44 protein-coding genes, 1 tRNA gene and 1 pseudogene (1 of these 46 cut by a window edge) are annotated in these 57,671 nt (G+C 41.6%); 4 read left to right on the forward strand and 42 right to left on the reverse strand.

The features are described 5' to 3' along the window. The 3 genes from CS948_RS08965 to CS948_RS08975 form a co-directional block, all read left to right on the forward strand. Window positions 1-471, forward strand: partial view of an outer membrane beta-barrel protein gene (locus CS948_RS08965; protein WP_099291345.1) — the 3' portion only. 354 nt of this gene lie to the left of the window's left edge; only the last 471 of its 825 coding nucleotides appear in the window; the start codon falls outside the window, past its left edge; it ends in the stop codon at window positions 469-471. 222 nt (window positions 472-693) lie between these two features. Beyond that, the gene (locus CS948_RS08970) at window positions 694-1,470 is read left to right on the forward strand and encodes a hypothetical protein (protein WP_099291346.1); all 777 of its coding nucleotides are present in this window, start codon (window positions 694-696) and stop codon (window positions 1,468-1,470) included. A gap of 168 nt (window positions 1,471-1,638) precedes the next feature. After that, on the forward strand, window positions 1,639-3,273 hold the full coding sequence (locus tag CS948_RS08975) for a Zn-dependent hydrolase (RefSeq protein WP_099291347.1): 1,635 nt from the start codon (window positions 1,639-1,641) through the stop codon (window positions 3,271-3,273). A 71-nt stretch (window positions 3,274-3,344) separates the two neighbouring features. Here the strand turns inward: CS948_RS08975 and CS948_RS08980 are convergent, their stop codons facing one another. From CS948_RS08980 to polA, 9 genes are all read right to left on the reverse strand, one after another. Further along, on the reverse strand, window positions 3,345-4,964 hold the full coding sequence (locus CS948_RS08980; RefSeq protein WP_099291348.1) for a hypothetical protein: 1,620 nt from the start codon (window positions 4,962-4,964) through the stop codon (window positions 3,345-3,347). After that, on the reverse strand, window positions 4,961-5,761 hold the full coding sequence (locus CS948_RS08985; RefSeq protein ID WP_227217629.1) for an ABC transporter ATP-binding protein: 801 nt from the start codon (window positions 5,759-5,761) through the stop codon (window positions 4,961-4,963). The genes CS948_RS08980 and CS948_RS08985 overlap by 4 nt, the downstream gene beginning before the upstream one ends. 87 nt (window positions 5,762-5,848) lie before the next feature. Then, window positions 5,849-5,919, reverse strand: a tRNA-Gln gene (locus CS948_RS08990). 69 nt (window positions 5,920-5,988) lie between these two features. Beyond that, window positions 5,989-7,638, reverse strand: coding sequence for a S41 family peptidase (locus CS948_RS08995; RefSeq protein ID WP_099291349.1), 1,650 nt, complete (start codon window positions 7,636-7,638; stop codon window positions 5,989-5,991). A gap of 60 nt (window positions 7,639-7,698) precedes the next feature. Further along, a complete protein-coding gene (gene yidD / locus CS948_RS09000; RefSeq protein WP_099291350.1) occupies window positions 7,699-7,920 on the reverse strand; it encodes a membrane protein insertion efficiency factor YidD in 222 nt (73 codons plus the stop codon). Beyond that, entirely contained in the window at window positions 7,880-8,305 is a 426-nt protein-coding gene (gene rnpA, locus CS948_RS09005) for a ribonuclease P protein component (RefSeq protein WP_099291351.1), read from the reverse strand. The genes yidD and rnpA overlap by 41 nt, the downstream gene beginning before the upstream one ends. A gap of 243 nt (window positions 8,306-8,548) precedes the next feature. Next, window positions 8,549-9,313, reverse strand: coding sequence for a uroporphyrinogen-III synthase (locus CS948_RS09010; RefSeq protein WP_099291352.1), 765 nt, complete (start codon window positions 9,311-9,313; stop codon window positions 8,549-8,551). Window positions 9,314-9,349: 36 nt separating this feature from the next. After that, on the reverse strand, window positions 9,350-10,123 hold the full coding sequence (locus CS948_RS09015; protein WP_099291353.1) for a DUF4271 domain-containing protein: 774 nt from the start codon (window positions 10,121-10,123) through the stop codon (window positions 9,350-9,352). 13 nt (window positions 10,124-10,136) lie between these two features. Beyond that, complete coding sequence (polA, locus tag CS948_RS09020; RefSeq protein WP_099291354.1) at window positions 10,137-12,836, reverse strand: DNA polymerase I; 2,700 nt, start codon at window positions 12,834-12,836, stop codon at window positions 10,137-10,139. Between the two features lie 587 nt (window positions 12,837-13,423). Between polA and CS948_RS09025 the strand changes: the two genes are divergently transcribed. Beyond that, window positions 13,424-14,542, forward strand: coding sequence for a bifunctional 3-deoxy-7-phosphoheptulonate synthase/chorismate mutase type II (locus CS948_RS09025; RefSeq protein WP_099291355.1), 1,119 nt, complete (start codon window positions 13,424-13,426; stop codon window positions 14,540-14,542). A gap of 186 nt (window positions 14,543-14,728) precedes the next feature. Here the strand turns inward: CS948_RS09025 and CS948_RS09030 are convergent, their stop codons facing one another. The 33 genes and pseudogenes from CS948_RS09030 to CS948_RS09190 form a co-directional block, all read right to left on the reverse strand. Continuing rightward, window positions 14,729-15,829: a thioredoxin family protein gene (locus CS948_RS09030; protein ID WP_099291356.1), complete on the reverse strand. Its 1,101-nt coding sequence runs from the start codon at window positions 15,827-15,829 to the stop codon at window positions 14,729-14,731. Between the two features lie 6 nt (window positions 15,830-15,835). Further along, a complete protein-coding gene (locus CS948_RS09035; protein WP_099291357.1) occupies window positions 15,836-18,502 on the reverse strand; it encodes a zinc-dependent metalloprotease in 2,667 nt (888 codons plus the stop codon). A 28-nt stretch (window positions 18,503-18,530) separates the two neighbouring features. Beyond that, complete coding sequence (locus CS948_RS09040; RefSeq protein ID WP_099291358.1) at window positions 18,531-19,964, reverse strand: ABC transporter permease; 1,434 nt, start codon at window positions 19,962-19,964, stop codon at window positions 18,531-18,533. After that, on the reverse strand, window positions 19,961-21,085 hold the full coding sequence (locus tag CS948_RS09045) for an ABC transporter permease (protein WP_099291359.1): 1,125 nt from the start codon (window positions 21,083-21,085) through the stop codon (window positions 19,961-19,963). The genes CS948_RS09040 and CS948_RS09045 overlap by 4 nt, the downstream gene beginning before the upstream one ends. Window position 21,086: 1 nt before the next feature. Beyond that, window positions 21,087-21,818 (reverse strand): annotated as a pseudogene (locus CS948_RS09050) (ABC transporter ATP-binding protein); the annotation flags it as partial. Next, window positions 21,811-22,746 carry an ABC transporter ATP-binding protein gene (locus CS948_RS09055; RefSeq protein WP_099291361.1) on the reverse strand — a complete coding sequence of 312 codons (936 nt, stop codon included), beginning with the start codon at window positions 22,744-22,746 and terminating at the stop codon, window positions 21,811-21,813. The pseudogene CS948_RS09050 and the gene CS948_RS09055, both read right to left, overlap by 8 nt. A 7-nt stretch (window positions 22,747-22,753) precedes the next feature. Then, a complete protein-coding gene (locus tag CS948_RS09060) occupies window positions 22,754-23,656 on the reverse strand; it encodes an HlyD family secretion protein (protein WP_099291864.1) in 903 nt (300 codons plus the stop codon). Window positions 23,657-23,747: 91 nt separating this feature from the next. Next, window positions 23,748-25,130: a TolC family protein gene (locus CS948_RS09065; RefSeq protein ID WP_255301928.1), complete on the reverse strand. Its 1,383-nt coding sequence runs from the start codon at window positions 25,128-25,130 to the stop codon at window positions 23,748-23,750. 155 nt (window positions 25,131-25,285) lie between these two features. Further along, the gene (locus CS948_RS09070; RefSeq protein ID WP_099291362.1) at window positions 25,286-26,311 is read right to left on the reverse strand and encodes a hypothetical protein; all 1,026 of its coding nucleotides are present in this window, start codon (window positions 26,309-26,311) and stop codon (window positions 25,286-25,288) included. Between the two features lie 10 nt (window positions 26,312-26,321). After that, window positions 26,322-27,899: a RagB/SusD family nutrient uptake outer membrane protein gene (locus CS948_RS09075; protein WP_176554985.1), complete on the reverse strand. Its 1,578-nt coding sequence runs from the start codon at window positions 27,897-27,899 to the stop codon at window positions 26,322-26,324. A 12-nt stretch (window positions 27,900-27,911) separates the two neighbouring features. Further along, entirely contained in the window at window positions 27,912-31,565 is a 3,654-nt protein-coding gene (locus CS948_RS09080; RefSeq protein ID WP_099291364.1) for a SusC/RagA family TonB-linked outer membrane protein, read from the reverse strand. 47 nt (window positions 31,566-31,612) lie between these two features. Continuing rightward, complete coding sequence (locus tag CS948_RS09085; protein ID WP_176554986.1) at window positions 31,613-33,052, reverse strand: hypothetical protein; 1,440 nt, start codon at window positions 33,050-33,052, stop codon at window positions 31,613-31,615. A 424-nt stretch (window positions 33,053-33,476) separates the two neighbouring features. Beyond that, window positions 33,477-35,861: a DPP IV N-terminal domain-containing protein gene (locus tag CS948_RS09090; protein ID WP_176554987.1), complete on the reverse strand. Its 2,385-nt coding sequence runs from the start codon at window positions 35,859-35,861 to the stop codon at window positions 33,477-33,479. Window positions 35,862-35,866: 5 nt separating this feature from the next. Further along, window positions 35,867-36,823, reverse strand: coding sequence for a TlpA disulfide reductase family protein (locus CS948_RS09095; protein ID WP_099291367.1), 957 nt, complete (start codon window positions 36,821-36,823; stop codon window positions 35,867-35,869). A 10-nt stretch (window positions 36,824-36,833) separates the two neighbouring features. Continuing rightward, on the reverse strand, window positions 36,834-38,267 hold the full coding sequence (locus CS948_RS09100) for a TlpA disulfide reductase family protein (protein WP_176554988.1): 1,434 nt from the start codon (window positions 38,265-38,267) through the stop codon (window positions 36,834-36,836). A 59-nt stretch (window positions 38,268-38,326) separates the two neighbouring features. After that, a complete protein-coding gene (locus CS948_RS09105; RefSeq protein ID WP_099291369.1) occupies window positions 38,327-39,481 on the reverse strand; it encodes a TlpA disulfide reductase family protein in 1,155 nt (384 codons plus the stop codon). 377 nt (window positions 39,482-39,858) lie between these two features. After that, complete coding sequence (locus CS948_RS09110) at window positions 39,859-41,016, reverse strand: FecR family protein (RefSeq protein WP_099291370.1); 1,158 nt, start codon at window positions 41,014-41,016, stop codon at window positions 39,859-39,861. 116 nt (window positions 41,017-41,132) lie between these two features. Next, complete coding sequence (locus CS948_RS09115; protein WP_141560916.1) at window positions 41,133-41,690, reverse strand: RNA polymerase sigma factor; 558 nt, start codon at window positions 41,688-41,690, stop codon at window positions 41,133-41,135. A gap of 146 nt (window positions 41,691-41,836) precedes the next feature. Next, window positions 41,837-43,639 carry an excinuclease ABC subunit UvrC gene (gene uvrC / locus CS948_RS09120; protein ID WP_099291372.1) on the reverse strand — a complete coding sequence of 601 codons (1,803 nt, stop codon included), beginning with the start codon at window positions 43,637-43,639 and terminating at the stop codon, window positions 41,837-41,839. A 12-nt stretch (window positions 43,640-43,651) separates the two neighbouring features. Continuing rightward, window positions 43,652-45,265 carry an adenine deaminase gene (ade, locus tag CS948_RS09125; protein WP_099291373.1) on the reverse strand — a complete coding sequence of 538 codons (1,614 nt, stop codon included), beginning with the start codon at window positions 45,263-45,265 and terminating at the stop codon, window positions 43,652-43,654. Window positions 45,266-45,385: 120 nt separating this feature from the next. Beyond that, window positions 45,386-47,260: a tRNA uridine-5-carboxymethylaminomethyl(34) synthesis enzyme MnmG gene (gene mnmG / locus CS948_RS09130; protein WP_099291866.1), complete on the reverse strand. Its 1,875-nt coding sequence runs from the start codon at window positions 47,258-47,260 to the stop codon at window positions 45,386-45,388. Window positions 47,261-47,270: 10 nt separating this feature from the next. Next, window positions 47,271-47,699 (reverse strand): rRNA maturation RNase YbeY, encoded by a 429-nt coding sequence (ybeY, locus tag CS948_RS09135; protein WP_099291374.1) that lies wholly within the window; start codon window positions 47,697-47,699, stop codon window positions 47,271-47,273. Window positions 47,700-47,708: 9 nt separating this feature from the next. Next, the gene (locus tag CS948_RS09140; protein WP_099291375.1) at window positions 47,709-48,107 is read right to left on the reverse strand and encodes an ATP-binding protein; all 399 of its coding nucleotides are present in this window, start codon (window positions 48,105-48,107) and stop codon (window positions 47,709-47,711) included. Window positions 48,108-48,288: 181 nt separating this feature from the next. Next, entirely contained in the window at window positions 48,289-49,476 is a 1,188-nt protein-coding gene (locus tag CS948_RS09145; RefSeq protein ID WP_099291376.1) for a murein hydrolase activator EnvC, read from the reverse strand. A gap of 1 nt (window position 49,477) precedes the next feature. Further along, window positions 49,478-50,194: a DUF4292 domain-containing protein gene (locus tag CS948_RS09150; protein ID WP_255301929.1), complete on the reverse strand. Its 717-nt coding sequence runs from the start codon at window positions 50,192-50,194 to the stop codon at window positions 49,478-49,480. Between the two features lie 127 nt (window positions 50,195-50,321). Continuing rightward, the gene (locus tag CS948_RS09155) at window positions 50,322-52,058 is read right to left on the reverse strand and encodes a tetratricopeptide repeat protein (RefSeq protein ID WP_099291378.1); all 1,737 of its coding nucleotides are present in this window, start codon (window positions 52,056-52,058) and stop codon (window positions 50,322-50,324) included. Window positions 52,059-52,068: 10 nt separating this feature from the next. Next, window positions 52,069-52,503: a dUTP diphosphatase gene (dut, locus tag CS948_RS09160; RefSeq protein WP_099291379.1), complete on the reverse strand. Its 435-nt coding sequence runs from the start codon at window positions 52,501-52,503 to the stop codon at window positions 52,069-52,071. Window positions 52,504-52,567: 64 nt separating this feature from the next. After that, on the reverse strand, window positions 52,568-54,049 hold the full coding sequence (locus CS948_RS09165; protein ID WP_099291380.1) for a lipopolysaccharide biosynthesis protein: 1,482 nt from the start codon (window positions 54,047-54,049) through the stop codon (window positions 52,568-52,570). Window positions 54,050-54,745: 696 nt separating this feature from the next. Next, window positions 54,746-55,210: a GNAT family N-acetyltransferase gene (locus CS948_RS09170; RefSeq protein WP_099291381.1), complete on the reverse strand. Its 465-nt coding sequence runs from the start codon at window positions 55,208-55,210 to the stop codon at window positions 54,746-54,748. A gap of 85 nt (window positions 55,211-55,295) precedes the next feature. Beyond that, a complete protein-coding gene (gene rfaE2, locus CS948_RS09175; protein WP_255301930.1) occupies window positions 55,296-55,715 on the reverse strand; it encodes a D-glycero-beta-D-manno-heptose 1-phosphate adenylyltransferase in 420 nt (139 codons plus the stop codon). 76 nt (window positions 55,716-55,791) lie between these two features. After that, window positions 55,792-56,142, reverse strand: coding sequence for an aspartate 1-decarboxylase (gene panD, locus CS948_RS09180; RefSeq protein ID WP_099291383.1), 351 nt, complete (start codon window positions 56,140-56,142; stop codon window positions 55,792-55,794). Window positions 56,143-56,165: 23 nt separating this feature from the next. Continuing rightward, window positions 56,166-57,005 (reverse strand): pantoate--beta-alanine ligase, encoded by an 840-nt coding sequence (gene panC, locus CS948_RS09185; RefSeq protein WP_099291384.1) that lies wholly within the window; start codon window positions 57,003-57,005, stop codon window positions 56,166-56,168. 84 nt (window positions 57,006-57,089) lie between these two features. Beyond that, the gene (locus tag CS948_RS09190; protein ID WP_099291385.1) at window positions 57,090-57,569 is read right to left on the reverse strand and encodes an arginine repressor; all 480 of its coding nucleotides are present in this window, start codon (window positions 57,567-57,569) and stop codon (window positions 57,090-57,092) included. Window positions 57,570-57,671 lie beyond the last annotated feature (102 nt).

Here is a 57,671-nt window from a genome sequence, read left to right on the forward strand (position 1 = left end):
AATAAATTGAATAATTTCGGGCTTGTTACCGGACTGGGATTAGAATACCAACGCTTCCGTTTCGAGCACAAAAACAGTATTCAACGGGGAGAAAACGGGAAAATATATCCGTTGGAAATAGATCATGTAAAGAAGAGTTCATTGAAAAACCTTTATCTCACCGTTCCCTTGATCTGTGAATGGCAATTCCCCGCGAAAAATCACCGCCGGGCATACGTGGGAGCCGGAATCATGGGCGGGTTAAGATTACACACGAAAACCAAAGTCGTGTACAAAAACGAGAACGGGGACAAACGTCGCTACAAAAAAGCGGGAAATTACAGCATGAACCCGGTAAAAGCAGACATTGTTGCCCGTGTAGGATACGACAAACTGGCACTGTGGGGCAGCTATACCCTCAACCGTATGATGAAATCAGGCAAAGCTCCTGATTTACACCCGTATGTTATCGGGTTCGGGGTAAACTTCTAAGAACGTTTAAAGTTAAAATTTAGAGTTATCATTAAATCACAGAATTAATAATCTTTATTGAGTTGTTTTTCACCTTTTTAAATCACTGTGTCACAACATTTCATACGTTGTGACGTAAAAACTATTACTTCCGGGATACTCCAAAAAGTACCCTCCATTCGACCAACGGTTCGCCCGTTCTAAAGATCGGAACTTATACGTTATATAAATATACATAAAGAGATGAAAACAACACTATTAGCGCTGTTTATATGCCTTTTCGGCATAAACGGCTTGAAGGCTCAGGATGCCAACTCGTCCACATCGGCATCCAACGTCCGTCAAGACAGTGTCTTCAAAAATGAGAAAGAAGAGAAAGTCCGTTTCAACGGACACGTGGCAGGGATTTACGGTGGATTCATCACCTTTGGTAAAAGCGATTATTCCGCTTACAAGAACAAAGATTTCATGAAACTAAAGCTACAAACCTCCTACACCGTGGCTCTCAACATCATTGAAATCAACATCGGGCTACAAAAACAAAAAAACACTGTTGGTATCGTGGCAGGCATCGGGGCCGAATTCCAAAACATGGAGTTCGACAACAAAATCGCTATCCACAAAAATAAAAAAGGCATCATAGAACCTTTCACCTATGACGAGGGCTCCATCTCTTCCAGCAGATTGAGAGTACTCTCTGCAAACATCCCGTTAATGCTCGAATTTCAATCCCCGTCCAATAAAACAAGCCGTTTCCATTTCAACATGGGAGTCGTGGGTTCATACAATTTCATCACACAAACCAAGGTAAAAATTACAGAGAATAAATTTCCTCACAAAAGCAAAACGATCAGTAACCGGGGAAACCTGAATATGCCCCGTTTCAATTTTGACCTCATGGCACAAATGGGTGGTAATCACTTTGCCGTATGGGCCCGCTACGGAATAACCCCTCTATTCGAGAAAAATAAAGGTCCGGAATTACATCAAGTAAGTTTCGGTGCTGCCATTCTGTTTTGAAAATTCATGAGGTCAATAGATACATCTATTGACCTCATGAATTTTTAATTTACCTTCAATCGCCCCCATCGAAATCACAGAATCATAATCTTTAATTCCAAATATTTTCAATAGTCCGCTTGTTTTTATAAATTCGTCCCTCAAATACTCAACACAAATTTTATAAAAATGAGAAAACTATTCCTATTCTTATCCTTAGGTATTTTCTTGTTCTCTTGCAAAGAGGCAAAGAAAGAAACCAAACAACCCAGTCCCTATCAGCCACTTGCTGACCAATACGCGGAGTTCACCTTGACAACTGACGTTAGCAAACTAACGGAAAACGAGAAAAAGATGATTCCCATCCTTATCGAAGTGGCGGACATCATGGAGAATATTTTCTGGCAAAACGCTTATGGCGACAAGGCTGCGTTGATGAAACCATTCGCGCAAGACTCGGCAGCCTTGAAATATCTTTCTATTAATTACGGACCGTGGGATCGTTTGAATGCCAACAAGCCTTTCATTGACGGCGTGGGAGCGAAACCGCTGGGAGCGAACTTCTACCCGACGGATATGACAAGAGAAGAATTCGACGCTTTGAAAGACCCTCGCAAGACGGATTGGTACAGTATCATCCGCCGGGATGACAAAGGGAATCTCGTCGTGATCCCTTTCCATGAAGCATACCCGCGAGAAGTTGCCAAAGCCTCCGAGTTATTGAAACAAGCCTCCGAGTTGGCAGAAGATCCCGGCTTGAAGAAATACTTGTCATTAAGAGCACAAGCCCTTCTTGATGACGATTATCTTGCCAGTGACCTCGCTTGGATGGATATGCAAGACAACACGCTGGATTTCGTGGTTGGTCCTATCGAAACTTACGAAGACCAACTTTACGGGTACAAGGCATCCCATTCCGGACAAATCCTCGTGAAAGATAAAGAATGGAGTAAACGCCTGTCAGAATACGCTCAATACTTGCCCAAGCTACAAAACAACCTTCCCGTGCCCGCCGCTTACAAGAAAGAGAAAGCGAACGCCAACCCGGACATGAACGCGTACGACGTGATTTACTATGGTGGAGATTGCAATGCCGGAAGCAAGAATATCGCCATCAACCTGCCGAACGACCCGAGAGTACACGCTGCCAAGGGAAGCCGCAAATTGCAATTGAAAAACTCCATGCAGGCAAAGTTCGAGAAAATGGTTGTTCCTATCTCTAAATTGGTTATCGCACCCGAGCAACAGAAATACGTGAATTTCGACGCCTTCTTCGAGAACGTAATGTTCCACGAAGTTGCCCACGGTCTTGGAGTGAATTACACGATTAAAGATAAAAAAGACGTGCGTTCTGCCCTACAAAACTACTACACTTCCATCGAGGAAGGGAAAGCGGATATCCTCGGGTTATTCTGCGTGACGAAATTAGCGGAATGGGGTATTCTTGAAAACAAAGACCTCATGGATAATTACGTGACCTTTATCGCCGGTATCTTCCGTTCCGTACGTTTCGGTGCTGCCAGCGCACATGGCAAAGCGAACATGATGCAATTCAACCATTTCATGGAAAGCGGAGCCATCACGAAAGACGAAACGACCGGATACTACACGATCGACTTCGAAAAGATGAAAAAAGACATCGAAGTCATCGCCGGGGAATACATCACGATCGAGGGTAACGGAGATATCGCAACTGCCACGAAACTCGTTGCAGAGAAAGGCGTTGTACCCCCGACACTGCAAAAAGACCTTGACCGCATCGCCGGAGCAGGTATCCCGAAAGATATTTTCTTCAAGCAAGGAACAAAAGTCCTCGGACTATAATAAAAAGTCCCTTACACATAAATAAAGGATGTCTAACAAAAGGCATCCTTTATTTATTGTAAATAAATCAATTAGTAATTAGCCAACACCTTTTTCCAAGCCACACGACAAATAACATATTCCATCAACACCGCCAATACCCACATGCTCGCGATAGCTATCCAAATGCCATACCACGACAAGCGCTGGGACAGGGTATGTACTCCCCCTATCACGAGCCACACGAAGATCAATGCCAGCATCCGCAATATATTTCGTCCCGAATCGGTCGTTCCCTTCTCCTTGGAAAAAGGAAAAAGCAACCCGGAAAACCAAAGATACACGTAACTCACAAGCGTATTCACGGCAAGAATCATCAGCAAATCCTGAATAATCACCCAATGCAACCTCACGACGAAAACAGCAGACAATGCGACATACACGGGAAGATAATACTTCACGTACAACGCCTTGTAACTGCCGAGGATCAACGCCCCCGGGCGGGCAAGCGGTCTTGAACGATACAACCACAGCAAATCCCCTTTCTCCATGATCGACATAGCCATCAATATCCCGATACTCACCATCGATGTCATGTAAAACGGGATATAAAACCCAATCCCCCCGGTGTCGCGTCCTTTGTAAATAAAGAATACCGCCAGAAACACCGTGTAGATAATCATCGGGAGCACTGCCTGACGGAATTTCAGATTCCCCTGCGTCAACCGCCATCCCAGCACGAAACCGGAAACCTGCACGGGACTCCACGCGAATAGCCGGGCCAGCGAGTAAAGCCAACCGTCCTTGCCTTTTTTCCGTCCCTTACCCGCGATCGCGGCATATTCATCAATTATTCCCATTTTTCTCGAAAAATAGGGTGCCAGATAAACCACTGCGATCCAACCGAACAACAACACCCCTGTTACCCCGGATAACGCCATCACCAAAACAGGAATAGTAAAGTGCTGTATAATCAACGTGAACGCCATAAAATAACAGGAAGGGGTAAAATACATCCACGTTGACGGATGAAACATATCCAGTTGTATCTCCCGAATCACCGTTCCCACCAATTGATAGCTCAACGCGACGGAGACGACCAGAATAACCTGAGCATAACTCATCACCCGTGCAAATTTATCTACCGCGATAAAACGCATCACCCCGAGATAAATCACGTTCGCCAGTAATAAAGTAAAAAGCGTATTCAAGAAAACAGATATAATAAAGAGTCCACCCGTCAACACTCCCTGCCAAAAAAAGACAACAATAGCAGGAATCAAAGACATACAACCCGATAGAAAAAACATATATGATAACATCGTCACCAGACGGGCAGTCAGGATTGTCTTGGAATTTACGGGCAAACGTTGTAGAATCTGATTATCATTCCGGTCGAAAAGCAACCGTGAGTATTCCATCATAAAACTCATCATAAACATGATCATCAAGTAGGAATGAAACAACAAAAGCGACACTTCAAACGTCCCGGACATGACCCCGAACAGGAAAAACACGGTACCGTATATCCCGAACGCGATACCTTGCCGCAATAACGTATTCGAGCTTTCCTTTTTCCGTTTAGACCTGTCGATACGATCATATTCCGTGAGTTTCACTGTCACGATAGCCACCATCCTGTCAAAGTCAACACCCATACGCGTGAACACTCCACGGAAAAGTCGCAAAATCCAAATTACAGCCTTAATCATTGTTCTTTATTTTCAAACACATCAACCATCCGTTCCGCTTGAACCACCTGCCCTGATGCCCCGATCAGACTCGTGAAAAGGCTCTCCAAAGAACCGACACCCGCTTGTTCCATCAATTCATGAACAGTTCCATTAGCTATAATTTTCCCCTCGTTGAGCAAAATCACCCGTGTCGCAATCTTCTCCACGACATCCATCAGATGAGAACAGTAAAAAATCGTCTTCCCCTCTTTCGCCAGTCGGGCAATCATCTCCTTCACGATAATAACGGCATTGGCATCCAGACCATTCAACGGCTCATCCATAAAAATAACCTCTGGGTTATGCAACAAGCCGGAAATGATATGTATCTTTTGTTTCATCCCCTTGGAAAAACTCAACATCCGTTCGTTTGCATTATCCCGCATCTCGAACAATAAAAGTAATTCTTCCACCTTCTTAACCACATCCGCCCGCTCCAACCCGTACAACGTACCTATAAATTCGAGATATTCCATCGGAGTCAAATGTTCGTACATGATCGCGTTCTCCGGAATATAACCAATCCGCTTCTTAATTTCTATATCGTTCTTCCTCAGATCGTATCCCAATACATTAACCTCTCCGGCATATTCCTCCATCAGCCCACACATGATCTTCACCGTGGTGGATTTACCCGCCCCGTTACTCCCAAGGTAACCAATCACCTCTCCCGCGCAAATCTCCATGTCTATTCCCTTCAAGACCTGCAGTTCCTCTTTCTCCTTCCGAAAACTTTTCTTTAAACCGGATACCCGGAGCACGCTGTCGTTCATCATATATTCATGCCGTTCGTTATTAATTAAAAATGCTTCAAAAATAAAAAAGCCTCATGACTTTATCGTCACAAGGCCTCCTTTATTTTGTTGCCCCACTAGGATTCGAACCCAGACAGACAGAACCAGAATCTGTAGTGCTACCATTACACAATAGGGCAATTGTTTCATTGCGGTGCAAAGATAGTAGTTTTTTGGGATTTCAAAAAACTACTATCTATTTTTTCATTTCACTTCAATATTTTTTGATACTCGTCGTCATTAGCCAACACTTCCAATGCCTTGGCGATATGTTTGTCTTTACGAATATGATATTCCAGCACTCCTTCCTGCATATAATAACGCTCCATAAGTTGATCGGCCAATATATCGGAAATCTCATTCTTAAACGAATCCAGATCCCGATCTATAGAATGCCCGAGGTCATTTCTCAACGCTTCAATCTGACCGGATATCTGATCGTAATATTTCTCATCCCGCGCAGTCTTCACCAGTTTATCCAACATGGCTTGAGTGGCTGTTTCATACTCGAATTTCTTCGTTTTCAAGTATTCCTTGAACTCGTTGAACAATTCATCGGTCAATTCAAATTCCGAGGGAGCAGGCAATGTAGGATGTTTTGCCGCGTATTCGTTCACGAAATCAAACACCATATCCTGCATCACCAATTCCTGTGAAACCCGGGCGTATTTCTCCGGCTCGATCTTGATATCCGGCGTGATACCCCCACCGTCATACACGGTGCGTCCGGCTTTTGTCTTAAACGGTTTTATCAATGAATCGGGAATCACGCCCACGCTTCCGTCCGGGTTACGATGCGCGTAATCCACCGCTTGAATACAACGTCCGCTAGGGATGTAATATTTTGCCGTGGTGACTTTCAATTTCGTGTTGTACACGAGGTCACGAGTGGTCTGAACCAAGCCTTTCCCGAAAGAACGCTCTCCCAGAACGACAGCCCGGTCATAATCCTGCAAAGAGCCGGATAATATCTCGGCAGCCGAAGCTGAAGCCCGGTCTATCAACACGGCAAGCTTCATGTCGGGCAATAACGGGTTCTTGCTCGTGGTATATTCTTTATCCCACTGCTTCATCTTGCCCTTGGTGCTCACGATCAGAAAACCTCTCGGCAAAAAGAAATTGGCGATCTCTACCGCTTGATCAAGCAATCCGCCCCCGTTACCCCGGAGATCAAGTACCAAAGACTGTGCCCCTTTATTTTTCAACTCCATGATCGCTTTCCGTACATCATCGGCAGCCTTATCCGTGAAACTGGTGAAATAGATATACCCGGTCTGATCATTCAACATCCCGTAGTAAGGCACACTCGGCATTTGCACGATTTCGCGCAATACCCGCTTTTCCATGGGTTTGTCTTCACCCACCCGCTGAACTTTCAAAACGACCTCTTTACCCGGTTGCCCTTTCAAGCGGGAACTCACGTATTCAACGGTTTTTCCTTTCATGTTTTCCCCGTCGATGGATAAAATCAAATCACCCGGTAGCAAGCCTGCCTTATGGGAAGGTGAATTCCGATAAGGTTCACGGATAACCACGTAATCTCCTTTTACCCCGATAATAGAACCAATCCCGGCATATTCTCCAGTAGTCATCATCTTAAATTCATCTATTCTGGACTCCGGGTAAAACTCGGTGTAAGGGTCTAATTTCTTCAACATAGCGTCAATACCGTCCTTCACCATTTTCTCCGGCTGAACATCATCCACGTAAAAAAGATTCACATCCCTGAAAAGCGTGGCAAAAATATCCAATCCCTTGCTAATCTGGAATCTTTTGTTATCCTCCTTCAATCCCAACATCCCGAAAGCCAATAACAACACTCCCGAGATGATAATAATAACGCGTGTATTTTTTCTCATAACCTTATTTTAATATCAAAATCTAGCGAAATTAGTATATATCCGACAAAATAGCAAATTTTAAGGCACCGGATCGTAGCCGGAGCCACCCCAAGGATGACAGGAACATATCCGTTTTATTGCCAGATACAATCCTTTTATTGGTCCGTGCTTGCGTAACGCCTCCACTGCATATTGCGAACAAGTCGGGGTATAACGACAGCTCGGGGGCGTCCATGGTGAGATACAAAGCTGATAGAACTTAATCGGAATCAGCAATATTCCTACCATTATCTTTTTCAATATAGACCAGAATTTTTTTAATAGCACCGGTGATTGCTTTTTCTATTTTATGAAATTCAAAGATATCATCCTGCAAATATATAAACAAGATGTCGATTGTTTTACCTTCCGGGATAGCGGAATACAATGTTTGTTTGTTCAATCTATACCCCTCACGCACCAAACGTTTTACCCGATTACGTTTTATCGCCCGTTTGAAACGTTTCTTCGAAACACTGATTGCCACGCGTGCCGGGGCATCTTTCTCATCCCTCGCGTAGAAACGGTATACAACGCGCAAAGGATAACTCACGAAACTTTGTCCCGAGGCTAACAATGCCTCGAAACCTGCCTTGTGACACAAGCGTTCCTCTTTGCTAAACGTGTATTTGATCGTTTCTTCCATGTGATAAGGGGTGTAAAACACCCCGGTTTATAAAGTTTATAAGGTTCATAAAGTTTATAAAGTAATGACCTTACGGACTTTATGGACCTTATAGAGAATGGTTGACCAAAATTTTCCAGAAAATTGTTCAAAAAGTGCTTAGATGCAAGGCTCTGATTCACAAAGAAGAGGGAGCGTACTAAAGTACGTGACCGAATCTTGGGGAAGCAGGAACGCGGCAGATGAGTACTTTTTGAACAATTTTCATTTTGATTTATTTTCTTTGTTGTAAGCCTTAATAAACTGTTCCAAAGCCATCGTCATCGAGGGAGCTTTCTCCGTCGGGGCTTTTATATCCAACCTTAACCCGGCTTCAATAGCAGCTTCTGCTGTCGCCTCTCCAAAGGCAGCGATAATCGTTTGCCCCTGTTCAAAATCAGGATAATTCTGAAACAAAGACTTGATTCCGGCAGGCGTGTAGAAAGCGAGAACATCAAACTCTTTCAAATCCGGGATATCCTTTGCCACTTCATTAGCTACCGTCCTATAAAATACGATTTTCGTGTATTTCAGCTTTAACTCGTCCATTAAAGCGGGAATATTCTCCTTGTGAACATCAGAAACCGGAACAAGGAAATTTTCGGTTTTATGCTTTAACAAGATTTTCGTCATATCCTCCACTTTCTTATCCCCGTAGAAAATCTTCCGTTTACGGTACACGATATACTTCTGCAAATAAAACGCTATCGCCTCTGAAATACAGAAATATTTCATTGTATCGGGAACAGTCACCCGCATTTCCGTACAAATTCTGAAGAAGTGGTCAATAGCAGTACGACTCGTGAAAACGATTCCGGTAAAATCCAATATATTAATTCTTTCTTGTCGGAATTCCTTTGCCGTTACACCTTCAACCTTAATAAATGACTTGAATTCTAATTTCAAACCGAGTTCTTCAGCCAGATCAAAATACGGAGACTTGTCAGTTGTCGGCTTGGGCTGCGAAACTAATATCTTCTTAATTTTCAAGACTTTCTATTTTTAAATTTAACCAAACTTTCTCGATTACACCAACAGCTTGCATAACACAAGCATCGGCACAATTTCGAGCCCACAAAGGTACAAAATCATATACAAAATTGAAACTTTGTAACCATATAATATTTTAATCAATCTTATAAATCTAAAAATCAAGAGGATGACAAACAAGGCGAATATCACGTGAAACAGGGTTGTTACAGCAGAAGATTTCACGAAAAACAAAGCCAAGACCAAAGGTGAAACAGACAATCCCAACACGATGCCGCTAACTCGCAAATTCAGTATAATATCCGAAGCACAATGCCGACTGTTAAACGTCCAGCCCAGAAGACGCACCGTTCCCAGCAACACGATATAATACCCGAATATGATCAGAAAATAAAACAACGCGTCCGAAAAAACGAAAGGATCACTCGTCATAAAAGCAATCAACATTGCCAAAGACGAGAAAGACAGGCAAATAGATAAAAGTACAAAGGAATAATTCTGACGGGTACCCTCTGATATCAACGCCACATCCCTTTTCCTGCTGAAGAAATAGAAATATACCGCCGACAAAAATCCTCGTCCCTGCAAACGAAGTAAAGCGACAAGAACAAGAAAAACTACCATGTATGTTAAAATCCCGGTGGTAAGATGAAAATCCCATCCTTCCAGCGGGGTTGCATCCACCAACCCGATGTAATTCGTCAAGGTATCCATCGGTGGTGCCGGCATCCGGGAAACCGATTCTTCCAATAAAGAAGCCGGAAACACGCTCGAATCCCGCACCACACTATCCGCGACTTGTTCTAACATATTCAACCATCATTTAGTGTGCCTCGTACCAACTTTTCCCGTACCCGGTACCCACGGTCAAGGGAACCGCCAGACTCACCACGTGCTCCATGCAATCTATAACCAATTGCTTCAACTCCTCGATCTCCTCGCGGTGGCATTTAAAATTCAACTCGTCATGTACCTGCAATATCATCTTGGAACGCAACCCCCGCTCTTTGATTTTCTGATGAATACAAATCATAGCTTTCTTGATAATATCAGCCGCGGACCCCTGTATCGGGGCATTCACGGCATTCCTCTCCGCTACTCCGCGTACCACGGCATTTCTGGAATTAATATCCCTCAAGTAACGGCGACGCCCCATGATCGTTTCCACGTACCCTTGCTTGCGGGCTTTTTCCACGGATTCCTCCATGTAACGTTTCACCCCCGGGTACAAATTGAAATACCCGTCAATCAATTCTTTTCCCTCTTTTCGGGAGATTTTCAACCGTTCTGCCAATCCCCATGCCGAGATACCGTAAATAATCCCGAAGTTCGCCGTTTTAGCCCTCCGTCTCATCTCGGGAGTCACCTCGTTCAAGGGTACATGATATATTTTAGACGCCGTTTCCGCGTGAATATCCTCCCCGTTCAGGAAAGCATCAATCAGCCCGGGAGCCCCGCTCAAGTGAGCCATTAACCTTAATTCAACCTGCGAATAATCGGCAGAGAAAAAGCCATAATCGGGATCACCCGTGATGAACGCTTTCCGGATATTCCGTCCCTCTTCCGTCCGGATCGGGATATTCTGCAAATTCGGGTTCAAGCTGCTCAATCGTCCCGTGGCAGCCTCTGCCTGATTAAAATGCGTGTGGATTTTTCCGGTCCCCGGGTCTATGTAAGTAGGCAGAGCCTCGGCATAAGTCGTCAGTAACTTTTTCAATCCCCTGTAATTCAAAATATGCCCCACGATAGGATGAGCCTCTTCCAATTTCGAGAGCACTTGCTCGGAAGTACTGTACTGCCCCGTTTTTGTCTTTTTATTCCCGGGGTCTATATTCATCCGGTCAAACAATACCTCCCCGAGTTGTTTGGGTGAACTGATATTAAATTCCTCCCCCGCGATATCGTATATAATCTTTTCAGACTCCGCGATTTTCCCTTTCAATTCTTCCGACAATTCTTTTAATGCACCCTTGTCGATAGACACACCCTCGTACTCCATATCCGCCAACACCCCGACAAGCGGCATCTCCAACTCTTCAAACAATTTGTAGAGCCCGACATCCTTCAAAGCCTCCTCCAACTTACTCTTCAAGCGGAAAAGAATATCCGTTCTCTCCGCGTAATCCTTGTCTTTTTTGCTTCCTTCCTCCGGGAATAAAGACAATTGCGGGTTCTCGGTATTATCACCTTTAATCAAACGATAATTCAATAACTCCAAAGCCACCCGCTCCAACTCGTGCGAACTGTCCGGCTGCAACACGTAATGCGCTATCTTGATATCGAAAATCCGGTTCTTTATCTCGATCCCTACCCTTCTCAACCAAATAATATCGTCTTTCACGTCATTGGAAATCAAAATCTTCCCTTCATCCTCAAAAACCGGGGAGAGCGATCGTATCACCCGTTCCGCCTCCGCTTTCCCGGACGGAAGCCGTAAATAACAGGCACTATTCGACGCCGTGGAAAAACACAGGTAATCCGGGTAAGAATTATAAATTGTCCCGTCCCCGAAGATCGCATTCAACACGAATTCCGGGGCTTCTTTCAATGTCTGCAATAACTCTTCCCGTTCCTCTTTCGTCGTCAATTCCCGGTATTCCACCTCTTCGGGATGTATCGTATCGACTAATTTCTCCTCGTGCTCTATCGCGAAAACTCGCTTCGCCAGAGAGAATAATTCCAATTCATTGAAAATCGGTTTTAAAACATCGTCTTTTATCTCGCCCAAGAATAAATCTGCAACATTCACGTCTGTCGGCACTTCCGTGTTGATAGTTACCAGTTCTTTCGACAGGAACACGGTATTTTGACAACACAACAGACTCTCTTTCTGTTTTCCTTTCAATTCCTCGATATGCCGGTACACCCCCTCGATACTCCCGTATTTATAAATCAAGGTCGCCGCACTCTTCGGTCCTATACCGGCACATCCCGGCACGTTATCGGCAGTATCTCCCATCAAACCAAGGATGTCTATCACCTGTTCCACCCGCTCTATCCCGAAATGGTCAAGCACCTCCGGGATACCCCACACTTCCGATTTATTCCCCGATCTTCCCGGTTTATACATGAAAACTTTCTCGCTCACCAACTGCGCGTAATCCTTATCCGGCGTGATCATATACACTTGAAAACCCTCCTTTTCCCCTCGTTTTGCCAAAGTTCCCACCACGTCATCCGCCTCGAATCCGTCCACGGTGACACAAGCTATCCCCAACCCCTCGATAATCTTTTTGATATAAGGAATAGACTTTTTCAGGTCCTCCGGCATGGGCGGACGCTGTGCCTTATACTGCGGGAACATCTCGTGACGGAATGTCGGTCCCTCCGGATCAAAAACAACAGCCAGATGTGTCGGCTTCTCCAACTCCAGAATTTCCAGCAAAAAATTAAAAAAACCGAAAGTAGCCGATGTATTTATTCCCGTGGTAGTAATCCGGGGATTGTTTATAAACGCGTAATACGAACGGTAAATCAGTGCAAAAGCATCCAGCAAGTATAATTTTTTCTCCTCGTTAGTCATCATCTTTCCTTTTCAAATTATTTCTTACAAAGTTAGCCTTTTTCTTTTACACGGATAGCTACTTTGAAAAAAAGACATCAAAATTACGCGTTTCGCGTAATATCAAAGTCTACAGCCCTCCCTACAAACGCACACTCCATGATAGTTCCGACTGTCGTGGAGTCTTTCATCCAAAATCCATGACAATCGTGTCAAAATATTTTTTGCTGTTATCCTCCCTTTCTCGAGATGAGGTTTCGGTATATTCAGTTATTTTACTATAACAAATAATGAATATACCATGTACTTTTATATTATCAAATTTTATTCAATTTCAATTAAAATACTATTATTTTACCTTTGAAATAGGAGTTGAATAGGAGATGAATGGGAGATGAATAGGAGTTGATATAAATTAAGTATAAAGTAGATACCTTATATTTATATATTATTTAACTTATCTTATCCTAAATTCAAGAGAAAAAAGGAGGTAATTTTTCCTTCAATTCTATTTTGATGTGGTTGCCATGTCTAAAATCCGAAATAACGTTCCTCTTTTAAAAGAAAAGAATATCTTTGAACTCGCAAACAAAGAAAGAAAAGATTAAATGACCTATCAATTGGATATACAACCTTGTCCGGAATGGAATTTGTTCACGCGATTACAGCGTCCGCTAGTCATTGCCGGACCTTGTAGCGCGGAAAGTGAAGAACAACTTTTTGAAACAGCAACCCTATTGAAAAACAACGGGATAGAAGTCCTGCGTGCCGGCATATGGAAACCGCGTACCCGCCCGAATTGTTTCGAGGGAATCGGAATGAAAGGATTACCTTGGTTACAGCATATCCAAAAAACTTTAGGGTTGAAGATATCCACCGAAGTTGCCAACGCCCACCATGTCGAGGCCGCTTTGAAACACGACATAGATATGCTTTGGATAGGGGCACGCTCGACCGCTAATCCATTTGCCGTTCAAGAGATTGCCGAAGCTCTTCGAGGTGTGGATATTCCCGTTTTCGTCAAAAATCCCGTCAACCCGGATATAGAACTTTGGATTGGGGCTTTTGAACGCCTTTATTTGCGCGGGATCAAAAAAATGGGAGCCATACACCGCGGCTTTTCTTCCTACAATAGCGCTCGCTATCGCAATACACCACAGTGGCAAATCCCTATCGAGTTAAAGCGACGCGTTAAACAATTGCCCCTCTTTTGTGATCCCAGTCACATCGGCGGGCACCGGGAATACATTCAAGAGATATCTCAAAAAGCCATGGATCTCGGTTTCGATGGTCTGATTGTGGAATCGCACGTTCATCCGGATTGCGCGCTAAGTGATGCAGCACAACAAATTACCCCGGTACAATTAAAGGAAATTCTAGAGCATCTGGTTATCCGGGAAGCACACCCGAACAACTCTGCCAATCATTTAATCATCGAGGAACTCCGGGAAAAAATAGATACCCTTGACTCTTCCATCATGGAAGCCCTCACGAATCGCATGAAAATTATCGAGGAAATCGGTCTTTACAAAAAGGAAAACAACATCACCATTCTCCAACCCGACCGCTGGGAAAGCATTCTCTCCCGCGTCACGGAAGAAGCACGTGAAAATAATCTCCCCGTGGAACTCGTGGAACGGGTGTTCAAAGCCATTCACCAAGCTTCTATCGACCGACAAACGGATATCATGAATAGAGGAGTGTCGAGACACACCTCTAGTTTATAAAGTTCATAAAGTTGAGCCTTCGGCTCCTAAAGTTTATAAAGTTAATTAACAGTATATCAACATTTATGCATTTATCAAATAAACTTTACGAACTTTATGAACTTTATAAACCTTATGAACTAGAGGGTGTGCCTCGACACACCCTCCGTTCACATAACAAATTGATCAGAAGAAGCCTTTCTGAGATTATCTGAATTTTTCAAAGTATGGTTCAAGTCTTTTTTTCATGCTCTCGGAAGAAGCGAAATACCCGTTAATCCTCGTTTCCAAAGCCAATACCTTCGCATTATCCACTTTCTCCCCACTCACGTTTACGAAATCCAAGGCAGACAAAATCACCCACAAATCGAAGTTCCATTTCGTGTTTTCCTGCTTATTCAAGCCGGAGTCCATGCAAGAAATAATGCACTTTGAATCTTGAGCGGCACAAGCCTCCAATAATTTCAATTTATTCTGCAATCTCTTGTCCGGAGTCCAACTGCAAGAAGCCCATTCTTTAGAAATTTGACCGAATAATTTCTTCATGCCATTCTCATCTTTTACCGTTTTCTTTTGAATGGCTTCATTTATAGTCTTATTGTAATTATCCGCCAAATATTTGTCCAATTTTTCCAATCCCACACTCTCTTTCAATTTGGAGAAGTTGTTCAATACAAAATTAAAATCGGCTGAGCCATAAGGCGTCCCTTCTATCAAAAACCAATAGTCGGCTTTCAACTTGTCGCTATCGACAACTTGCTTTTTCAATTCTTCCAAAATCGTGTTCGCTTTTGCCTGTTCCCCGGCACAAATAAGTACCCAATAGTAAGTCAATAACTGATCTTTCGTGATCGCACCCTTGTCGTACTGCTTATTCAAGTAATCAAAAGAGGTTTCTTCGTTCAAACCTCTTTCTACCCAAGCGATAAAAGATTTCAACGAGCCTGCCCCGCCTATCTTGTGTTGAATACTGCCATCGGGACGGAATATAAAAAATGTCGGGAAACTCTTCACGTTAAATTGTTTTGCCAATTCAATCCCTTCTCCTTTTTCCATATCATATTTCACGCTCACGAACCGGGGATTAAAAAAATCTCCCGCTTCCTTCGTCACAAAAACCGTGTTCAACATTCTCTTGCATGGAGCACACCACGAGGTGTAGCAATCCATAAACACGAGTTTATTCTCCGCTTTTGCCTTAGCCAACGCTTCTTTAAACGTTAGTTCCTCGAACTTAACCCCTTCTTGGGCATTTGCCGTGATGCCCAACGACATCACGACAAATAACAACATTATGATCCTTTTCATATTATACTAGATTTTTATACCCTCTGTCATTTGCATCAACATAAATAACATGGCTTGATAGTGCTGCTTGGAAGCCTGATCCGGGGCATCCATCGCTCTGCTCATCAATAAGGTTCTCAATTTCAAACCGATTCCACAACAGTTGGCTACAGTTTCATCGATAAGAGAGGTGTTCACCGGACGTTGCCAACCGTAGCCGTATCCTAAACCGAAGCTGTTCAGTATTTCACGATCTTTCTCGTCGTAAGCAGATTCTTGTCCCGATTCCACCACCATCATTTCATCCAACCCGTACAATTTCATTTCGTCTAAAGAAGGAGTTCCCGCCTCACTCGTGATCCCTCCTAAAAGTCCTGCCAGACCGGGTGACGGTTTCAACAATTGTTTCATGAAGGCCAACATGCCATTTTGCATAATCTTATCGACTTGAGTCACTTCCCGGTTAGAAATCGCACTCTCCCATACCCCGTTGTACAAATCATCGAAATAGGCTTGCAACGTGTACGGGTTTTTAGAGATATGCGATGACAACACGACATTCCGGCTCGCGTTGAACAACGCCATGACTGCCATATTTTGAAGGCGTGCAGAAGTTGCCACATCCAAGCCGAATTTTTCCGTCACCTCTTTGTTATCCAACCAATCGCAATCATTCAATTGCTTCAATACCCATTTCAAAGAAGCCTGTTGTTTCTCGCGGCTAACCGGCTCTACCCGTTTCCCGGAAGTACCGTCTTTCACATCCGTCAAATAAATGCCACCGACATTATAAACCACGTTCATCAAGTAACGGGCATACTGGTTGGCAATATTCTGGTACAACGCTCTCCGGTGAGTAGCCTCCGGGTCATCCTTGATCCATTCGTTCAAATGGTTCATAATATATTTCAGATTCTTAATCCCGTATTCACCCGCTTTCATCGGATCGTCACCCAAATCTTCCTCCAATGCCGAAGGATCTACGCGGAAAGCCACCTGTTGTTTGCGGAAACGGTAAATCGGATCCCCGACTTTCTCGTCTACCCAACCTTCCAGTATTTTAAATTCTTCCTTCGAATTTTTTGCCCCGGGGAAATACGTGTACAACCATTTAATAGCAAATTCGTCGTACGGACCTAAATCCGGCGGAGTCAATTTCACCCCTTTGTCCCCGGGCTGAGCCACGTAATTAAACCGGGCGTAATCCATGATAGAAGGCGTAGTTCCATATTTTCGAGTGAAACTTGCCGAGCGCAAAGAGTCCACCGGGTAAGTACTGGAAGCTCCCATGTTGTGCATCAATCCCAGCGTGTGTCCGATTTCGTGAGCCACCACGTAAGTAATTGACTCGTCCATCACGTCCTTCGGCATCTTTTTAGCCCGCACGCGAGGATCCACTTGTGCCGTTTGAACAAAACGCCAATGATTAATCAACTTAACTATATCGTTGTAAATAATCACCGAAGCGGTCATAATTTCACCCGTCACCGGATCAACCCAAGAGGGTCCCATGGCATTCTGCGTGTTCGAGGGAATATACCGTATGCAAGAATATTTCAAGTTGTCGGGATCAAAATTCGGGTCATTTTTCGGGAAATCATGTACTTGCATTACATTTTTAAAGCCAATTTTCTCGAAGGCCTGATTCCAGCGCAAAACGGCTTTCTTGATCGGTTCTTTCCACGACTCGGGAAAAGCATCATCAACGTACCACACGATCGGTTTCACGGGTTCTACCAATTTGCCTTTTTTGTAAGCCTCCGGGTCCTTGGGTTCTAATCTCCAACGATTCACGAGAGAATAATTGAGTAATTGGTCCTCGGCTTCCGTGATACAATGTTTTCCTGTTTGGAAAATACCTAACCTGAAATCCGGGTATCTCGGACGCATTCTCTTTTCCGGTAACAATAACAACGAGCGGGTAGCTTTTACCGACAACGGAGCATTATTTACCAGAGTGGAACGCCCTCTCTTTACCGTCACGTTATAAGCATACCACGTGGAGACCATAACGTTATCCTCGAATGCTTTTATCTCATCCAATTTTGTTCCCTCCTTTAAAGGCGACGCGCTAATCGTAATTTGTCCCCCGCCTTGGTTTACCGGTGATAAATCCGACTCGTTGCCCGTGAACAAGGAAGTCACGTTGATCACCACGGCGGAACGGTCTTTATTGAATGCCTCCACCTTGTAGGCTTTCAGCATCGGGTCTATAAAATTCCTTTGCTTCAACAATTCCCCGCGCTCTTTATCTACCTGTAAATCCAACGCCGCGTTGACACTGCGCATGTACACGGTAGTATCTTTTTCAAAGGTAAATTTAATATGCCGGGGTGTGTTGGTCTTGAAACCGTTCGTGCAGAACATCGGGTTACTGGATTCCGATGCCGTGGACCCTAACAACATCTCGCGCCCCATGTATTTCAACGGAATCTCCATGTACAATTTATCGTCCACTTTATGCAAGGTCATGAAACCTCCCTTCGTGGCAACATGCCCCTTGGTTTTGAACAATTTATCATACTTGCTTACCGGCTTTGCCTTAGGCTTATCCGGCGTTTTTTTTGTCGATACCGCTTCAACCTTGCCCTTTTTTTTCTCCTTCTCATTTTTCGATTGTCCGGCACCCGACGTCACCTCACAAAAAGAGAACAAAAGCAAAGACACCAATAAAAATACAATACTCTTTTTCATACATACAATATTTAAACATTACAAATATCTATCTGGCTTTCCGGAAGTTCCAAATCGCCCAACCATTAAACACGACAATAAAAACGCACAAAGCGCCAATCTGGGGTAATACATGCCTTAACTCGCTGCCGTAGGCGAAAAACAGACGCATGACCTCGATGTAATAGCGCAACGGGTTAATATCCGCTATCACCCTAGCCCATCCCGGCATACTGTCAATCGGCGTCCACATCCCGCACAACAAACAGATAATCAACAAAAAGAAGAAACAAAGCAACATTGCCTGCTGTTGATTCCGACAAGCCGTGGAGATCAACACGCCAAACCCGACCATCGACACGAGAAAAAGGAACGAAACCAAGTAAATGCTCCAGTAACTACTCTGGGGCACAATCCCGTACAACGCCCACACGATAATCAATCCAAGCGTAAGAATCGCCATCCCGATTACCCACGAGGGAATAATCTTCGAGAAGATAAAGGCACTCCGTTTCACCGGGCTCACGTTCATCTGCTCTATGGTGCCGTTCTCCTTTTCCGTCACGATATTCAATGCCGACAACACCGCCCCGATGATACACACCAGAATAGCTAAAAGTGAAGGTATCTGGTATAGACTGGACTCCCCGTCCGGATTATAACGGTGATTCACGACCATATTGATCTGTTCGAATCCCGGTTCCGTCGGTTTCTCGATAAGCGGAATATTCACATCCGCACCTCCCGCGTCAATCATCAATCCGGGTACCGTGATTTCTTCTCCTTTCTCCCATTCATTCATCTTTGCCGTCACGCGGGCTTCCGGGGATTGGTTCGCTCGCGGCATTTCAACCCCTTCCTGCAAACGGGTTTCCGCTTCCGCCCGTGCCAGCATCATTTGTCGCGCTTGTGCCAATCGTGCCTGTGACGCAACTTCCGCTTTAGCCCGTTTCGTCATTTCGGCTTGCGCTTGCGCTTCCACCCGAGCCATGATCTCTTCCTGTGACTCCATCCGAAAACCCGGCTGAAAACCGAACCCGTCCACGTACTCCCATATATACCGCTCCAGTATCTGCAAAAAATAAAATGAAGAAAGCCCTGCCGTCACGCCGTTCACGGCATCTATTTCCAGCATAATCGGGGCTTTTGTACGCTCCATGACATTTTTCTCGAAACCTTTCGGTATCTCAAGTATTCCTGAGGTCTTATTCCTCTCCAGCACTTTCAATCCCTCCTCGTAGGTGTCCGCATAAGCCCCTATCCGAAATTGGTTCGAACTCGTCAACTTCCGCAAAAAATTGGCAGAGGTACTCGTGCGGTCATGATCCACCACGCTCAAAGAGATCGTGGATGTCCTTACCTTCGCTGCCGGGGGAAGAATAAACAACAGAATCGACGTGATCAGAAACAGAATCAGCAATATCGTTTTATCCCTGAATATCTGGATAAACTCCTTCTGTAACAAAAATCCCAGCATCCTCATGACAACCGATTTTTAAAACATTTGATACTAATAACAATCAAAACCACCGTGATCGCCACCAACCCGAACAATTCCGGGTAAACGGCATCCATCCCCAATCCTTTGATCATGATATTTCTCGCTGCCGAGATAAACAAGGTCACCGGCATCATGTGCACTATCGCTTTCATCCCCAAAGACAATGAATCCAACGGGAAGATAAACCCGGATAACGTGATAGCCGGAAGCATCAATCCCGCGATAGAAATGATAATGGCACTCCGCTGTGTCTTTGTCAACACCGACACCATAATCCCCAATGCCAACGAAGACAGGGTAAAAATAGTCCCGACAAAAAACAGTAAGAAGATATTTCCCGTTATCGGGACTTTCAATATAGTGACCGAAATCAACAGGATCACCACGATGTTAATCATCCCGACCAACAGGTACGGTACCAGCTTTGCCAGAATAATCACGGGCGGGCGCACCGGCGACACCAGCAACACCTCCATCGTACCCGATTCTTTCTCCTTCACGATAGCGAGAGAAGCCATCATCGAGCATACCAGCATCAACACGATTCCGATCACTCCCGGCACGAAATGAAAAGCACTGTCCAACCGGGGATTGTACCGCATCTTTACTTCCGGAATAATCTGTATCGGCAATTCCCTTCCGGCATTGATTTTCTGTTGATAGCTCAATAATGTTGCCAATATATAGGATTCCAACGTGGATGCATTGATCTGTAAACTCGCGTCCATAATTACCTGCATATTCCCCACTCCCGTCCGCTTGATCTCTTTCTCGAAACCGGGCATAAAGACGAACACTTGGGATAAGCGTCCCCCCTTGAACAGTTCATCCACCTCATCCATTGAACGCACATGTTCTACCACTTTAAACGTGGAACTCGCGTCAATCTCCGCCACGATCTGCCTGCTCATCGCGTCATTCGACATATCCAACACAGCCGTGGGCATTTCCGTCAAACTGCTATTCAACGCGAAACCGAAAATCAATAACTGCGAGATCGGCAAAACCACCAATACCAATAGAGTCTTCCGATCCCGAAGAATATGATAAAACTCCTTGCGCGTGAAAGCGAAAAACTGATCTATAAATGTCTTTATCTTCATCTCATCCGTCCTTTCTTTGAGCCCTCCGTGCCAACAAATAAAAAACCTCCTGCATCCCCAGAACACCATGTTGTTGCTTCAATACAGCAGGAGTACCCAATGCCTCGATACGCCCGTCCACCATGATCGACACCCGGTCACAATACTCCGCCTCGTCCATGTAGTGGGTGGTAACAAACACGGTAATCCCGTCCGCTGCCGCCTGATAGATTAATTCCCAAAACATCCGGCGCACGGCGGGGTCCACCCCACCGGTGGGTTCGTCCAAAAACACGATCTGGGGCTCGTGGAATGCCGCCACCGAAAACGCCAGACGTTGCTTTACCCCTTGCGGCAGCAAACGTACCAGCGTGTTCCGTTCTTTCAAAAGACCGAGATTCCCCAGCACCTTATCCATTTTATCCCGAATCTCCGAACGTTGCATCCCGTAAATTCCCCCGTACAAGCGTATATTCTCCCGCACCGTCAAACTCTCGTATAACGAGAATTTCTGGCTCATGTAGCCGATTCTGCTCTTTATCTTTTCCGACTCCCGGGCAATATCGAATCCCACCACCCGTCCCGTCCCGAAAGTCGGTTTGCTCAACCCGCATAACATCCGCATGGCAGTGGTCTTGCCCGCGCCATTCGCCCCGAGGAACCCGAATATCTCCCCCCGCTCCACGTGAAAACTGATATGGTCCACCGCCGTGAAACTCCCGAATTTCTTCGCCAGCCGCTCTACTTCAATAACCCGTTCCATCGCTAATATCGTTTGTTAACATCATAAAATAATCTTCTATACCCGCCTCTATCTCGTTCCATTCCACCCCGGTATGCCCCGCACCTCTCAAAGATGCCGCAAACCGTTCCACGGGATAATCGTTCTCCTTGAACGTGGTGTGAAGCGAATCCCCGAACGTGAAACAGGAATAAATCCCCGGTTCTTCCCGGATGTCCCGCAATAACCGGTACATATCCCGTGCCCGGAAAGCGACCAGCTTTTTATCGTGTTTCCGGATCAACCGGTCCGGCGTATCCACCGCCAGCATACCCCCGTGGAAAATCAAACCGATACGGTCACACAACCGGGCTTCATCCATGTAAGGCGTGGACACCAGTACAGATATCCCGTCCTCACTCAGCCGCTTCAACACGTCCCAGAATTCTTTCCGGGATATCGGGTCGACTCCCGTCGTCGGCTCGTCCAAAAACAATACCTTCGGTTTATGGATCAAGGCACAGCATAGCCCCAATTTTTGCTTCATCCCTCCGGACAAAGCTCCCGCTTTCCGGTTCTTAAAAGGAGCGAGTTGCTCGTATATATCTTTTATCTGGTCATAATTTGCCTGTAACGTCGTGTCGAACACGCTGGCAAAAAAACGCAGGTTCTCCTCCACCGACAGGTCTTGGTACAGAGAAAACTTTCCCGGCATATATCCCACGATATTCCGCACCTCCCGGTACTGGTCGATCACGTCGAATCCCCCCACGGAAGCCCGCCCCCCGGTAGGCAAAAGAAGCGTCGTCAATATCCGGAACAGCGTACTCTTGCCTGCCCCGTCAGGTCCGATCAAGCCGAACACTTCTCCCTTCTTCACCTCCAGTGAAATCTCCTTCAGGGCGACGATCTCTTTCAATACCTGCCGGTACTTCATACTGATATTCTCCGCTACAATCATAATTTATTTATAGCGTGTTAAACTTCACGTCGGCATACATCCCTACCCGCAGGAAACCGTCGTTCTCTACATGGATTTTCACGGCGTATACCAGATTATCCCGTTCATCCTGTGTCTGTACCGTTTTGGGTACAAACTCGGCTTCCGAGGCTATCCAAGATATTTTCCCCCGGTACTCCCGTTCTTCTCCGCCACCCAATTTGGCAAATACCCGTACCGGATCGCCGACTTTTAATCCGCCTATACGCCCGCCTTCCAAGTAAACCTGAAGCGTCATGTTTTTCAAATCCCCGATTTTATACAGAGCCTTTACCGGGGCTGCCAATTCTTTCTCTTCCGTGTACTTCGCCAATACAGTCCCCTCGATAGGGTTTACAATCATGCAACGCCGGATCTGATCGTTTACTTGATCTACTTTCAGGGCTATTGCCGCACTTTCCGCCTTTGCCCCTGCTATCATCACCTCCGCCTGATGTGTTTGTCCCACCAAAGCCGAACGCCCCTCGTCCACCATCGCTTTCACGTCATCATACTGTTTCCGTGTAGCCGCCTTGCCTTCCAGCAAACGCTCCACCCTTTTCAACTCTTTCTCCCCTTTCTCCACCTTCAAACGGTAGACCTCCAATACCTTGTCCAAATTCGGGATTCGTTCGTCCACGGCCTTCACCGCCTGTTGTGCCTGTACCTTCAACCAATGCAATTGCATCGTGTCTATCAAACCAACCACCTTGCCCGCTTCTATGTAATCTCCTTCCATTACCTCCAAACGCTCCACTCTTCCACTCATCTCCGATGACACGATCACCTCTCTCGTTTCAAACATTCCCGACGCATCCCGCTCCTCCGTTTTGTCTTTGCAACCAACTCCCAGACAAGCCAAAATCACTAAACCCAATATCGTATTCTTCATCTCCAAAAACATTTAATTCTCTAATCGTAAATCCTTTAATAAAATTTGAAATCATAAATCTCAAATCCAAAATCATAAATCGTTATGAACTTTATAAACCTAACGTTATTTTCTTTGAATAGACCATCATCTTCAGCTCTACCTCCCGCAGTACCTTTTCCTGCTGTGCTATCAACGCCTGATTCACATCCGTGATCAACTCCGAGATCGTGTACACCCCATTCGCGTACTTCACCTCGGATGCCTGCCGGATACTCTCTCGCAAGCGCACAGCCTCTTCGTCACTTTTTACCAACTCCTGCAATTTTCTGATTTCCGCATCCTGCATCAATACTTCCATCTTCGTGTTGAAAATAAAACTCTCTTGCTGGTTTCTCACGCTCTCCTGTTGTACCTTAATCAATTTCCGGTCATTCCCTCGTGTATTCAACTTTCCGAAATTCCAACTTACCATCACCCCGCCGATAAAATAAGGCTTAAAATCACTGTCAAACGTGTTCAATCCCGATTTACCGTATCCACCCATCGCGAACAAACCGATTTTAGGCATGTTCTCGGCATTCTGCATCTTCAAATCGGCATCCAGCCGCTTGATCTTGCTATCCAGATATCTCAACTCCGGACGCTTCACCTCGCCATTTCCAAAACGACTCTCCACTACTGGAACTTGTAGTTTGGTTTCTTTCGACAAAGGTCGGTGAATCAAAGTCGATAACACGTTCAGACAAGCCTCCCGCTTGGCTTCCAGTTCAACCCGCAACTGTTTGTATTTTATACGCTCCACGTCTATCACATCCAAATCCGTCTCGTAAATCACCCCTTCTTTCAAAGCCACCTCGGCTCGTACCCGCAGGCTATCCAAAATCTCGTCCGCCCGATTCAACTGTTTCTCCCTCCCCTCTATCGTCAATAAACCGAAATACAACTGTTTCACCTTATCCTTGATCTCGTATAACTGGGCATCCAATCCAGCATGCATCATATCGACCTCCCGGTTTGCCATCTCTTTTCCCGCCTTCATCCTTCCCCCTGCCCACAACGCCTGCTTTAACGACAGCGACACATTATAACGATCCCGGTCACTCACGGGAATCGTCATCTGGGGAATCGACACCGGTACGTTCATCGTCGGCAAGTTAAGATTCTGCCCTTGAGCAACCTCGTTCAAATCCACGCTGATATTCACCTTATCCGGCATCTTCAAATCCAACTCCATCTTCTCCGACTGCCATGACGCCACTCCCGACAAACTAAACTCCGGCATATACACCCTCGAAATATTCGATAGCGTGTATTCCCGTGCCTGATCCAACAACCCATGTTGCCGTATCGCCGGGTAATTATCCATCGCCCACTGCTGACACTCCTCGATCGTGATCACCCGCTCCGGTTGACCACCCCTAGCCACTTCCTGCCCCCGAAGCGAAGCACTTAACATTATAATACACACAAAAGAAAACGCTCTCTTTCTCATAAACTCCAATTGTTAGCTGAACACATACTTATCTAAATTTTAAATTAAAACGAACACCTCCATAAAACAGGGTACACGCTTCCCAAAATTTATCGCAAAAAAAGACGCCCGGAACTCTGCCCGGACGCCTCTCTCACTAAATGAACTGATCTGTCTTATTGCTCTTTGATAAATTGTGTCAAACCGCTTTTCTTCAATAAATTCAATAATGCCTCGTATCGCTTGATAATCATCGGAAATTCACCATGCTCTGCCCGGATTTCGGCATCCGTCTTCGTGTAAATCATTTCCGTGAAATCAGAAAGGTCTTCCAACCAATTGGGAAAGTAAACATTATATCGATCCACTTTTATGTATCTTAAAACACCATATCTTCTTGGATTCGTTGTAAAATCGTCATTATATAAAGGCTTTTCATCATACCGATACGAACTATTATTGTTTTCCGCCAATTCAAAAAGATCTTTTGTAGCCCACGCCTTTTTTTCTGGGAAATCCGGTGTTTCCTTCGTGATATCGAAATAAGCCTGTAATTCCTCTTCATAGGTTACTTTAAAAAAATACTTCAACTCGTACATCGCCAATCTCCAACCATACATCCTTTTCTCCTCTTCGGTCATTTCCTCCACGGGTATAAAATTTTTCGCTTTCCCTCTCGACATGGTGTACCTAGAACTCAATGCCAACAAACCCAAATCCCGCAACAAAGAATCCTTATTAGCACCTTTCTGAAGAGTATCTAAAACCAAAAAACCATGTGGGCCGTACTTCCCTTTAAAATTAGGTCCATACTCTTTATTCAGATAAGGTTCAATCAAGTAATCCCGAAGAAGTTCCACCATCATCTGAACTTTACTTTCATCCTGTTGCAATGTATATTTCGGTTTACTAAGTTGGTTAGAAAAACCATATCCGGGATAAAATATTTCATAATGTGTGTACGGATTTCCTCCATGGTCATAACGTGTTTGCCGTCCGATCGTATCAGAATAGAAGATCGGAAAACCGGTTTCCACATAAACACTATATATCAACTGGTCCAACTCGCCCGCATTCGGATTATATTCTATCTCATACCAATTTTCCTCAAGATCCGATACAGAACCAGCTTCATTATCGCCACAGGAATAAACAATCATTCCCAACAATAATCCACAAATTAACGCTTTTATTTTCATCATCTTTCCAGTTTTAATATAAGATACTATCTTCTCGGCTGTTTTGCTCTATGGTTCCGTCGCTTTGTTCTATTTCAGCAACAGGTATGGGCAATACCCATCCGCCATCCGGATATGCCGGAAGCAAGTAATAACCTTGCAATATTCCGGGAGTACCATTACCACCATACGCATTACCGTACGTGTTGTGCTTGATACTCTTCGCATCTAAATAGTTTGGGCAAACCGCATAACGCCGCAAATCAAACCAACGCTGTCCTTCAAAACAGAATTCGCGGCGGCGTTCGTTCCGAATCAAATCAATCAATTCTTTCCCCGTGGCTGTAATCGGCTTCAAATTATTAACCCGATTCTCCATTAACTTTTTCAACGCTTCCCGTGCCAGTCCTTCTTGATTTGTCATAGCCAATGCCTCCGCCAGATTCAAATACACTTCAGACAGACGCAACGTGAAATTATCGGAAACAAAGGAATACTCTTGCTCAACATCGAGAGCTTTTATTTTACGGGGAATATAAAAATCCACTCTCCCCTCTGATGCAGGCACGTTTTCTTCATGAAAAAGAGTAAATTTTTTCCGACAGTCATTCGCTTCCTCTTCAACAAGTCCATGCTCGTCAAACAAAGCCACTAATTCATCGGACACACGGAAAGCGGCAGAATTAGTTCTGCCTTTCACGAGTGGAAATACCCGGTTGTTACTATTACTCCCTTGCGTGAAAATAATCTCGGGTGAATTGGCATCGATCCAAGAGGTATCTTTCTCTGCGGCTTGAGTTAAATTTTTTAAACTATACTTGTTGCCGCTTATCACGGCATTACACAAATCCGGCACCAAATCCCATTTTCCCATGTAACAGTACACGCGGCTTAAAAAAGTCTGAGCAGCCTCTAAACCGACACGTCGTATAGTTGTCGGTCGGTATGTTCCCAAATAATCAATAGCTAATTTCAAATCACTTACAATCAACTGATAAACGCTATCCACGGAAGCGCGCGTATAGTCTTTGTCTTCCACGTAATGAGTCAACTTGATCGGAACTCCCGGATCTCGCAAAGCCGTGATTTTGTCATAAGGCTTGGCATACAAATTAACCAAAAAATAATAATACGAGGCGCGCAGGAAATGACATTGTCCCCTTATCGCATTGCGGTCTTCATCCGTATCGTGCGTAAACTCCTCTACTTTATTCAAAATCACGTTCAATACGGCGATATGTTCGTACAAACGTCCCCAAGTCTTATCACTATAAAGCACTTTTGAAAAATTGCAAGGATCCTTTTCCCACGCATAATAACCGTATAATTTTGCCGATGGTTCGGTATCGACATATTCGCCTTTAACAAACTCTTCTACGTCGTCATCCATTACATTCAACCAAGGGAAATACGCTCCCGTTTTACTATCGGGTTTTAGCTGATCCTTAAAACCAAGGACAGAATGTTTCATATAACCACTCCCAACCAAAAGTTCATTCAAATCCTTACAAGAAGTGGCATAAGCATATTCAATCGATTCTTCTTCCAAAAAATCGGAACAACTTACTAATCCTAAAAGGAGTATCCAGATTCCAATAAAATATCTTTTCATAAATCTCATGTTTTAAAATGATACGTTCACGCTCAATGAGTATGTTGGTTGCACCGCCACGTTAATCTTATCTGCAGAACCGGATTGCGAAGCAGGATCCTGTCCTTTCAACTCTTTCGCACTCCATGTAAACAAGTTTGTTCCTGACAAAGACACGTACAACGATTTACAACGCAATTTTTTACAAACCTCGTCCGAGAACACGTAGCGCAAATTCAATCGTTGCAATTTCAAATAGTTCCCGCTAACGACTCGCACATCTGAAAAATTATACATCTCCCAAATATTCTTAGCGAATGCATAGGGTTCTCCATTCCACCAAGGAGTAAGAGTTACACCATATGCAGTCTTGTCCATTATTCCCGGAATATTCGTGTACTTCTCATCCCCAGGTACTTGCCAACGATTGACCATCTCTTTGCGTAAATTCTGTATAGGCGATACCGCTAGAGACTTGGCATCCGGATTATACAACTTCAACAACCGGATTTTAGAACCGATGCTATATGTCAAGTTGAAATCCAACACGAAACCTTTCCATGATAACATATTTGAAATACCTCCCTGCAAATAAGGCACGCGGCAACCGGAATAACGCATCACTTTCGTGAACACATCCGTTTTCGCCATGTCTACATACTCGGCGAAATATTCTTCGCTCGTGCGGGCAAAAGTCGGTCGTCCATCATCAGCACTCAACCCGGTAAATTCATAAGAATAGAAAGAATTCAAAGGTTTGCCAGATATATGGGCATTCCCGTTCAAGAAATCCATATAGGTGTATTCATCATGCAATGGATCCTCTTTGTCTGTTTCGATCAATTTATTGATCAATTTATTAACCACACCTCCTAACTGCGGGTCAATTCGCCACATAAATCCGTTCCGGTCGCCTCCCCCCATGGCGGTATTGATCGGGTTGATATTCACGCTCACTTCCACTCCTTGGTTCTCTACAGTACCCTGATTCACAGAATAAGAAGAAACACCATTCACTTGAGCTACTTTTTTAGTCAAGAAAGCATCCGTTGTCTTAGTATAAAAATAAGATAATGTCCCACTGAATTTATTATTAAACAATGAGAAATGCAGTGAACTATTAATAGACATCTGTTTCTCCCAACTTAAATCCGGATTTGGAAAAGATTTGATTGTCGAACCGTATTCATTAAACGCATTATCTAACTCGCCTTTCACGATGATTAATTCAGGAATTTGTGTCGCTTGAGTCGTTCCTCTATACCCGAAAGAAGCCGTCAACGCAAGATTATTCACCCAATACACGCTTTTCAAAAGATCTTCATGCATATTCCAACGACCGGACACCGCCCATACCGGCAAAAATTTGTCTCTTGCCCGATCGCCAAACTGGTTGGAGTAATCTACTGCCATATCGGCATTAAATATATATCGATTTCTATAACTATAATTAAACGTACCAAGGTATCGAAGTCTATTCGACGTACGATCCTTAAATGTTCCCAATGCCGCTGAATTTGTCGTCAACCATTTCGTGTAGGTTTCATATTGAGTGTAATCAATCGTTCCGACTTGCAATCCTCTTTCCGGAACATAACAACGAAAAGTCTTGTTCAACCCCGTGTTATGGGAAGAAGATAACTCGAATGTTGCCATAAGCGAAAACATATGGTCTCGCTCTTCGTCCAAAAAGAAATGGTAGTTCAACTGACTTCGCAAAGTATAATTTTCATTTTTGGTTGAATTTCTCCTCAATTCGCCCCCGTATGGCAAATTTGTCCCCTTCCGGAAAGAACCAGTATCAAAATATCCATTTTTTCCCCCATCCGTCCAATCGTCATTAGCAAAACCCTTTTTACTGAGCGATTTTGCATAATGCGTCAAAGCTCCATGATATACGTCATTATCAGTATTGGCTATGGAATAAGCAAATACTCCCGTTAATTTTAAATTATCTAAAATATTATAACTTGCATTAACTGAAAAAGAAAGTTGGTTTTTATCTATATGCTCGTAAGAATTATCTCGTTCATTCAATATATTAAACCATGACTCACCAGAACCTCCATTTAGCATTTTTTTCGGGTAAAAATAGAGAGAACCATCCTCGTTGTTAATTGGCACGGCACGACTAGTATTATACGCAAAATCCATCAATCCCACATCCGATGGCGTATGCTCCTGCTTTTGTACATTTCCCTTCAAATTGAACGTGGCATTGAAACGATCGTAATTCAAAGTGACCTTCATACCTGCCGTGTAACGATCGCCGAACTCCTTTTGAAGCACTCCGTTTTGACGGTTATATCCCACCGAAGCGTAATATTTCGCAGTCTTGGATCCCCCAGAAAAAGACAATGTATGCGTGTGAGAAAAAGCATCCCGGCAAAGTTCATCAAACCAATCCGTATCCAATGTTTCGTAATACTCCACTTGCCGCTTGAATTGCTCAAATGTCATTAAACCGTTACGATAATCTTCATAAGCAGCCTCGTAACCGATCCACGTGTTTTTATCGGCATATGTCATCTTCTTTTCTAGCAATTCCCGGGAATAAGCAACCCTTTCCGCTGAATTCATCACGTTCACCGTACGATCTGAATAACGCGGGCGGCGAGTAAGCGTTCCTCCGAAACTGTAACGTACCGTGGGAGGTCCTTCCTTACCTTGTTTTGTCGTAATCACGATAACACCATTGGCAGCCCGCGTACCGTACAAAGCCGTGGCGGAAGCATCCTTCAACACGTCTATTTGCTCAATATCTTCCGGATTCAAACCCGAAATGGCATTACCTAATAAATTCACAAAATCCAAATCATTCAACTGTGCCGGATCCACGTCTACCGGATCTTCCTGAATAATCCCATCGACCACCCACAATGGTTCCTGCGAACCCAATACAGTAGAAGTCCCACGAATACGTAACCTTGGAGAAGCTCCTACTTGTCCTGAATTTTGCATGAATATCATACCCGGCACACGTCCTTCCAACATCTGGTCTAGCGTGCTCATACCCGGGGTCATAATGTCATCCATTTTCAATGTCGTCACTGCACCGGTCAATTTCCGTTTATCAATTTGCTGATACCCTGCATTGATCACCACCTCTTCCAGCTCTTGCGTGTCATCCTCCAAAATCACGGTCAAAAACTCCTGCCCTGCATATTTCACTTCTTTCATCTTTTTCCCGATAAATGAGAAACACAATACCACGTCATCCCCGTCAGGAATCACCATTGTAAATTTTCCATGCACGTCGGTCGTGACCCCTCGGGTTGTTCCCTTCACAAGTACCGTGACGCCCGGCAAAGTATCCCTAGGAGTTGTCCCCAACACGACTCCGGTCACCGTTCTCTTTTTCAACTGCTGTATAGGTGTCGTCCGTTTTAATATAATCAAGTCTTTCTCTATCGTATACACTAGATTGGTTCCCGCCAACACAATATCCAAAATCTCACGGATCGTCTTATCCTGTACATTTATTGTTATTCCAACCACTTGTTCGACATCTGCAGCAGAATAAATAAAAGAAAGTCCCGACTTTTGCTTGAGTATATCCACCACCTCGATCAATGATTTTTGCTTTACTTGTAAATTCAACTTCATATCCTGTGCATTGGCAAACAACATACTCGCAGACAAAACCAAAAGCAACACGACTAATTTTATCGTTCTTATCGCTTTCATAAAACATATATTTAACCTATTAAACATCTATCTTCTGTAACTCATTATTATTCGCCCTCTTCTTCTTCATACCACACGCCATATTTTTCAGCAATATCGTGTATTTGCCGATAAGGAAGAGGATTCTTCGGGTCCGTAATCGCACGATGTCCTGTAACCGTGTATAAGTTTCGTAAAAACGGCACATCCAACGAACCTTTTATAGAAATAGGCGCATGCGGGTAAGCCATCCCGTTCTTGCCTATAAAACGGAAACGCAACTCATGGGTCTCTGTCGAAGCGGAAGTAGACGCAAGCAACATATTTGTATGATTCGCCATAGGATAGACAAATTCAACCTCGTAAACATCCCCAGTTTTCTTAAACGACACGGCTTCTACGTATATTCCAAGAGCGTCAAAACCCGTATCTTCATACTCATCCTGCTCCATCTCCTTGTCTCTTACTCCCGCCAAATTATAAGTCAACCATGGGTCATCAAACAACACTGCTCCCGCCAATTCAATACCAGCAGGAACTGTGGTGAATTTACACAACACTTTCAATGTATCCTCCGCCACGATAGAACCTGAACCTGCCTTGGATCTTATATCTACTTTCTCGATATTAACCTCAAATGGCTCATAAGAATAATTATCATTAAATAACTGTGTACCTGCTATATAGCGCACATCCCACAAGGGAACTCTAATTTTATCTGGCGTCCCGGCTTTGAATGAATTAGTGCTACCTCCGGTCCCGGAATAGCGAATGCAATTATACTTAGGCTGAGATTTCGCGCTACTACTCAAACGTTCATAAGCACCCATTATACTCATAAAATCAGATTCAAAACCGGTTATTCCTTGTGTTACAAAACAAGAATGAGCAAAAGTTTTTAACACATACCCCAAATCATTCAAAAAAGCTGCCATGGCGCGTGCAGATTTGATATAGTTTGGTTTCCATCTCGTGTTGTCTACCCCACAAAACGCCATACCTTCTTTCACACTTGGGTAATAGTGCTGAATAAAAGCCCCTTCGTATTCCGGCATCCATACCAGATAATGGTCGCTTTGCTTTGCGTCCGGATTTTGTTTGAAATAATCCAACACCTCTTGTGCCATCGTTGCAATATCCTCTTTTTGCATATCTAAATAACTTTTGGTACTTTTGATGTAATGGATTTTAATAAACTCTGGGTTAGCGTCATTCAATTCTAGTCCAAATTTTTTATCCACCCGGTAACGCATAAAATTCTCATGGAAATAATTCTGTATATGCAGCGTCATCCCTGACAAACGATAATGCCAATTCTCTATTTCCAAAATATCGGACGGTACATAATACACTACATTCAAATTGTGCATCTGTTCAGGCGTATAGGTCTCTCCGGGAGGAACAATCTCTTCCTCCTTTTCCGCATCAGCTTCCCTATACGTTTTTGTACAAGATGTAATAAAAATGGATAAAAGTATCCATAATAAAAATCCTACATTTTTTTTCATCATGCTATTGATTTTAGATTACCACATTATTTCATTTTTCTTAAAAACGAATAACTAGTAAAAATTGGGTACAACAATTTCATTTTTTAAAACTCACACGATTGTTTTTTTTACCACACAAAACTCATCTTGCTAAAGATAGGCATTTTATATATATCTTATAATCTAACTCATTCTTTTTAACACATTCTTTATCACTTTTCCAAACAACGAATGAATTTAACTATATACCCCTTCTCTATCTTACAAATTATACAGCAATAAAATTTATTAATATGAAGGAATATACTATAACCAAGTTTTCACCCCAATTGCCTTGAGGCTTATATCGCAATCTATCAGTATCTATTTTATTTATCCATAATAAAAGCGTCCGGGAAATCCCGAACGCTTTTAAAAATACACAGATACTATTTAAACAAAACTAATTACTTCCTAAACGCATGTATTCGTCGATCTCTGTAAATTGATCCGTGGAATAATCGCCTAATAGATGCTTCGCGAAATGGAACCATATTTTTCGTTTGAAAAAATCCAAAGACACTCCCCGATAACCGTGATTTTGACCGGGTAAAATTAGCATATCGAAATTCTTACCGGCCTTGATTAACGCATCCGCCATTCGGAAAGTGTTGGCAGGATGCACATTATTGTCAGCATCCCCGGCCACGAGCAATAAATGCCCTTTCAGGTTCTTTGCCAACTCGATATTGGTCGGGATATTGGGTTTCTCGAATTTTACATTTTCAATCGTACTCTTCGTGGAATCTTTCACATCCTCCGGGGCTTTTGCTTTTTTCTTGGTCACAGGCTTGGTAGCTCTTGCCTCTTTTACCCCGTGGTGTGTTTCTCCCCACCAAATGTTATAGATATTATTATCATGATTCCCGGCAGAAGATACAGCTGCCGTGTAGAAATCCGGATAGGTACAGATTGCCGCCGTGGACATAAAGCCTCCCCCGGAATGACCGAATATTCCTACCCTTGACTTATCAATAAACGGGTAACGATCTGCCAGTTGTTCTATCCCGTACTTGTCATCAGCCAACGGGTAATCCCGTAGGTTGCCGTATCCATAGGTGTGGTACCATCTGTCACGCAAAGGGCTTCCTCCCCGGTGTCCGAACGTGACCACGATAAAACCCACTTGCGCCAAAGCCGCATTATTAAATCCCGTTGAAACGCTAAATTCCAAAGGAACTCCTTCAGTTTGCGGTCCCGGATACACGTAAGATATGATAGGGTACGTCTTCGTGGAATCGAAATCCGCCGGTTTCCACATGTAACCGAATAGGTCCGTTGAACCGTCTGCCGCTTTCACGGAGAAAGGTTCAGGCATACGCCAACCCGTTTCGTAAAGCCGGGACAAATCGGGAGATGCCAGTTCTACAACAACTTTCCCGTCCGTGTTTCTTATCACGCTCCGAGGTTCCAAATCAGCACGGGAATAATTATCCACGAAATATTTCCCGCCAAATAAAAAGTTCGTTTTGTGCGTTGCCTGTTCCGGTGTCAATATTTTCACCCCTCCTTTCCCGTCAAAACGAACTTTATTCAAGCGAGCATAATAAGGACTCACACCCTCTTTGTCTTGCCCGTAAGCCTCGAAATAAATGGTTTGTCCCGTGGTATCTATCCGAACAATTTTCCCGGATGTCCAACCACCGGAAGTAACAACATTCTTCAGGTTTCCCTCTCCGTCATACCGATACCAATGCCCGTGCCCCGTGCGTTCCGACCACCAAAGAATTTCTTCCCCGTCTTTCAATACGTGGAATTTAAATAGCTGATCATTAAAATAAGGTTCACATACTTCATTAATCAACACTTTCACTTCTCCCGTTTCCGGGATTACCCGACACAACTCCATCTCATCACAAGTCCTTTTCTTGCGCGTGAAATAAAGCCTTTTAGCGGGGCGTCCGACACTGTACACGGATAATTTTTGATCTTTCCATTTTTCTACATCTAATTTCACCTCTTTTTTAATGGAAATATCAAACACGTGTAATTCATTCTGTTGCACGTGTTCATCCCCCGGCATGGCAAATTTGTATTTCTGCAATGTCGGACGCCCCGTGCCTAAAGTATTTACCAAGTAAAGCTCCTCCATTTTTCTTTTGTCCTCACGCTCCGCGTAAAAGAATCTTGAATCACCGAACCAAGTAATATCCGGAATCACCTTTTTCGTGGAATCCGCCGTCTTGGGTGCGTAAGAATAACCTGTACGCCCGTCCGTTGTCAATTGTGTTTCCACGGAATCTTTCAGCGAAAATAAATACAGATTATGATTCTTGGCATATACCGTGTAATTGCTATCCGGGGAAAGTTTACCGTCGTATTTTATCGTCTTAGCCGGCTTCACCGGTGTTTTCGGATTTTTCTTTGTCGTGTCGGAAATCACTCGTTCCAAAGCGTTCGTCCGAAGATCGTATTTAAATCTTACTCCCTCTGAAGTAAATTGCAAAACCTTCCCTTTCTCTTCCAAAGAAAAACCCGATAATTTAATATCCTTGTAATTAACAGGTTTGTGCGTCACCCGGCTAATCTCACCCGCTAACTCTTTGCGGTTGAACAATTCACGATTCAACCCGGCTTTAGGGTCCACGAAATAATAACGTATCCCGTCTTTCGTTTCATATTTATACCAGAATTTATCCGTCCCCTTCAAAACATTAGGTAACACACTTGTAGAACCGACCAGAGATTCTAAATTCAAAAAACGCTCCGCTTGTTTATAATTCGCCTTTTGCCCTACCCCGGAAAGGGCGAATAAACAAGGTAATATCCATAAAAAATACCTTACCATTATCTTTATTTCTTCTTGTACTCCTTGATTATTTCTTCAATTATTTCCGCCGTCAATTCATGTCCTTTCAGAAGAGGGTAGCCTTCCCAACGTACGATGCCTTCCGGATCAACCAGAATAGCATGAGGGACAGCCGTTATCCCCAAGGCTTTATGCAATACTTTCTTGGTATCGATAGCACTGTAATACTCGATCACAGGCTCTTTCATCGCTCTCACTTGTTCTTCTTTCTGACCGCACATCCCAATGACCACCAAATCTTTTTTAAATTTCTTACTGAACTCATTTAAATCCGGAATCCCTTTCCGACAAGGAGCACAAGAAGGTCCCCAAAAATCAATCAACAAGAATTTACCTTTCATTTTCGGCTCTTTGGTCAACCATTTTTCAACCACTAATTCGGGAGCTTTTTGATTCAAGAAAGATTTTGCCCACATCTTTTTTTCTACCTTATCCTCATTCCCGTATTTCTTCATAATGTCTTCAATCACCTCCGCCGTCAACTTAACCCCTCCCAACGGATAACCTTCCCAACGTACTATACCTTGAGGATCTATCAGTATCACGTGCGGAATCCCTGTAATTTCCAATTCTTTACTCATTCTCTTTTCCGTATCCACCGCACTATAATAATCAATAACAGGTTCTTTCATGGCTTTCACTTTCTCCGCTTTCTCGTAAGAAATCCCGATCACCACCAACTTATCTTTAAACCGCTCACTGAACTCGTTCAAATGAGATATCGCTTTTTTACACGGGCCACACGTCGTTGCCCAAAAATCAATCAAAACAAATTTTCCTTTCGTATCCGGTCGATCCGTAATCCATTCTTCGACAACTAATTCCGGAGCCTTTTGATTGATAATCGATTTGGCATACAACCAAACTTTGTCTTGTTTTTGTTGTGAAAAAACAGGAAAAACAGACCACACGGCTATAAATAATAATACAACTCTTTTCATATATTCTTTTTTAATTCTTTAATTCATTTTCCAATACTTCCCGCATCTTTTCACGTCCCATAAAACCTCTGAAAGAATGTTTTATATTCCCTTCTCTATCCACGATTAAATAATGGGGCAACCCTCCCATCTTAAACTGCTCATCTATCAAATAGCGGTAAGTTTCATTCGTCACCCGGTAATGGTCGCCACTCATGTCCGGTATCATTTTCAACCAACGCTCTTCCGGTGAAGCCTTTGCCCCGGTAATAAACAAAAACTTAACCCCTTTTTTCTCAAATTCTTGTTTCACTTCCTCCATTTCATTCATCGCTTTCAAACAAGATTTACAGTACACGTACCAGAAATCAACAAATACCACTTCTCCCCGGTAGCCCGTCATGATACTGTCAAACACCTGTTCTTTCGGTACGTCCGGAACCTTTCCAATCTTATATCCCGGTTTTGCCAGATGTTCTGCCCATGCCTTATTTCCTTTCTCGTAAATATCGGTAAATAACTCTTTCACGTAGGGTGAAGCCGTTTGCATCAATGTCAGATGTTCCTTTTTTAAAGGCAGATCATTATTTACACGCAAATGGCAAACATGAGCTTTTTGTAAATCCAGTAAATAACCTCCTTTATTTTCCAAAAAAGCCTGCAACTGTTCTTCCTTTCTAAAGTACGATAACATCTTGTTAATCGAATGCTCGGGCAGAAGCATCAAATCATAACCGGCTTCCAGAAAAATTGGCTGCAATATATTAAAGCAGGGATATTTTGTATAAGGCAGCTCTCTCGAATCTTTTGCTCCTTGATACGCCTTCTCAAAATTCGGATTCATCGAATAAATATCTTCCGCACAATCCAGCAACGCTTCCAATTGAGCATAGCGGAACCAACCTTCACCTTGTTTTTTCTTTTGCTTCGATGACTCTTTTAATCGACTATCATACAATTCTTTACAATAAAGAATGTATTCATTTTCCGTCATTCCTTTGATTTTTTCCAAATCTACCGGATAACTACGGTTACGCTCACCACGACAAAGCAAATATTGATTCAATTCCGAATAATCCCCTTCAAATTCTCCCCTTGTTTCTTTTGTATTCACGTAAAGCCTTGCATTCTCCCCCGGATTCAGGACAATCTCTAATTCCCGATCCATACACGCTAAAGAAAGATTCAACAACAAAGAACCGTGTTGCTCGAATTCTATCAGAGTTTTCCCGTTTTCATCCAGTGCAAATTCTTGTTTACCGGGCAGAAATCCACCCCATGACAAATATCCTTCTTTCTTCATCCCGGGTTCATAACCCTGCACTTGAACTTCTAAACAAGTCCGGGCACTTTTCAATACCGGGGATTGCCATTCCCGAACTTTCATTTTTTCAGTCTTCTGCGCGTATCCGCTTCCCAAAAGACACAATATCGCTACAACGACAAGAATAACTTTACGTTTCATTTTCATGCGATTAAAAAAAGGTTGTCCAAAAATTATCTCGGACAACCTCCAAAAAACAGCTACTTGTACTTACTAATAATTTCTTTGATTTTTGCAGTTGTCAAATCTATGCAAAGACCTTCCCAACGGACAATCCCTTTCGGATCAATCAATTGGACGTATGACAACACGTGCAAATCCATAGTCTTCCATATTTCCCCTTGCGGGTCACTTGCCAAATTGTACTCGATTTTAGGCTCGATTTCCAGTAATCGCTTTACGCCATCTTTGGCACAACCAATCACCACTAAATCATCGGCAAATTCCTTACTCCATTTGTTTAACTTCGGGATTGCTTTCCGGCAGGGGCCACAGTGGAAACTGAAGAAATCCCGCAAAACAAACTTGCCTTTCGTTTTCGGTTCTTTCGGGTACCATTCCTTTATATTCCAATCCGGTACTTTTTCTCCTAAAAACGGTTTTGCCATATTCCGGTCAACCCCTCCATTCTCGTAATCATATTTTTTTAACAACCCTTCAATTACCTCGGCTGTTAATTCATATCCTGATAATACCGGATTACCTTCCCAGCGAACGATTCCCCGAGTATCCAAAAGCACTGCATGCGGGTAACCTTTCACTTCATATTTACCGATATATTCCTTTTTCGTATCGATAGCACTATAATACTCGATAACAGGATCTTTCATCCCCCGTACAGATTCTTCCTTGTTTGGAGCCACACCAATCACCACTAATTTATCTTTAAACTGCTTACTGAATTTATTCAAATCAGGAATACTCTTCCGACAAGGTCCGCAAGAAGGCCCCCAGAAATCAATCAACACAAATTTACCTTCCGTGTTCGGTACATCCGTCAACCATTTCTCAACTTTCAATTCCGGTGCTTGACGATTCAAATAAGATTTTGCATGCAAAGTTTTATCACCATTACTCTCCATTAATCGTCCCTGAACTTGATTCGAGGTCGTTACTGTCCCCTTTTTTTGTTGGGTATCGGCTGACTTATTCTTAACCTGCACGTTTCCATTACCCAACATCTTGAATAAATTCTGCAAATCCTCCGCACTCTTGACCTCCATTTTAATAGTCTTGCGAACGGTACCGTCACTTGTGACACTATCCTTCACTTCCGTTTTTGTTTCCTGTGCCTGACCGTTATAAAACATACCTGATAACGCGAACACTGCTAGAAAAATCTTCGTTCTTTTCATACATCCCTTTTTTAAAATTTACCCGAACTTACAAGTAAAAACCCTTATTCTTATTCATTCGTTCCGGCGTTGAAATTACTGTTTAACGCAAAACGAATAAACTTTCAAAACAGGGTACAAAGAAGATACATTTTAACAAATTCTTAATAAAAGAGGTGTGTTTTGACACACCTCCAGTCTATAATGTCCATAAAGTCGAGCCTCCGGCTCCTAAATTCCATAAAGTCCACGATTCAATAACACAATGACATACAATATCATAAATCAAATCTCTCTATACATTTGACCTTACAACATTATGGACCTTCAGACCTTATGGACGAGAGTGTGTGTTTTGACACACCCTCTACTCTATACAGTCAATACTATTTTAATTCTTATTTCACGGTCGAAACATTAATCACGTTTCCTTTGATTTCGAATTTGACTTGTTCTGTCTTTTCGAACTTATCCAACAATTCATTCATATCACTATACCGGTCAATATTCGCGTAGAAGCGCAAGTTTTTGGCGTCTTCACTCGTGTAGAAGACATAAACATCGTACCATTTGCTCAATCGGGTCAGAATATCTTCCAAACGTTGGTTCCGGATATTCAATTTTCCGTTTTTCCAATCCACGAATTCATCCACGTTTACCTCTCTCTGTACTATCGTGTTATTTTTCTTATCCAACACGGCTTGGTGACTCGGTTCCAGAATACAGGATTCATTGCCTGCCGATACTTTCACTTTACCTTTGACGAGAGTGGTTTCAACAAACTCTTCATCCTCGTAATCCCTGACGTTGAATGATGTTCCCAATACTTCTATTTTCTGGTTTTTCATTTCCACGACAAACGGATGTCCCGGATCATGAGCCACGTCAAAATAGATTTCACCGGATGCCTTCACCACTCGTTTATCTCCGGAGAATGTCACCGGGTATTCAATCTCCGAGAGAGCTCCCAAATACACCTTTGTCCCGTCCGAAAGTGTTATCCCGTATTCTCCCCCTCTCGGAGTCGTTACTTTGTTGAAAACTTCCTCTTGAATCAAAGTATCCTGTTTTTTCTCGTAACTCAATACAGAGCCTGTATTAACGATTTTAGCCGAAGCATCTTCCATCTCGTTGGAAAGATTTTCCAGTTCAACACATATTCCATTGGATAACTGCAAAATAGCTTTATTTCCTCCCGCTGGAATGGTTGCCATTTGGGTAGGGGCAACAGTTTTCTCGTCACGCCCTAAAGTAAATACCAGAATGCCTATCAACAAACAAGCCGCAGCACCTGAAACAGACCAATAAAAAAGATTGCGCCTTTTTCCCGGTTTCTTTTTCTCCAGACGATTGGAAAACTTCTTCCAAGAAACATTTGCATCCTTATCGGTAATCTCCTTCACGAACCCGTTTTTCTGATAAAACCTTTCTATCTTGTGAAAATAATCTTTATTCTCCCTGTTTGCCGTGTACCATTCTCCGAAACGACTTTCTTCTTCCGGAGAAAGTCCCCCTTCTAATTTGCGTTCTATGATATCCCACTCTATCTGTTTCATAATTCACCTCTTCTTAAATCTACATAAATTCAATTTTACATAGTTCTTCTGATACTGAAAACGAACTCATGTTTATTTCGGGGTACAGCAAAATGATTTTTTTTTCCATAAAATGACTATTTGAATATCATATACAAAAATAACAGCAAAAATGCCAAGTGAGTCTTGATATATTTATATGCTCTTTTTATATGCGTGTGTACGGTTCCCTCCGCTATATTCAAACGTTCCGCCACTTCTTTGTACTTCAACCCTTCGACGACACTCAATTCCAACACTTGCCGTTGCATATCGGGTAATTCCGCCAAAAGTTTTTTCACCTTTCTTTCCCGCTCCGATTCTTCTTCCCCGTACGGAAAATATACCATGGCTTCGGATTCAACAAGATGCTTTTGATATTTATCTATAATATTCAATTTACGATGATGATCCACGCATAAATTTCTCACCGAGGTAAACAGGTAACGTTCCAGTGGAATATTTTCCGGCATACTTTTCCCTTTATTCCACAATCCCATGAAAACTTCCTGAACAACATCATCGGCAAGCGCTTCATCCATTAAAAAATTTCGGGCAAAAAGATACAGACGTTTATACATAAACTTGTATAAACCTTCAAAATGCTCGGAATAATCCTCATTCAGCCATTCTACTGTATACAATTCATCACTCATAGATAAAATCACACACTCGTGTAATAAACATACATAGTTTATTGAATATTTTCCGTTCGATGTAACAGACAAATATAGAGATTATATTTTACTTCCAAAATAATCGTTTAAAAAACCTATTCTATTTGTACTCGAATCCAATATCTTTATTCATCGGATTTATGGAAATAATCATACACGACTTTTGCTTTAGCTGCCCCGATAACAGTTGCCAGTTCTTTCTGTGAAGCGGATTGAATCGCATTTACCGTTTTAAAATTCTGTAATAAAGATATTTCCGTCTTTTCTCCTATACCTTTTATTTCACTCAAGACACTAACCGTTTGTTTCTTTTCGCGCAATTTACGATGGAATGTGATACCGAAGCGATGGGCTTCATCCCGAATATGCATCAAAGTCTTTAAAGAAATAGATGTTTTCGCCAATAAATAAGGATCTTTATCGCCCGGGTAATAGATTTCCTCCATTTGCTTTGCCAAACCGATTATCGGTACTCGTTCCACCAAATCCAGTTTTCGTAAAGTGGCAACAGCAGAGCTTAATTGTCCTTTTCCACCATCCACGACTATCAAATCGGGAAGTTCTCCCCCCTCTTCCAAAACCCGATGATAGCGACGATACAATATTTCCTCCATGGAAGCAAAGTCATTTGCCCCGATAACAGTTTTCACGTGGAAATGTCTATATTCCCGTTTCGCCGGTTTCCCGTCTATGAAGACAACACAGGAAGCTACCGGAGTGGTTCCCTGTATATTCGAGTTGTCGAAACATTCCATGCGATGCGGTAAACGAGGCAATTTCAACTCGTTTTTTATCGTGTTCAACAAGTCCAATTTGGTATCTTGACGACGTAATCCTCTCTGCCGCTCACGATCCATTTTAAAGAATTTCACGTTCCGTTCCGATAAGTCCAGCAATTGTTTTTTCTCTCCTCGCTGGGGAATAGCGTAATTCAGCCCTTGCATAAGCAAATCAGGATAAAAGGGAACCAGAATTTCTTTGGAACGACTATTCACGAGCTGGCGGATTTCAAAAATTCCAAATGATAGAAGTGATTCTTTCGATTCATCTAGTTTTTTCTCTAATTCTATTGTATGCACTTGGTTTACAGCTCCATGAACAATACGCAAATAATTCACGTACGCGTATTTTTCGTCTTCCAGATAAGAGAAAACGTCTATGTCATTCATGGAAGCACTAACAATAGTGGATTTAGTCTGGTGTGATTTCAGTGCTTCTATGGCTTCCTTCATTTCTTGAGCTTTCTCGAATTGAAGCGAAATGGTATATTCCTTCATCTTTTGCATCATGAAGTCAATGACAGAAGAGATATTACCTTTCAATATATTTCGAATTTGGGTAATATTTTCCATGTATTCCTCTTCGGTCACGTACCCCACGCATGGACCCAAACAATTTCCTATATGATATTCAAGACAAACTTTATATTTTCCACCATATATCGCTGATTTATTGAGATTTAAATTGCATGTACGCAATTTATAAAGACTTTTTATCAAGGAAATCAGTGTACCGGCGTATCTGGCAGATGTAAAAGGACCAAAATACTCCGAACCGTTCCGGATAAACTTACGTGTGGTAAATACACGGGGAAAAGCCTCTTTCGTGATACATATCCAAGGGTAAGTTTTATCGTCTTTCAGTAGGATGTTATATCGAGGCTTGTATTTCTTGATCAAGTTATTTTCCAGTAACAAAGCATCTTCTTCCGTATTAACGACAATATACTTTAAGTCACGTATCTTTCTGACCAGAACCATGGTCTTCGAAGATTGATTATTCTTTACAAAATAGGATGAAACTCTATTCTTTAGATTTTTAGCCTTACCTATATAAATAATAACTCCATTTGCATCAAAAAATTGATACACCCCGGGAGTCGTAGGTAATTTACTAACTTTCTCTTTCAATCCTAATTCATCAGTCATATCAATAAAATCCTATATGAAATCAAATTTATCGAAGTCAAATATTCCCTTTTCGCCTATTTTCAGAGTAGGTATTACAATCAATGCCATAAACGAGAGCGTCATAAACGGAGAATTCAAGGGTGTTCCCATTTTAGAAAGTAATTTATTCAATTCCATGTACTGTTCTGCAACTTCCTGACCGGAACGATCACTCATAATTCCCCCTACCGGTAACGGTAACGCGTGCAATTTCTCGCTATCATTCACGACCAGTCCGCCCTTGAGTCTTATCACTTCATTCACGGCAGTTACAATATCCGTATCCGTGCTGCCTACCGCGATAATATTATGGGAATCGTGAGAAATTGAAGAAGCGAAAGCCCCATGTTTTATACCTATACCGGATATAAATCCGACTTGGGGTTTCGTGTTATAATAGCGATTCAAGTACACTATTTTCAAAATATCGGAATCCACATCCGATTGATAATTTTCTATTCTTCGGTCGAAATGGAGCATCATTCTCTCGGTAATGATACTATCCGGAACTACTTTTATACAGTGAATATCTCCTTCCACATCCGTGCGGATATCAATATCTTTTATAATATCGTGATTAAATAAATTCAAACAAGGAATTTTTGAATCCGGAATTTCTATTTTTCCCCCTTTTCGATAGACTTCTACCCCATTAATATAAGTAGCATGAATATTTAAAGATTCGAGATCTTCCAAAATGATAAAGTCAGCTTTATCCCCGACATGCAATGTCCCTACATCCAAATGATAAAAATGTACCGGATTGATACATGCCACTTGAAGAATATCGAATATCCCGAAACCGTCAGACACGGCTTTTTTCACTAAATAATTGATATGTCCTTTTATTAAAAGATCGTCGGCATGGGAATCATCCGTGCAAAACATCACGTTATCGGTACGTGTGGCAATTAAAGATTTTAAAGCATCATAATTCTTTGCCGCACTTCCTTCTCGAATCATGATCTGCATTCCTTTTGAAATTTTCTCCTCTGCTTCTTCCAATTCAGATGACTCGTGATCGGTTTCTATACCATGAGCAATATACGCACTTAACGCGTCACCCCTCAATTCCGGCGCATGACCGTCTATTCTTAAAGCGTATTTTTTAGCTATATCCAGTTTTGCTATAACTTCCGGCTCACCGTTAAGAACACCCGGAATATTCATCACCTCCGCAAGCATGGTAAATTGTCCGGTTTTTGCCAATATCTCCGTGTCTTCCGCGGTAATAATATTACCCGGTTTATCTAATGGAGTCGCCGGAACGCAAGAAGGTATTCCCCAGAAAATTTTTAAAGGTGTTTCCTCCCCGTTTTTTATCATCATTTTCACTCCTTCAACACCCAAAACATTCGCTATTTCATGCGGATCAGATACTACCCCCACTGTCCCGTTAGGAATAACCAATTTTGAAAATTCCGAAGGCATCAACATAGAACTCTCGATATGTACATGAGCGTCTATAAATCCCGGGCATATATAATGATCGTAAGAATTTGAATTTCTTTCTATCGAAAGAATTTTTCCGTCAGAAACAGTTATTGTACACGGATAAAATTCTCTATTGTCAATATCAACTAAATTTCCTTCTATCACTTTCATAAAATAACTGTTTATATGATGTTTATTTCTACTTTTTCTATCTCTCCCCAAGTTTTCATGTATCTATATTACAAGGTACCCTTCGCACCATTTTGAAATGTTCCACGTGAAACATTTCAGTTATCTTCCCATTAAAATCAATAAAACATTAATGTCCGAAGGCGATACTCCGGTTATACGTGACGCTTGTCCTATTGTTTTCGGTTTGATTTTAGTCAACTTTTGACGAGCTTCATACGATAGAGAATTTATCTCCATGTAATCAAATTTATTCTCGATGACTAAATTTTCCAATCGATTCAATTTATCGGCAATTAATTTTTCACGTTCTATATACCCCGAATATTTAATCAAAACTTCAGCCGCCTCAATAATTTCTTCTCGAATAGAATTATCAAAAATAAATTCTTTCAATGAAGGAATATAATCCACTATTTTAGGAATCGTTATTTGAGGACGAGAAATGATATCAATCAATTTCAATTTTTGACGAATAGGTGAAGAACCGAATAGTTCCAACACGGAATTTATTTCATCCGGAGAAATACTGAAATTGGAAATAAAGTCTATTAACCTGTCCCGCTTTAAAATTTTGTCTTCAAAAATAGAGTAACGATCTTCCTTAACCAAACCTATAGAATATCCCAAGGGAGTCAATCTGACATCGGCATCGTCTTGTCGCAATAAAATACGATATTCGGCACGAGAGGTAAACATACGATAAGGTTCATCCACTCCTTTCGTCACCAAATCATCAATTAATACACCTATATAAGCTTGATCCCGATTTAATACAAAATCTCTATTCTCATGTAAAGAAAGATGCGCATTAATCCCAGCCATCAAACCTTGAGCGGCGGCTTCTTCATAGCCGGTCGTCCCGTTAATTTGCCCCGCAAAATAAAGTCCCTTAATCAACTTCGTTTCCAAAGTCGGGTACAATTGTGTCGGTTGAAAAAAATCATACTCAATTGCGTAACCCGGACGATATATTTTTACATTTTCAAAACCTTCAACTTTTCGAAGCGCCCTTAATTGTATATCCCAAGGTAAAGAAGAAGAAAACCCGTTCAAATAATATTCCGTAGTCCTCTCCCCTTCCGGTTCCAAAAATAAATGATGACTATCCCTATCGGAAAAAGTATCTAATTTAGTTTCGATACTCGGGCAATAACGAGGGCCTATACTCTTGATAGTCCCGTTAAAAAGAGGGCTATCGTCAAAACCTTCACGCAATATATCGTGAACCTCTTTATTCGTGTAAGCGATATAGCAAGGTCGTTTCTCGAGTGAATTTGTATACGCGAAACTCAGAAAAGAGAATTTATGAAAATCATTATCCCCGTCCTGTCTGGTCAATTTAGAGAAATCGATACTTCTACCATCAATACGAACAGGTGTTCCCGTTTTCATACGTCCCACGGTAAAACCATGATCAAACAATTGCTCGGACAATCCATGAGAAGCAGGTTCAGAAATACGACCACCGGGAAAAGTTACCCGACCGATATGCATCAGACCATTTAAAAATGTTCCATTCGTGAGCACTACACGAGGAGCTGAAAAGGAAACACCCAATTGAGTCTTCACCCCTGCCACTTTCCCATCATCCAAAATCAATTCAATGACATCATCCTGCCAAAGATCGAGATTATCGGTATGTTCTACAATATCCCTCCACTCGGAAGAAAATACCATACGATCACATTGAGATCGCGGACTCCACATAGCAGGTCCTTTGGAAAGGTTCAACATTCTGAATTGAATCGTACTTCTATCCGTTACGATACCCGAATATCCACCCAACGCATCTATTTCTCTGACAATCTGACCTTTAGCAATACCACCCATTGCCGGATTACAAGACATTTGCGCTATCTTGTTCATATCCAAAGTGATAAGTAAAGTTTTTGATCCGAGATTAGCTGCCGCACAAGCTGCCTCACAACCGGCATGACCAGCTCCCACTACAATAACATCATATTCAGGTAACAACTGCGACATATCAAAGTGTTTTAAGCAATTCTAAGCAATGATTTTCATTTTGACGCATCTCTTGCGCATCATTATCCGATTTATCTTTAAAACCTATTAAATGAAGCACAGAATGAACTATCACTCTATGCAATTCTTCTTCATAGGCCGTACCGAATTCCAAAGCATTGGATTGAACCGTGTCCAGACTTATAAATACATCACCGGAAAGTACTTTCCCTTCCCTGTAATCAAACGTGATTACATCAGTATAGTAATCATGATTCAAATACTTTCTGTTCACGTCCAGTATATAATCATCATTACAAAAAATAAAAGAGATAGTACCCAATTTCAATGAATAATCTTCAGCAACAAGTTGAAGCCATTGAGTCACCCTCTCTTTTGAGAAAAAAGCAGGAAATTCACATTCCTCGTTGAAAAAAAAAATCTCACTCATCTAATTCATTCATAAATTGAAAACCATGATCACTTTGGATCCTCCGTCTTCAAATATCAAATCGTCAGAAAGCGTTTTCATCAGGTAAAGTCCTCTCCCGGCATCTTTTTCAATATTATCGGGCAAAGTAGGATCAGGTATATATGAATAATCAAAACCTTCGCCTTCATCCTTTACAGCAACGAACAAACGTTTATCTTCCTCATGAACTATGAATTTCACGTGCTTCATGGGATCCAATTTATTACCGTAAAGAATAGCGTTATTTACGGCTTCAATGACGCATAAACTTATTTTGCCGAACACGTCCGGTTCAACATTATAAACGTCCGAAAAATAATCGATAAAATTCTCAACTTTAACGATATTGCCAATTTCCGAGGCAATTGAAAATTCCAGTTTGTCCATGCTTTCAACAGTTAATATCTAAAATCTTAGACAAAATCATAATTAAATAACTCCTATTAATTATTAAACCAAACATACATAAACGTATCCAACAATACCCCACTAACTACAGTCTAGCGAATGTAAGCAAAATATTTCTAATTATCAACTCCGATAAATATAAAAATTTCATACCTACAATTTACCACGGCGTTAACCACAATTGTGGGTCCATATTATCCTTATCTTTCCATACTTGAAAATTTAATGTACTGTTTTCCCCGCTACTTGCCAACTTACCTATTTTCTGTTTCACGTTCACGGTGTCGCCCTTTTTTATAAAAATCTCCACCAAATTTGAATATACCGTCAGATAATTTCCATGGCGCACAATAACAACATTATTATCCCCCGGAATAAACATTATTTCAGTTACCACACCTTTGAATACCGCTCTCACATCAGCATTGTGCGATGTAGTAATTGTAATTCCTGCGTTATTTAACTTTACCTGTTTGAACACCGGATGTATATTCACCCCGAATTTTTCGGAAACAAACCCTTGTTCAACAGGCCAAGGTAACTTTCCTTTGTTTTTAGCGAAATCGTCGGAAATAAGTTTCTCTTCCGGTGTTAATTTATAGTTAGAATTTTTACTCCCGGACTTTTTCGCTTGAGCAGCAATAAGTTTCTCCAATTCTTTTTTAAACCGTTCCCGGTTTTTAATCTCGATATTCAGTTTTCGTAGAATCTCTTTCTCTTTTTTCTTGAGTTCCCCGACGTATTTATTAGCTTGATTCTGTTCCTTGATTAACTCGTTGTTCTGGGCAGATATTTTAGATTGCGTCGCGTTCTTCAACGCCATCAATTCAGTAAGTTGATTATTGATCGAAGTCAACGAATCATTCGTTTGTTTTATTCTCTCTAACTGACGTTTGGAATAATCCTGTACCTGCTCGAAATATTTATATCGAGCATAGGCTTGAGTAAAACTGGAAGAAGAGAATATATATACCAACTTATCGGATGTATTTCTTTTTTTCCAAGTTTCGTAAACCATTTTAGCATAGAAATCCAACATTTGTTGCTTACTCGCTTCCAGATCAGATTTAACGTACTCGTTGCTCGATATTTGTTTCTCTATATATTTAACTTCATTCGTGAGGGATTGGATCATTTCCTTTCCCTTTACAATTTTCAGGTTAATAATCGTGATTTTCTGAATAGTAGCCGATTGATCATTACGAGCGTTATCCAATAATTTGTTCAGGTAAGCAATTTCTTTTTCGGTCTTCGCATTTTTCTTTTTAATCGCCTCTATAGATTGCGTGTAAGCAACCGTAAAGGTGAAGAAAAAGATTAAAATCAATATGACGCGAAAAACATTCATGTTAATACATCCGTTTATATTTGCTCGATATTTTAAAGTTAGATGATACTTCAACATCAAATTCCACACGGCTGAAATCCAGTTGGACTTCCCAGTTGTCATCATCGGTAAAGATATTAAAAACTATCCGTTCAGGAAAAACTTTCCCTTCAAAATCTTTAATATTCTTGTACTTAACACTCATCCCTACTCTTTCTTCCATATCCTCAATAGACACCAGACAAGGTCTGAAACAATCAGGATTTATATGTATTTTCTGCAAGATCAAGGAAAATTCTTTGTTTTTCCTCTTTTTCTTGTATAATTTCTTCAACTTTCTACCGATTGCTTTCTCCTCCAAAGTGTACAAAACATAGTCATTACCGGACTTATCAAATTTGAATCGCTTATTTCTATCCATTTCGGTAGTACAGGATTCAAAATCAAAGAAACGGTTTGTCAACATTCGCTGAAAACAGTCGTAAGTAAAACCGACATCGAAACGCTCTATAAAATAGTTATAGTCCGATACAAAATACTTTTTATCTCTCGGACTGATAAACTTCACGCTATCGGGAGTCAATAAAATTCGTGCAACCTCGATCCCCATCGGGGCAGTCACCGATACCCAGATAAAACTATCCCTTTGAATACGCATCATAGCTTTCAAACTATGGGATTTCTTTTTCTCCTTTAACGTCAAATCTATTTTCTTGGCATATATAGTATTATAGTCCAATTCGTTGAAATAAACATTTCTAAGTAATCTTCCTTCAGTTATATTCGGTAATTCTCGTTTAACTTCAACTACTTTTTTAACAGACTTACACGACACTAATAAGATCAAAACCAAAATAAAAATAAAACTATTCCTCATGCTCTACCGATAAACCATTCACTATTTTATTTTTCAAATTATCACTAATATCATCACCCAATTCCAATGCTTTTTTCCACATTTTCAATGCTTCCTCCTTATCACCATTCATGTAAAGAATATCACCGTAATGCTCGTACAACACTCCGCTAGGCTTTTCCGTGTTTTCTATGGCAGAACGCATATAAAAACGTGCCAAAGAATAATTTTTAAGTTTAAAAAGTACCCAAGCATAAGTATCCAAGAAAGTAGCGTTATTAGGATCAGCACTCAACGCCGTTGAAATCATTTTTTCAGCCTGATTCAAACGCTCATTTCTTAAAGAAAGATAATAACTGTAGTTATTCAAAGTCATTATATCATTCGGATTGATAGCTATCGCACTATCAAACATGGAAAAAGCGATTTCTATACTATCTTGCTTGTAATAACATTCACCCAAATAAGCGTACAATTGAGATTTTATAAAAGATTTATCCGGGGCCAATTCAAGCCCTTTCTGAAGATATCCCGTTGCTTTCGCGTAATTTCCTTCAATCAACATAGGTAAACTTATCATCATATAAGGGAGCGGCTCGTTCGGGAAATAATTCAAACACTCCAACCCTTCACTTTTCATAGCTGCCGTATCACCCAATTGGTTGGATAAAAACATTAATTCCTCCCAAACCAGATAATTATTCTTCTCTTTAGAGATAATAAATTCGAGTTCTTTCTTACATTCCTCCAATTTATTTTCTCTCTTTAAAAAATCAGCATTCAAAGTTCTTACACTGAGATCACCCGGATATTTCTCCAATAATAATTGAACATATCTGTAAATATGATCGGTCGATAAACTTAAATCCGCTTGATTAACAAGTAATTTCAATAAATATTGAACTTTCAAGTTGTTGTCTATATTATCATTCGCCAACGCGGGACGAATATACTTTTCCGTGTTCAGAGAATCTTTTTTGGTTCGATAATAATCAGCCAGATAAAATTGAACGAAACCGTTATCGGGATAATCTTTCACAATCCTATTCAAGAGTTGTAATCCTTTTTTCTCCTGATTGTGTGACAAATACAACTCCGCCAATAATCCCAAATAATCAGTATTCTCCGGGTATTTTTTAATCAATTTCATGATCTCGGAAGAAGCTCTCTTCACGTTATCCATTTTGGAATACAATTTGGCTTTTTCTATTATCGCGGGTTCATTTACTCCGAATTGTTTCTCGTATCTATTCAAAACCTCTATCGCTTTCTCCCATTTTTCAGTCGAGGTATAAAGATCAACTTGAATAATATAAAAATCTTCTCTTTCAGGATGTTTGGCGATTAGTTCATCATATACCTTACAGGCTTCTTCAATCATTGATTTTTTCTGCAAGATATTCGCCAACAAAAGATTGTACCAAATATTATCGGGTTCAAGCTGAACCGCTTCACGCATCAACTGAAGAGGAAGGTTTAAATCTTCACCCAAAGAAAGTATACTAGATATCTCGTAACGCACCGCAGCACTCCGGTTATAAATTTTCATGCATTGGTCGAAATAAGTCAAAGACGACTTCAAATCACCCAATATTTTAAACCGGACTCCTTCCATGAAAGCATAGTCAAACTGCACTTTAGCTTCACCTTCTAAAGTTGGTTCAACTGCTTTCTTTTTATCTGCAAATACTTGAATGGCACATAAAAGAAACAGAATAACAAATAACGATTTAACTAATTTGTTCATTCTAAATTGTTTATTTTTTACCCGTGTGACCGAAGCCTCCCTCTCCTCTTTCCGTGTCGTTCAAAGTCTCCACTTCAATCAATTCAGCCTGTTCGACTTTATTAATCACCATTTGGCAAATCCGTTCACCGTCATTGATTTGTGTAACTTCGTGTGATAAATTAACCAAAATAACACCAATCTCTCCTCTGTAATCGGCATCTATCGTTCCCGGCGTATTCAACAAAGTAATCCCTTCGTTTAAAGCCAACCCGCTTCTCGGACGCATTTGAGCCTCGTAGCCCTCGGGCAATTCAATAAATAACCCGGTAGGAATCAATTTTCTTTCCAACGATTTCAACATAACCGGGGCATCCAAATTTGCCCGAATATCCATTCCCGCCGATGATTTTGTCTTGTATTCCGGAAGCGCATGCTTCGACTTATTCACGATCTTTATTTTCATTTCTCTCTATTACTTTGATAGTTAGTTATACAACACCTTATTTGTATAAATCGTGCTAAGATAGCTATTTTTTATGAATTAACTTGTACATAAAATCTTTTGTCAATAAAAAACTCATCTCTCTTTTCACGAAGATATAAACGAAGAGTATAAATAACGGCAAACGAACTAAACAAGTTACCAAATCCCCGTCAAATTTAATCATTCGCCCTGCAAAATAAAACGCCAGACAAATAACAAAATAGAAAAGAATTTTCGGTATATCATAATTAATCTTGTAAAAATGTCTTCCCAGAATAAACGAAAGTATAGTCATTACCAAAAAACAAGTAAACACGGAATAAGCGGAAGCCATAAAACCGATTTTAGGCAAGAAAATAACATTACCGGCAATAGTTATCACGCATCCCGCAATAGCCATGTACGCACCGTATATCGTTTTATCAGTCAATTTATACCACAAGGAAAGCGAATAATACATCCCTTGGAAGAGATTTGCCATGAGAACCCACGGCACGATAGCCAATCCCTCGAAATAAGTCGATTTAACGAAATATTTCAAAAGGTCGAGATTAAACATGACACCCAAGAATATCATCAAACCAAACCCGGTAAAATAGAGTAAAACATCCTCGTACACTTTTTTTGAGTCAGAGTTTCTGGAATAATTAAAAAAGAAAGGTTCAAAAGCGAAACGGAATCCTTGGGTAAATATATACATGATTAAGGCAAGTTTATAGTTTGCCCCGTAGATCCCGGTCATCGCCATGCTGGTAGCCTCATCTTCCAAAAGCTTTGGCATCAATATTTTATCACCTTGCAAATTAATAATTCCTGCTAAACTCACGATTAAAATCGGGTAAGAATACTTCAATATATCTTTCAATAAAGAGAAAGAAAAAACAAACTTAAACTTCAATATATAAGGAAGTAACATAAGCAGAGTTACAACCGAAGCCAACAGGTAAGAAATGAAAACGTAGATAACCCCTCCCTCCGGGTTATAAAAGGGAACATGTATTCCTTGCTTTTCGAGATAAGGACACAATAACAAGAAAAACAAATTCGAACCTACATTGATTCCTATATTCACTAACTTAATGATTCCGAAACGAATAGGACGGCTATCCAAACGGAGCAAAGCGAAAGGCAAAGTAGTAATCACGTCGATAGCCAATGTCACGGCTAATAGAGAGATGTAAATCGGATAATCTTCAACTTCCAATAAAACAGAAAGTTGAGGAAGAAAAGAAAAACAAAGAACAAGAAAAAGTATGGAAGTAAAGCTCAAAGAAGTCAATAGAGTGGAGAAAACTCTATCCTTACCGTCTTTCGTGGCGAACCTGAAAAAACCGGTTTCCGTACCATACGTCAACAGCACCATTAAAATAGAAGTGTACGCCATTAGATTGACTACTATCCCGTACTCGTCTGCAATAAATACTCTCGTGTACAAAGGCACCAGCAACCAATTTATAAATCGTCCGATAATTGTCGTGAAACCGTATATCACGGTTTCTCCCATTAGTTTTTTCAGTGGGTTCATATTTTTTCTACTTTTGCTTCAAGTTCATTGAAGTGACAAAAGTAAGAAGTTCTCAACAACAATATCATATATATATTATCTTTTATTTTTTTTAAAAAGAATATGAAGATGATTATAGGCTGTGAGTAATTGTGATAAAATAAATGGATTTCTCTTGTTTTTGTAGTTATTATTTGTTGGTTTGAAGGTTACTCACAATGTATGTATTGATTATGTACTGATAATCAAAATTGTTTTTGAGTTATCCACAATTGTTAGTAATAATGATTCGGAAAAAGTATTTTGTGAAATGATAGAAAACTGATGTTAGTAATTTGTAGAAACAAGCAGGGTTAATTTAAAAAACTATTCTTGGATTTTTGATTTCAATTATTATTTGCTTCTCTTTTCGTGAAATGCAAATGAAGTTATTCTTTTTAGTTCTTTTTTTATTCACAGTTACTAACGGGGATACTAACAAATAAATGTCTATATATTCATATATTGGTTTATAGAATGAACATGTAGGATTTATAGCTGAATATAGTATTACTTCGGTATCACTTCCACATCACTTCCGTGTAAAACGCTATTAGTTCCCTATTAAAGCGCTATTAAAACCCTATACTATAATAGCGTTTTAATAGGATTACAATAGAGTATAAAAAACTTTATAAGTACTACTGAACCGGAAGTGATGCCTTATTGCAGACGGATTCACTTGCGTTTTGGGTATGAATACTCCATTTTATACATATCAAATCCTTTAGCCCAATAATCTTTTTTGATTTCTTTTAGTTCAAATCCTTGTTTTTCATAGAATTGATAAGCTACTTGCGAAGTTCTGACGGTTATCTTTTGAACGCTTTTGATGGATTCAAGTTTTTCGATTCTATATTCAAGTAATCTGGTTCCCAGTGATTTTCCTTGGTATTCCGGGTGTAAAATATCCCAACTGATTTTTCCTATCGTTTTATTCTCGGCAAAATTGATTCCACCGCATCCTACAATTTTTTCATTAAAGAGTAGAACGTAATAGAGTTCTCTTTCATTATCCAGGTATTTGCTAAAATCATTCTCTTCTTCCGGTGCGAAGTATTCGGGCGTGTTTAACCTGATTAGATTCATCACGGAACTTTTGTCTATTGATTTGTATTCCCGGATTGTAATCGAATTATTCATTGTGTTTTAAGGTTTTACTGATAAAAAAAGGATGTATCTCGAGATACATCCTCTTGTAAGGAATAGTTGATAACGAGCAACTATTTTATTTCATTTTCTCTATCAGGGAAGTGGTGGAGTAACCTTCCACGAAATCTATGGTAACTACTTCTCCCCCTTTGGCTTTCACTATATCGTACCCGACTATATCTTCCGGTTTGTAATCCCCTCCTTTTACCAGTACGTCCGGTTGTACCGTTTTTATTAAATCGTAAGGGGTGTCGGTATCGAAGAAGATGACTTGGTCAACGAAAATCAATGAAGCTAACGCTAAAGCCCGGGCATTTTCATCGTTCACTGGACGGGAATCGCCTTTCAATTTTTTTACTGAACTGTCGGTATTTAAACCGATAATAAGTTTAGTTCCTAAAGAAGCAGTTTTTGCCAAGTATTCGATGTGTCCTTTATGCAGGATGTCGAAGCAGCCGTTGGTGAAGACGATTTTGTCGTTTCTGTACCTCCACATGCTGATGGTTTTAGAGGCTTCTTCTGGCGTGTGAGCTATTTTTTTCTCTATGTAAGGTAAAAAGTCCATTGGCGTGTCAGATTAGTTTGTTTGTAGCCGTGTCGGGGAATACGAGAACGGGTTTGTGTGATTTGGCTTCTTCGAAATCCATGGAGGCGTAAGAGATGATGATTATCACGTCGCCCACGGCGCATTTGCGTGCAGCCGGTCCGTTCAAGCAGATAATACCCGAGTTTCTTTCACCTTTGATGATATAGGTATCTAATCTCTCGCCGTTGTTGACGTTCACGATTTGAACTTTTTCGTTCTCTATCATGTTGGCGGCTTCCAAAAGAGCCTCGTCAATAGTGATACTACCCACGTACTGGAGGTTGGCTTCAGTAACGGTAACTTTGTGAAGTTTAGATTTTACTACTTCTATAAACATCTTCGTGTCAGTTTGATATACGTTTAAAATACAATATTATCAATCAGTCGGATTTTACCGGCGTATACTGCCACGCAACCGACTTTCACGTTGTTCTCTTTCCAATCCCGGATGGTTTTTAATTCGGTGTCATCCACGATTTCGAAATATTCGACTTCAAGGTAGGGGTTTTTGTTGATTTCTTCCGTTACCCATTGTTTTAATTCATCGACGCTCATTTCGGAAGTCAGTTTAGTGGCTTCTTGAAGAACGGCATGGATGTGAGGCGCGTTTTTCCGGTATTCCGGTTCCAGCAGGGTGTTGCGGGAACTCATGGCAAGCCCGTCTGCCTCGCGGATGATGGGGCAAGGTACGATTTCTAAATTATAGTGCAGTTGTTTTACCATGTTTTTAATCACGGCTACCTGCTGGAAGTCTTTCATCCCGAAATAAGCCCGGTGGGGTTGAACGGCATCGAATAATTTGCTGACGATTTGTCCCACGCCGTTGAAGTGTCCCGGGCGTTTGGCTCCTTCCATGACGCTCTCGACGTACCCGAAGTTGAAAACCCGGGTATCTTCCTCGGGATACATTTCCTCGACGCTGGGAGCGAACACGTAATCACACCCGTTTTTCTCGAGTAAGGCGACATCTTTGTCCAAGGTGCGCGGGTAGCGTTTGAGGTCTTCTTTATCGTTGAATTGCGTGGGATTGACAAACACGCTGACAACAGCCACGTCGTTTCCTTCTTTACATGTTTTTACGAGAGAGATGTGTCCCTCGTGAAGCGCACCCATTGTAGGTACGAGTCCCACCGTTTTCCCTTCTTGTTTCAGCTTCTCTATCGTGGTGGTTAATTCCGCTTTCTTTGTAATAATATTCATGATTATAATCTTGAAAATACGGGGTGCAAGTTTACAAACTATTTTCGAGATAATACCATATTGAAAGTTGAAAATTCAAAATGATTACTTAAATAGCGAGTGAATATTAGGGTGTATGGAGGAAAGGGCGTCCAATAATTCCTTGTGGGTAACGCCTTCCCGCATCACGATTAAAACGGTGTCATCGCCCCCGATGGTGCCTAAAACTTCAAAATAGTTCTCGTTGTCGATTAAGACGGTAACGGCTTTGGCATAACCGGGAAGGGTTTTCATGACGGCGATGTTGCCGGAAAAATCGATACTTGAGATGGAATCCGTGACGATAGCCGATGCTTTTTCGTCAGCCTGTTCGTTCTGGATGCTTTCCGGTATGATGTAAATGTAACCTTTGTCCTTGTGAGGTATTTTTGCCACTCTCATGAATTTCAAGTCACGCGACAGGGTGCTTTGAGTTGCTTCCACGCCTAGTTCTTTCAGTCTGAACAATAGTTCTTCCTGTGAACATATTTGCTCGTTCTCGATGAGCTTTCTAATAGATAACAAGCGCTTTGTTTTATTTCTCATAGGTGTTAATATTACGCCCTACAAAACTAATCAAAAATGTTTGATTTTCAATGGATGAATATATTTATGCATAATTATTTATCGAAACACATAAATATTCTT

The sequence above is a fragment of the Butyricimonas sp. Marseille-P3923 genome, assembly GCF_900184685.1.
Taxonomy (GTDB): domain Bacteria; phylum Bacteroidota; class Bacteroidia; order Bacteroidales; family Marinifilaceae; genus Butyricimonas; species Butyricimonas muris.

Coding starts and splice junctions, on each gene's coding strand:
- CS948_RS09040 (WP_099291358.1), bottom strand. CDS start 19,964: ATGAGGATGCTGGGATTTTTGTTACAGAAGGAGTTTATCCAGATATTC.
- CS948_RS09155 (WP_099291378.1), bottom strand. CDS start 52,058: ATGAACAAATTAGTTAAATCGTTATTTGTTATTCTGTTTCTTTTATGT.
- CS948_RS09030 (WP_099291356.1), bottom strand. CDS start 15,829: ATGAAAAGGATCATAATGTTGTTATTTGTCGTGATGTCGTTGGGCATC.
- CS948_RS09105 (WP_099291369.1), bottom strand. CDS start 39,481: ATGAAAAGAACGAAGATTTTTCTAGCAGTGTTCGCGTTATCAGGTATG.
- CS948_RS09015 (WP_099291353.1), bottom strand. CDS start 10,123: ATGTTAGAACAAGTCGCGGATAGTGTGGTGCGGGATTCGAGCGTGTTT.
- rnpA (WP_099291351.1), bottom strand. CDS start 8,305: ATGGAAGAAACGATCAAATACACGTTTAGCAAAGAGGAACGCTTGTGT.
- CS948_RS09190 (WP_099291385.1), bottom strand. CDS start 57,569: ATGAGAAATAAAACAAAGCGCTTGTTATCTATTAGAAAGCTCATCGAG.
- uvrC (WP_099291372.1), bottom strand. CDS start 43,639: ATGACTGATGAATTAGGATTGAAAGAGAAAGTTAGTAAATTACCTACG.
- CS948_RS09045 (WP_099291359.1), bottom strand. CDS start 21,085: ATGAAGATAAAGACATTTATAGATCAGTTTTTCGCTTTCACGCGCAAG.
- CS948_RS09080 (WP_099291364.1), bottom strand. CDS start 31,565: ATGAAAGCGATAAGAACGATAAAATTAGTCGTGTTGCTTTTGGTTTTG.
- CS948_RS09140 (WP_099291375.1), bottom strand. CDS start 48,107: ATGGACAAACTGGAATTTTCAATTGCCTCGGAAATTGGCAATATCGTT.
- polA (WP_099291354.1), bottom strand. CDS start 12,836: ATGACTAACGAGGAGAAAAAATTATACTTGCTGGATGCTTTTGCACTG.
- CS948_RS08995 (WP_099291349.1), bottom strand. CDS start 7,638: ATGAGAAAAAATACACGCGTTATTATTATCATCTCGGGAGTGTTGTTA.
- CS948_RS09025 (WP_099291355.1), top strand. CDS start 13,424: ATGACCTATCAATTGGATATACAACCTTGTCCGGAATGGAATTTGTTC.
- CS948_RS09110 (WP_099291370.1), bottom strand. CDS start 41,016: ATGAAACAGATAGAGTGGGATATCATAGAACGCAAATTAGAAGGGGGA.
- CS948_RS09170 (WP_099291381.1), bottom strand. CDS start 55,210: ATGAATAATTCGATTACAATCCGGGAATACAAATCAATAGACAAAAGT.
- CS948_RS09060 (WP_099291864.1), bottom strand. CDS start 23,656: ATGAAGAATACGATATTGGGTTTAGTGATTTTGGCTTGTCTGGGAGTT.
- CS948_RS09055 (WP_099291361.1), bottom strand. CDS start 22,746: ATGATTGTAGCGGAGAATATCAGTATGAAGTACCGGCAGGTATTGAAA.
- CS948_RS08985 (WP_227217629.1), bottom strand. CDS start 5,761: ATGATGAACGACAGCGTGCTCCGGGTATCCGGTTTAAAGAAAAGTTTT.
- dut (WP_099291379.1), bottom strand. CDS start 52,503: ATGAAAATAAAGATCGTGAATAAGTCGAAGCATGCGCTTCCGGAATAC.
- panD (WP_099291383.1), bottom strand. CDS start 56,142: ATGTTTATAGAAGTAGTAAAATCTAAACTTCACAAAGTTACCGTTACT.
- ybeY (WP_099291374.1), bottom strand. CDS start 47,699: ATGAGTGAGATTTTTTTTTTCAACGAGGAATGTGAATTTCCTGCTTTT.
- ade (WP_099291373.1), bottom strand. CDS start 45,265: ATGAAAGTGATAGAAGGAAATTTAGTTGATATTGACAATAGAGAATTT.
- CS948_RS09065 (WP_255301928.1), bottom strand. CDS start 25,130: ATGAGAAAGAGAGCGTTTTCTTTTGTGTGTATTATAATGTTAAGTGCT.
- CS948_RS08975 (WP_099291347.1), top strand. CDS start 1,639: ATGAGAAAACTATTCCTATTCTTATCCTTAGGTATTTTCTTGTTCTCT.
- CS948_RS09165 (WP_099291380.1), bottom strand. CDS start 54,049: ATGAACCCACTGAAAAAACTAATGGGAGAAACCGTGATATACGGTTTC.
- CS948_RS09070 (WP_099291362.1), bottom strand. CDS start 26,311: ATGATGAAAATAAAAGCGTTAATTTGTGGATTATTGTTGGGAATGATT.
- CS948_RS08970 (WP_099291346.1), top strand. CDS start 694: ATGAAAACAACACTATTAGCGCTGTTTATATGCCTTTTCGGCATAAAC.
- CS948_RS09090 (WP_176554987.1), bottom strand. CDS start 35,861: ATGGTAAGGTATTTTTTATGGATATTACCTTGTTTATTCGCCCTTTCC.
- CS948_RS09115 (WP_141560916.1), bottom strand. CDS start 41,690: ATGAGTGATGAATTGTATACAGTAGAATGGCTGAATGAGGATTATTCC.
- panC (WP_099291384.1), bottom strand. CDS start 57,005: ATGAATATTATTACAAAGAAAGCGGAATTAACCACCACGATAGAGAAG.
- CS948_RS09075 (WP_176554985.1), bottom strand. CDS start 27,899: ATGAAAAGATATTTTATTGGAATCTGGATACTCCTTTTAGGATTAGTA.
- CS948_RS09100 (WP_176554988.1), bottom strand. CDS start 38,267: ATGAAACGTAAAGTTATTCTTGTCGTTGTAGCGATATTGTGTCTTTTG.
- CS948_RS09085 (WP_176554986.1), bottom strand. CDS start 33,052: ATGAAAAAAAATGTAGGATTTTTATTATGGATACTTTTATCCATTTTT.
- rfaE2 (WP_255301930.1), bottom strand. CDS start 55,715: ATGTGGAGGTACAGAAACGACAAAATCGTCTTCACCAACGGCTGCTTC.
- CS948_RS09035 (WP_099291357.1), bottom strand. CDS start 18,502: ATGAAAAAGAGTATTGTATTTTTATTGGTGTCTTTGCTTTTGTTCTCT.
- CS948_RS09095 (WP_099291367.1), bottom strand. CDS start 36,823: ATGAAAAGAGTTGTATTATTATTTATAGCCGTGTGGTCTGTTTTTCCT.
- CS948_RS08980 (WP_099291348.1), bottom strand. CDS start 4,964: ATGATTAAGGCTGTAATTTGGATTTTGCGACTTTTCCGTGGAGTGTTC.
- CS948_RS09145 (WP_099291376.1), bottom strand. CDS start 49,476: ATGAATGTTTTTCGCGTCATATTGATTTTAATCTTTTTCTTCACCTTT.